General features: G+C 59.4%; 55 protein-coding genes (2 of these 55 only partly in view). 31 read left to right on the top strand and 24 right to left on the bottom strand.

Annotation, left to right across the window (positions count from 1 at the left end; genetic code table 11):
• Positions 1 to 22, bottom strand: partial view of an amine dehydrogenase large subunit gene (locus tag CYR52_RS06980; protein ID WP_101828264.1) — the beginning only. Its footprint begins 1139 nt before the window's first position; 22 of the gene's 1161 nt are visible here — the first part of the coding sequence; the start codon lies at positions 20 to 22; its stop codon lies beyond the left edge, outside the window.
• An 860-nt stretch (positions 23 to 882) separates the two neighbouring features.
• Here CYR52_RS06980 and proP point away from each other — a divergent pair.
• A complete protein-coding gene (proP, locus tag CYR52_RS06975; RefSeq protein WP_072928123.1) occupies positions 883 to 2388 on the top strand; it encodes a glycine betaine/L-proline transporter ProP in 1506 nt (501 codons plus the stop codon).
• A gap of 500 nt (positions 2389 to 2888) precedes the next feature.
• Positions 2889 to 3806: a manganese catalase family protein gene (locus tag CYR52_RS06970; protein ID WP_072928124.1), complete on the top strand. Its 918-nt coding sequence runs from the start codon at positions 2889 to 2891 to the stop codon at positions 3804 to 3806.
• Positions 3807 to 3871: 65 nt separating this feature from the next.
• Here CYR52_RS06970 and CYR52_RS06965 read toward each other — a convergent pair whose 3' ends face one another.
• The 6 genes from CYR52_RS06965 to CYR52_RS06940 form a co-directional block, all read right to left on the bottom strand.
• Positions 3872 to 4345, bottom strand: a complete 474-nt coding sequence (locus CYR52_RS06965) for an RES family NAD+ phosphorylase (RefSeq protein WP_101828263.1) — start codon at positions 4343 to 4345, stop codon at positions 3872 to 3874.
• Positions 4345 to 4797, bottom strand: coding sequence for a type II RES/Xre toxin-antitoxin system antitoxin (gene parS, locus CYR52_RS06960; protein WP_072928128.1), 453 nt, complete (start codon positions 4795 to 4797; stop codon positions 4345 to 4347). Before parS ends, CYR52_RS06965 begins: the two co-directional genes overlap by 1 nt.
• A gap of 162 nt (positions 4798 to 4959) precedes the next feature.
• Positions 4960 to 5400 (bottom strand): translesion error-prone DNA polymerase V autoproteolytic subunit, encoded by a 441-nt coding sequence (gene umuD / locus CYR52_RS06955; protein WP_072928325.1) that lies wholly within the window; start codon positions 5398 to 5400, stop codon positions 4960 to 4962.
• A 119-nt stretch (positions 5401 to 5519) separates the two neighbouring features.
• Positions 5520 to 5885 (bottom strand): hypothetical protein, encoded by a 366-nt coding sequence (locus tag CYR52_RS06950; RefSeq protein ID WP_072928130.1) that lies wholly within the window; start codon positions 5883 to 5885, stop codon positions 5520 to 5522.
• A gap of 198 nt (positions 5886 to 6083) precedes the next feature.
• Positions 6084 to 6482 carry an H-NS family histone-like protein gene (locus tag CYR52_RS06945; protein WP_072928132.1) on the bottom strand — a complete coding sequence of 133 codons (399 nt, stop codon included), beginning with the start codon at positions 6480 to 6482 and terminating at the stop codon, positions 6084 to 6086.
• Positions 6483 to 6743: 261 nt separating this feature from the next.
• Positions 6744 to 7562 carry an IclR family transcriptional regulator domain-containing protein gene (locus CYR52_RS06940; RefSeq protein WP_072928133.1) on the bottom strand — a complete coding sequence of 273 codons (819 nt, stop codon included), beginning with the start codon at positions 7560 to 7562 and terminating at the stop codon, positions 6744 to 6746.
• Positions 7563 to 7781: 219 nt separating this feature from the next.
• Between CYR52_RS06940 and CYR52_RS06935 the strand changes: the two genes are divergently transcribed.
• The 7 genes from CYR52_RS06935 (at position 7782) to catA (ending at position 13565) form a co-directional block, all read left to right on the top strand.
• The gene (locus CYR52_RS06935; RefSeq protein WP_072928135.1) at positions 7782 to 8465 is read left to right on the top strand and encodes a 3-oxoacid CoA-transferase subunit A; all 684 of its coding nucleotides are present in this window, start codon (positions 7782 to 7784) and stop codon (positions 8463 to 8465) included.
• Positions 8466 to 8475: 10 nt separating this feature from the next.
• The gene (locus CYR52_RS06930; RefSeq protein WP_101828262.1) at positions 8476 to 9165 is read left to right on the top strand and encodes a 3-oxoacid CoA-transferase subunit B; all 690 of its coding nucleotides are present in this window, start codon (positions 8476 to 8478) and stop codon (positions 9163 to 9165) included.
• Positions 9143 to 10345 (top strand): 3-oxoadipyl-CoA thiolase, encoded by a 1203-nt coding sequence (pcaF, locus tag CYR52_RS06925; protein ID WP_072928144.1) that lies wholly within the window; start codon positions 9143 to 9145, stop codon positions 10343 to 10345. Before CYR52_RS06930 ends, pcaF begins: the two co-directional genes overlap by 23 nt.
• 9 nt (positions 10346 to 10354) lie before the next feature.
• Positions 10355 to 11146, top strand: coding sequence for a 3-oxoadipate enol-lactonase (gene pcaD / locus CYR52_RS06920; protein ID WP_072928146.1), 792 nt, complete (start codon positions 10355 to 10357; stop codon positions 11144 to 11146).
• Positions 11121 to 12236: a muconate cycloisomerase family protein gene (locus CYR52_RS06915; protein WP_072928147.1), complete on the top strand. Its 1116-nt coding sequence runs from the start codon at positions 11121 to 11123 to the stop codon at positions 12234 to 12236. The genes pcaD and CYR52_RS06915 overlap by 26 nt, the downstream gene beginning before the upstream one ends.
• A gap of 21 nt (positions 12237 to 12257) precedes the next feature.
• Positions 12258 to 12548, top strand: coding sequence for a muconolactone Delta-isomerase (gene catC / locus CYR52_RS06910; RefSeq protein ID WP_072928149.1), 291 nt, complete (start codon positions 12258 to 12260; stop codon positions 12546 to 12548).
• 87 nt (positions 12549 to 12635) lie between these two features.
• A complete protein-coding gene (catA, locus tag CYR52_RS06905) occupies positions 12636 to 13565 on the top strand; it encodes a catechol 1,2-dioxygenase (RefSeq protein WP_101828261.1) in 930 nt (309 codons plus the stop codon).
• Between the two features lie 48 nt (positions 13566 to 13613).
• Here catA and CYR52_RS06900 read toward each other — a convergent pair whose 3' ends face one another.
• Positions 13614 to 13832 (bottom strand): hypothetical protein, encoded by a 219-nt coding sequence (locus CYR52_RS06900; RefSeq protein WP_072928152.1) that lies wholly within the window; start codon positions 13830 to 13832, stop codon positions 13614 to 13616.
• A 327-nt stretch (positions 13833 to 14159) separates the two neighbouring features.
• Here CYR52_RS06900 and CYR52_RS06895 point away from each other — a divergent pair, with 327 nt between their 5' ends.
• Entirely contained in the window at positions 14160 to 14966 is an 807-nt protein-coding gene (locus CYR52_RS06895; protein WP_072928153.1) for an MBL fold metallo-hydrolase, read from the top strand.
• A gap of 40 nt (positions 14967 to 15006) precedes the next feature.
• Here the strand turns inward: CYR52_RS06895 and oxlT are convergent, their stop codons facing one another.
• The 3 genes from oxlT to eat form a co-directional block, all read right to left on the bottom strand.
• A complete protein-coding gene (gene oxlT / locus CYR52_RS06890; protein WP_101828260.1) occupies positions 15007 to 16302 on the bottom strand; it encodes an oxalate/formate MFS antiporter in 1296 nt (431 codons plus the stop codon).
• Between the two features lie 138 nt (positions 16303 to 16440).
• Positions 16441 to 17781: an aspartate aminotransferase family protein gene (locus CYR52_RS06885; RefSeq protein WP_101828275.1), complete on the bottom strand. Its 1341-nt coding sequence runs from the start codon at positions 17779 to 17781 to the stop codon at positions 16441 to 16443.
• A 47-nt stretch (positions 17782 to 17828) separates the two neighbouring features.
• Positions 17829 to 19190 carry an ethanolamine permease gene (gene eat / locus CYR52_RS06880; RefSeq protein WP_072928158.1) on the bottom strand — a complete coding sequence of 454 codons (1362 nt, stop codon included), beginning with the start codon at positions 19188 to 19190 and terminating at the stop codon, positions 17829 to 17831.
• 238 nt (positions 19191 to 19428) lie between these two features.
• On the opposite strand from eat, the gene CYR52_RS06875 reads away from it, so the two are divergent.
• From CYR52_RS06875 to CYR52_RS06810, 14 genes are all read left to right on the top strand, one after another.
• On the top strand, positions 19429 to 20454 hold the full coding sequence (locus CYR52_RS06875) for a phosphotransferase enzyme family protein (protein WP_072928160.1): 1026 nt from the start codon (positions 19429 to 19431) through the stop codon (positions 20452 to 20454).
• Positions 20455 to 20530: 76 nt separating this feature from the next.
• On the top strand, positions 20531 to 21604 hold the full coding sequence (gene qhpR, locus CYR52_RS06870) for an AraC-like transcriptional regulator QhpR (protein WP_072928161.1): 1074 nt from the start codon (positions 20531 to 20533) through the stop codon (positions 21602 to 21604).
• Positions 21605 to 21768: 164 nt separating this feature from the next.
• Positions 21769 to 23208, top strand: coding sequence for a cation:proton antiporter (locus CYR52_RS06865; protein WP_101828259.1), 1440 nt, complete (start codon positions 21769 to 21771; stop codon positions 23206 to 23208).
• A gap of 86 nt (positions 23209 to 23294) precedes the next feature.
• Positions 23295 to 24155, top strand: coding sequence for a PhzF family phenazine biosynthesis protein (locus CYR52_RS06860; protein WP_072928165.1), 861 nt, complete (start codon positions 23295 to 23297; stop codon positions 24153 to 24155).
• 778 nt (positions 24156 to 24933) lie between these two features.
• Complete coding sequence (locus CYR52_RS06855; protein ID WP_101828258.1) at positions 24934 to 25128, top strand: hypothetical protein; 195 nt, start codon at positions 24934 to 24936, stop codon at positions 25126 to 25128.
• A gap of 2 nt (positions 25129 to 25130) precedes the next feature.
• Entirely contained in the window at positions 25131 to 26087 is a 957-nt protein-coding gene (locus CYR52_RS06850) for an ABC transporter (protein ID WP_101828257.1), read from the top strand.
• On the top strand, positions 26084 to 28222 hold the full coding sequence (locus tag CYR52_RS06845) for a peptidase domain-containing ABC transporter (RefSeq protein ID WP_101828256.1): 2139 nt from the start codon (positions 26084 to 26086) through the stop codon (positions 28220 to 28222). The genes CYR52_RS06850 and CYR52_RS06845 overlap by 4 nt, the downstream gene beginning before the upstream one ends.
• Positions 28219 to 29376, top strand: coding sequence for an efflux RND transporter periplasmic adaptor subunit (locus tag CYR52_RS06840; RefSeq protein WP_101828255.1), 1158 nt, complete (start codon positions 28219 to 28221; stop codon positions 29374 to 29376). The genes CYR52_RS06845 and CYR52_RS06840 overlap by 4 nt, the downstream gene beginning before the upstream one ends.
• The gene (locus CYR52_RS06835; protein ID WP_101828254.1) at positions 29373 to 31316 is read left to right on the top strand and encodes an ABC transporter permease; all 1944 of its coding nucleotides are present in this window, start codon (positions 29373 to 29375) and stop codon (positions 31314 to 31316) included. Before CYR52_RS06840 ends, CYR52_RS06835 begins: the two co-directional genes overlap by 4 nt.
• Positions 31313 to 32704 (top strand): efflux transporter outer membrane subunit, encoded by a 1392-nt coding sequence (locus CYR52_RS06830; protein WP_101828253.1) that lies wholly within the window; start codon positions 31313 to 31315, stop codon positions 32702 to 32704. Before CYR52_RS06835 ends, CYR52_RS06830 begins: the two co-directional genes overlap by 4 nt.
• Before the next feature lies 1 nt (position 32705).
• Positions 32706 to 33956, top strand: a complete 1251-nt coding sequence (locus CYR52_RS06825) for a beta-ketoacyl-[acyl-carrier-protein] synthase family protein (RefSeq protein ID WP_101828252.1) — start codon at positions 32706 to 32708, stop codon at positions 33954 to 33956.
• The gene (locus CYR52_RS06820) at positions 33953 to 34744 is read left to right on the top strand and encodes a hotdog family protein (RefSeq protein ID WP_101828251.1); all 792 of its coding nucleotides are present in this window, start codon (positions 33953 to 33955) and stop codon (positions 34742 to 34744) included. Before CYR52_RS06825 ends, CYR52_RS06820 begins: the two co-directional genes overlap by 4 nt.
• On the top strand, positions 34737 to 34985 hold the full coding sequence (locus CYR52_RS06815; RefSeq protein ID WP_101828250.1) for an acyl carrier protein: 249 nt from the start codon (positions 34737 to 34739) through the stop codon (positions 34983 to 34985). The genes CYR52_RS06820 and CYR52_RS06815 overlap by 8 nt, the downstream gene beginning before the upstream one ends.
• A 3-nt stretch (positions 34986 to 34988) precedes the next feature.
• Positions 34989 to 35717, top strand: a complete 729-nt coding sequence (locus CYR52_RS06810) for an SDR family NAD(P)-dependent oxidoreductase (protein ID WP_101828249.1) — start codon at positions 34989 to 34991, stop codon at positions 35715 to 35717.
• Positions 35718 to 35979: 262 nt separating this feature from the next.
• On the opposite strand, the gene CYR52_RS06805 is transcribed toward CYR52_RS06810, so the two are convergent.
• Entirely contained in the window at positions 35980 to 36933 is a 954-nt protein-coding gene (locus tag CYR52_RS06805; RefSeq protein ID WP_101828248.1) for a LysR family transcriptional regulator, read from the bottom strand.
• Positions 36934 to 37053: 120 nt separating this feature from the next.
• On the opposite strand from CYR52_RS06805, the gene CYR52_RS06800 reads away from it, so the two are divergent.
• On the top strand, positions 37054 to 37443 hold the full coding sequence (locus CYR52_RS06800) for a tautomerase family protein (RefSeq protein ID WP_101828247.1): 390 nt from the start codon (positions 37054 to 37056) through the stop codon (positions 37441 to 37443).
• 67 nt (positions 37444 to 37510) lie between these two features.
• On the opposite strand, the gene CYR52_RS06795 is transcribed toward CYR52_RS06800, so the two are convergent.
• From CYR52_RS06795 to CYR52_RS06785, 3 genes are all read right to left on the bottom strand, one after another.
• Entirely contained in the window at positions 37511 to 39346 is a 1836-nt protein-coding gene (locus CYR52_RS06795; protein WP_072928185.1) for an ABC transporter ATP-binding protein, read from the bottom strand.
• 208 nt (positions 39347 to 39554) lie between these two features.
• A complete protein-coding gene (locus CYR52_RS06790) occupies positions 39555 to 43346 on the bottom strand; it encodes an FAD-dependent oxidoreductase (RefSeq protein ID WP_072928186.1) in 3792 nt (1263 codons plus the stop codon).
• A gap of 478 nt (positions 43347 to 43824) precedes the next feature.
• Positions 43825 to 44427: a DsrE family protein gene (locus CYR52_RS06785; RefSeq protein ID WP_072928188.1), complete on the bottom strand. Its 603-nt coding sequence runs from the start codon at positions 44425 to 44427 to the stop codon at positions 43825 to 43827.
• A gap of 158 nt (positions 44428 to 44585) precedes the next feature.
• Between CYR52_RS06785 and CYR52_RS22350 the strand changes: the two genes are divergently transcribed.
• From CYR52_RS22350 to CYR52_RS06775, 4 genes are all read left to right on the top strand, one after another.
• Positions 44586 to 44804 (top strand): hypothetical protein, encoded by a 219-nt coding sequence (locus CYR52_RS22350; RefSeq protein ID WP_146000853.1) that lies wholly within the window; start codon positions 44586 to 44588, stop codon positions 44802 to 44804.
• A 58-nt stretch (positions 44805 to 44862) separates the two neighbouring features.
• Positions 44863 to 45840, top strand: a complete 978-nt coding sequence (locus tag CYR52_RS06780) for an MFS transporter (protein WP_241522397.1) — start codon at positions 44863 to 44865, stop codon at positions 45838 to 45840.
• A 20-nt stretch (positions 45841 to 45860) separates the two neighbouring features.
• Positions 45861 to 46115 (top strand): hypothetical protein, encoded by a 255-nt coding sequence (locus tag CYR52_RS22880; protein WP_241522396.1) that lies wholly within the window; start codon positions 45861 to 45863, stop codon positions 46113 to 46115.
• Positions 46116 to 46228: 113 nt separating this feature from the next.
• The gene (locus tag CYR52_RS06775; protein ID WP_241522395.1) at positions 46229 to 46885 is read left to right on the top strand and encodes a DUF2268 domain-containing putative Zn-dependent protease; all 657 of its coding nucleotides are present in this window, start codon (positions 46229 to 46231) and stop codon (positions 46883 to 46885) included.
• A gap of 137 nt (positions 46886 to 47022) precedes the next feature.
• Here the strand turns inward: CYR52_RS06775 and CYR52_RS06770 are convergent, their stop codons facing one another.
• Positions 47023 to 47523 (bottom strand): GNAT family N-acetyltransferase, encoded by a 501-nt coding sequence (locus CYR52_RS06770; protein ID WP_101828246.1) that lies wholly within the window; start codon positions 47521 to 47523, stop codon positions 47023 to 47025.
• Positions 47517 to 47951, bottom strand: coding sequence for a rhodanese-like domain-containing protein (locus CYR52_RS06765; RefSeq protein WP_101828245.1), 435 nt, complete (start codon positions 47949 to 47951; stop codon positions 47517 to 47519). The genes CYR52_RS06770 and CYR52_RS06765 overlap by 7 nt, the downstream gene beginning before the upstream one ends.
• Positions 47952 to 48046: 95 nt before the next feature.
• Between CYR52_RS06765 and ftrA the strand changes: the two genes are divergently transcribed.
• Positions 48047 to 49042 (top strand): transcriptional regulator FtrA, encoded by a 996-nt coding sequence (gene ftrA, locus CYR52_RS06760; protein WP_101828244.1) that lies wholly within the window; start codon positions 48047 to 48049, stop codon positions 49040 to 49042.
• 110 nt (positions 49043 to 49152) lie between these two features.
• Here the strand turns inward: ftrA and eco are convergent, their stop codons facing one another.
• The 7 genes from eco to CYR52_RS06725 all read right to left on the bottom strand — a co-directional run bounded on the left by eco (position 49153) and on the right by CYR52_RS06725 (position 55913).
• Complete coding sequence (gene eco / locus CYR52_RS06755) at positions 49153 to 49665, bottom strand: serine protease inhibitor ecotin (RefSeq protein ID WP_101828243.1); 513 nt, start codon at positions 49663 to 49665, stop codon at positions 49153 to 49155.
• Between the two features lie 322 nt (positions 49666 to 49987).
• Positions 49988 to 51397, bottom strand: a complete 1410-nt coding sequence (locus CYR52_RS06750; protein ID WP_101828242.1) for a 6-phospho-beta-glucosidase — start codon at positions 51395 to 51397, stop codon at positions 49988 to 49990.
• Between the two features lie 137 nt (positions 51398 to 51534).
• Entirely contained in the window at positions 51535 to 52407 is an 873-nt protein-coding gene (locus CYR52_RS06745) for an ROK family protein (RefSeq protein ID WP_101828241.1), read from the bottom strand.
• 64 nt (positions 52408 to 52471) lie between these two features.
• Positions 52472 to 53905, bottom strand: coding sequence for a 6-phospho-beta-glucosidase (locus CYR52_RS06740; protein WP_101828240.1), 1434 nt, complete (start codon positions 53903 to 53905; stop codon positions 52472 to 52474).
• Positions 53906 to 53935: 30 nt separating this feature from the next.
• On the bottom strand, positions 53936 to 54280 hold the full coding sequence (locus tag CYR52_RS06735; protein ID WP_072928197.1) for a PTS lactose/cellobiose transporter subunit IIA: 345 nt from the start codon (positions 54278 to 54280) through the stop codon (positions 53936 to 53938).
• On the bottom strand, positions 54277 to 55593 hold the full coding sequence (locus CYR52_RS06730; protein WP_101828239.1) for a PTS sugar transporter subunit IIC: 1317 nt from the start codon (positions 55591 to 55593) through the stop codon (positions 54277 to 54279). The genes CYR52_RS06735 and CYR52_RS06730 overlap by 4 nt, the downstream gene beginning before the upstream one ends.
• Complete coding sequence (locus CYR52_RS06725; RefSeq protein ID WP_072928199.1) at positions 55593 to 55913, bottom strand: PTS sugar transporter subunit IIB; 321 nt, start codon at positions 55911 to 55913, stop codon at positions 55593 to 55595. Before CYR52_RS06725 ends, CYR52_RS06730 begins: the two co-directional genes overlap by 1 nt.
• Positions 55914 to 56214: 301 nt before the next feature.
• On the opposite strand from CYR52_RS06725, the gene CYR52_RS06720 reads away from it, so the two are divergent.
• Positions 56215 to 57148, top strand: partial view of a LacI family DNA-binding transcriptional regulator gene (locus tag CYR52_RS06720; protein ID WP_072928200.1) — the 5' portion only. Its footprint extends 83 nt past the window's final position; only the first 934 of its 1017 coding nucleotides appear in the window; the start codon lies at positions 56215 to 56217; its stop codon lies beyond the right edge, outside the window.

Below are 57148 nucleotides of genomic sequence, written 5' to 3'. Positions count from 1 at the left end.
ACGTTAATGAACTATATCGCATACAGGCTCCGGGTCAGTGAAGGTCGACTGAAAAAGCCTTTGCAACTCGTGTGCCAACTCTTTTTTAATGTTTCCCTACCGGCGGGCTGCCTGTTACATGCGATACCGGGAGTAACGCGCCCATTGCTGCGCCTCAAAAGTGTGCAACGAAGCCGGTTTTGAGTGAAAAGCGCACCATTTCGGACGAAACCAAAAGGGTTACGTTGATTCTTATGCTTTTTTCTCGTCTGCCGTGAGCGGCCCCCGCCGCCACGATAAAAAAATCCGGGGCAAGACCCGCCGGGGTGAGGCACCGATCCACCGGTTGCCGGCCTTTCCCGCTGACGATTTTTTACGCTTTTTTACCTTTATTTCTGCGCCCGGCGCGGGCCGGCCTTGAAAAATCTCCTGCGAATTTTCTTAACCGTCGGTGAATCGTTATTTCTCTGCAGGCTGCCGTTAATAACCGGCAGCTATTTCCATCATGGTGCAAACGGCTAAGAATAATCCTTGTGATGAGCCGGAAAAATATCAGGCTGGCTTAAGGGAGGTTTTTTTCGCGGGGGGAAAGCCTGGGCTGCCACGTTATTTGTTGGCTGCCTGCCGGGAAATTTAGCTTAACGGTGCCAAAGCGGCGCAATAAAGTCCCACTAACGATAGGACTACCCGGTTTTATTGCCGGTGCGGATCAGGGTATGGCGATGGAACAGCGAATAATATTGTTTATTAAACGCCCGATCAGCGGTTTATTTGGATTTTTCGCTTATTCATTGACCGTTAAAACTCCGTTTACTGTTCCCGTAGTCTATCCTTCTGATATAAATGTTATGCGTCAACGGAAACAATAAACCTTGATAACCATAAAAACAGGTCCTCTCTGCTATGAAGCTTCGTAAGAAACAAGTAAAGCCTATCGGCTTGAAGGACGTAACCATCATTGATGATGCCAAGTTACGGAAAGCCATTACCGCGGCCTCTCTGGGTAACGCTATGGAGTGGTTCGATTTCGGGGTGTATGGGTTTGTGGCGTATGCCCTGGGCCAGGTCTTCTTCCCTGGTGCCGATCCCGGCGTACAGATGATCGCCGCGCTGGCGACCTTCTCTGTGCCCTTCCTGATCCGCCCGCTCGGCGGCATGTTCTTCGGGACGCTGGGTGACAAATATGGCCGGCAAAAAATTCTGTCGATCACCATCATCATTATGTCGGTCAGTACCTTCTGTATCGGCTTAATCCCTTCTTATGCCTCTATCGGCATCTGGGCGCCGATATTGCTGTTGCTGGCAAAAATGGCGCAGGGCTTCTCCGTCGGCGGCGAATACACCGGTGCCTCGATCTTTGTGGCGGAATACTCCCCTGACCGCCGCCGCGGCTTTATGGGCAGCTGGCTCGATTTCGGCTCGATTGCCGGGTTCGTGCTGGGCGCGGGTATCGTGGTGATCATCTCCGCCGTGATAGGCGAAGAGAGCTTCCTGGATTGGGGCTGGCGTCTGCCGTTCTTCCTGGCGCTGCCGCTGGGCATCATCGGCCTCTACCTGCGTAACGCACTGGAAGAGACCCCGGCATTCCAGCAACACGTGGACAAGCTCGAGCAAGGTGACCGCGAAGGGCTGCGTGACGGCCCGAAAGTCTCCTTCAAAGAGATTGCCACCCGCCACTGGCGCAGCCTGCTGGCCTGTATCGGTCTGGTGCTTTCCACCAACGTGACCTACTACATGCTGCTGACCTACATGCCGAGCTACCTGTCGCATAACCTGCATTATGCGGAAGATCACGGGGTGATGATTATTATCGCCGTGATGCTGGGGATGCTGTTTGTCCAGCCGGTCATGGGCCTGCTGAGCGACCGCTTTGGCCGCCGCCCGTTTGTGATTGGCGGGAGTATCGCGCTGCTGTTTCTGGCGGTACCGTGCTTCATGCTGATCAACAGCCATGCTACCGGCCTTATCTTCTGCGGCCTGCTGCTGCTGGCGGTAATCCTGAACGCCTTTACCGGTGTGATGGCCTCTTCCCTGCCGGCGATGTTCCCGACCCACATCCGTTACAGCGCGCTGGCCAGCGCCTTTAACATCTCCGTGCTGATCGCGGGCCTGACCCCGACCGCCGCCGCCTGGCTGGTGGAAACCACCGGTGACCTCTATATGCCGGGTTACTACCTGATGGTGGTGGCGATTGTCGGGCTGGCAACCGGGATCTTTATGAAAGAGACCGCCAACAAGCCGCTGCGCGGTGCCACTCCGGCCGCTTCTGACCTCAGTGAGGCAAAAGAGATCCTGCGTGAGCACCACGACAACATTGAGCACAAGATCGAAGACATCAATGCGCAGATTGCGGAACTGGAGGCGAAACGCGCCAACCTGATCCAGCAGCACCCGCGTATTAACGAATAACATCACCGCGTCATCCCCGGCCTGTGGCACACCCACAGGCCGTTTTTTTCAGGCCCGCCAAAGCTGTACAACCGCCCTCACGCCGTCTAATTTTGTGTAATATTTAGACAATTTTCTTAACGAAATCTTTAAACACGCTGTTTCCCGCGATTTCTCTTTTGTTAAATAGTCTCCTATTCAATCGCTTAGCACGACGCAGAAGAAAATGCGCCTTTCAACCGCCCGCCTGCGACTTTAAGAAATATCTTAATTGATGATTTCCCCTGCTCATTTTCTCTCATGGCCTTTAACCGGGTTCTATAACTTATACGTGTTGTGCGCCCGGCCAGCATGTCAACCCGGCCGGTTCGGCGCACGCTGACACAGTTCTGCCCCTCCCTCCGTTGCGGCCTCTGCCGTGGCTGGAGCTTTTATGTGAGCACCTCGTTTATATCAGCACCACAATGCGATTTTCAGGGATCCCCCATGAAAATCGACCACCCGAACATTGAGGATGGCGAATGTTTAAACATGTGAAATCACTTCAGTACACCGTCCGTGTCGCCGAGCCGAACCCCGGCCTTGCCAACCTGTTACTGGAACAGTTTGGCGGGCCGCAGGGCGAGCTGGCCGCGGCCTGCCGCTACTTTACCCAAGGGCTGGGCGACGATGACCCAGGGCGCAAAGATCTGCTGCTCGACATCGCAACCGAAGAGTTAAGCCACCTGGAGATCATCGGCACCATCGTTGCCATGCTGAACAAAGGCGCAAAAGGCGAGCTGGCCGAAGGTACCCAGAAGGAAGCCGACCTGTACCGCTCGTTGACCGGCAACGGCAATGACAGCCACATCACCAGCGTGCTGTATGGCGGCGGGCCACCGCTGATCAACTCTGCCGGCGTGCCCTGGACGGCGGCCTACATTGATACCATCGGCGAGCCAACAGCCGATCTCCGCTCCAATATTGCCGCCGAGGCCAGGGCTAAAATCGTCTACGAACGTCTGATCAATCTCACCGACGATGTCGGCGTACGGGATGCCCTCTCTTTCCTGATGACACGTGAAGTGGCGCACCAGCTTTCGTTTGAGAAAGCGCTGTACGCCATCCGCAACAACTTCCCGCCGGGCAAACTGCCGCCGGTGCCGGAGTTCGCCAACACCTACTACAACATGTCTGATGAAGGAGAAGTGCGCGGCAGCTGGAACTCGGACGAGAACTTCAACTACGTGGCCAACCCGCAACCGGCGGTGGATGGCGGCGACGGCCTGGCCGTGCTGACCATTCCGGAAGCGCAGAAAGTGGATTATGAAGTGATGGCGCAACGCACCCAGTCTGACCCGTCGGTGAACCCGACCACCGGTGCTGAGCTGGGCGCCACCTCGCCAACCGGTATCGCGCAGGACAAGGACGCCACCGACCCGAACCTGCCGCCGGCCTGAGGCAGCAGATAAAAGAAAAAGGGCACGCCTTGCGGTGTGCCCTTTTTGTTGCGTTGGCCCGTGTTTTACTTCAGGGCAAAACGTGGGTCAAAGTAAAAAGGGGCTCGCTGAACGGTGTTGAGGGCGTCAGAGGCCGCCGGATGCCGGGGGTTAAAAAGCGCGTTCCATTCGCCGGTAATGGTACTGGGCACTTTTAATACCAGGCCATTATCCGTACTGCTCAGCCATCCATCGCCAATCTCTTTTGTTGAGGCGGGCGCCGGGTCGTCCTGCCATCCGTCAGGCAAGGCGGCCTTATCAAGCTCAGCAATCAGCGCTTCGGGGATGTCCAGCGACAACATGGAATAGTTGTGCGACAGATCGGCAATAGTAAGATGGACAAGCGATTCAAGCACACACAGCGCCCGGCTTGATCCCAGGTACACGCAGGCGTTGCCGACCGAATTCCAGCGCCCACCATAGGTACGGGCACCAAAGCCATCAAAGGCGTTACCGGCATAGGTGGTTTTAACCAACCGATAGAACGTCACGGTGGCCATCAGGTGATAACACTATGCTCAATCTGGCCGATCAGGTTAATCACCGCCTCTGCACCGACCACGGTTGAGGTCAGCTCTGACGGTTTTTTGCCCCCTAACCCTTTGGCAGGCGTATCAAGCCATTCAGCCGCACGGCGCATGTCACCATTAAACAGTTTTCCGGCGGCGGAGAGCACCCGGATCAGCATATAAATCCGCCCGCTCTGGTCAGCAGAAAACGTCTGCTCTGTGCTTTTTACCCGGCGGTTATAGGTGTTCCGGTCAATCCCCGCCAGGCGGCACAACCAGGCTTCATCGAATGATGAGAGCGACGCTGTCTGTTTTAACAGCGTTGCGCTCAGCCCATCCGTTATGCGGTTATGGGCTTCAGGCAGTGTTTCCGGCAGATTCAGTGAAAACAGCAATGATCGTTCAACCTGCTGTTTATGCGGTTTGTAGACATTGACAGACATACGCCGGCCCTCCCATGTTCATTTGATGCTTATTTTAGCTCACATGAACATGACCGGCAAGGCAGCATACCGGTGACCCTGGCCACTAATGAGCTAAACCTGCCGTCGGCGTAAGGCTGGCGATAAAAAGAAAAGGGCACGCTGTAAGGCGTGCCTTTTTGTTTACCCTCGCCCCTGGTTCCGCAGGGTATGGATCACGTGCAGCACTTTGCCGAAAATCTCCAGCTGGTTGGGGGCCGGGTAGAGCGGCGTGTAGGCCGGGTTCATCGGCTCCAGGCAGAGGCGCGGGGTCAGGCAGAGCCGTTTTACCGTGAACTCCCCTTCTACCGCCGCGATCACGATGTCCCCATGTACCGGGGTCTCTGCGCGATCCACCACCAGCAGGTCTCCGCTGTTGATCCCCGCCAGCAGCATCGAATCTCCCTCCGCGCGCACAAAATAGGTGGCGCTGGGGTGGCGGATGCAGTACTCGTTCAGATCAAGCGAACGCTCAATGTAATCCGCCGCCGGAGACGGCACCCCGGCACGGCAATAGTCAGCAAACAGCGGCAACGCCAGTACCGGCAATCCCTCATCCGGACAGGTGAACAGTTCAGTCACAATCACATCACTTCCCTCAATGATACTGTATGTATACACAGTATAAGACAATTTATCTTCTTGAGAAGCGGCATTGATCCCTTTTCTTCAACGATTTATCAGCAAAGGCATAACATTTTTGCTTAGTGGTGTGCGGCCAACGCGGCGGCCAGCCCGGCGCGGCAGGCGTCATCATCAGCCTGGAAACGCGCTTTCTGCGCCGGTGTCAGGGCGCGGTAGGCGTCAATCACCCGGTTGGCCTCCTCCTCATCCAGCGCTTTATGGTCGAGCGCATACGATGCATTCCCTTTCTCAATCACCGTGCTGAATTGTGCAAGATAATAATCCGCCGGGTGGCCGGTTCCCTGCCGTTGGCTAATCACACACATCAGGGCAGAATAATAGGCGTCATTTTCTTTATGGGCTTTATCCGAGCGGGATTTCATCACACCGCCCCCAACGGCCAATATCAGCCCCACGGTCAGAATAGCGGTTACGCTTTTTTTCATGTTTTGTTTTTTTCACCAGAATAAAAGGCGATGGTAAAGCGGAAAAGGGGAAACCACCAGAGGAAATAAGCGGCCGGGAGAGGTAAGGTTTAATTAAGGGGGATCCGGGCACGAAAAGGGTATCAACGGACGGCAGTAGCAACGGATAACAGTATCAACGGACAACAGTATGAACGGGCGCCGCAGCGCCCGGAGGTGTCAGAGGGCGAAATCGTCCAGTGACTTGCCGGCATCCAGCGCCAGCTTGATCGGTTTTGGGGTACGGCCCTGGCCGGTCCAGGTTTTGGTTTCGCCGTTTTCATCCACAAACTGATATTTGGCCGGGCGCGGGGTGCGCGTCTTGCGGCCCGGTTTGCTCTCGGTCAGTACCAGCAGCTCGGCCGGGTCGATGCCGTCTTCCTGCATCAGGGACAGGTACTCTTTCAGTTTGGAGGCGTGTTCTTCTTGCTGCTGCTTTTGTGACGCTTCTTCCGCGCGGCGTTCTTCCACGATGGTCGTCAGCTTTTGCAGGATTTCCTCTAAGGTTGACAGATTAACCTCCCGTGCCTGGGTACGCAGGGTGCGGATATTGTTCAACGTCTTCAGAAAACCATTCATAATAAATCCTTCCACATTATTGCTTTATATTTATGCATGTCTTAAAAAACCGGGATAGTATAATATCTTCCCGCAGAATAATACCCACGGGCCGAAAATCGGCGACAACAGATGAATTATTACCCGATTCCGGGCGGATATAGTCCGCGCGCGGAAAAGGGTTTATTCCCCCGGCAAGAAAGCCGCGGCGGAAATAGCAGGCCGTTACTGCGTCAGGCGTGGTGAAATATCCCGGCCATATCGGCGGATATATCCGCCGCCCTACAACAGCAGCGCCAGCTCCATTGCCGTACGTTGTAACTGCGGTAATACCTTCTCGCGCAGGGTCTGTGCCGACACCTGTGACGCATTGACCCCAACGTTCATCGCCGCCACCACGCCCCCTTTGCGCGAATGCATCGGCACGGCAATTGAGCGCAACCCAAGCTCAAGCTGCTGATCGTTAATCGCGTAGCCCTGCCGCCGCACCCTGGCCAGTTGCTCCCGTAGTTGTTCCGCATTGCGCACCGTGTGCGGCGTCAGCGGTTCAAAGGTCACGCGCGAGAGGTAGGCGTCCAGTTCCGCCTCGTCCAGCGCACTTAACAACACCAGCCCCATCGACGTGGCATAGGCCGGTAAACGGCTGCCGCGCCCGAGATCAATCGTCATGATGCGTTTCACCGTGGCGCGGGCGATGTAGAGAATATTGTCCCCGTCCAGTGTGGCAACCGAACAGGACTCATTGAGCTGTTTACTTAGGAACTCCAGCGAGTTTTGCGCCGCTTTCGCCAGTTCTGAACTGGAAAGATAGGCATGGCCTATGGTCAGCACCCTGGGCAGCAGCACATAGTGCCGCCCGTCCGGACAGTGCACAAAACCGAGCGCGCGCAGCGTGTAGAGGCAACGCCGCACCGCCGCGCGTGGGATGCCGGTGCTCTGGCTGATTTGCGACACTGACAGCCGGTGGTGCAACGGGGTAAATGCCTGCAACACCTCCAGCCCGCGCGCCAGCGACGCCATAAAATTGGGGTCGCCTTTGTAGGTGGCGTCCGTCAACGCGCCAATCTCATCAAGACGTTGTAATTCACTGTTGCTGTCCATGAGCCTCCTTTTTCGCTGCCGATTCTGTACCTCACCCTGTTGCGCCGCGGCAAGCCTGCACCCGCGCTTTTCTCTGGGTAGATCACAATTTTAACACCTCAATAACAATATGGCCGATAATCGCACAATGTTTTGATATTCGGTCTTGCAGCGGCCGGGTGGGCAGGCATAGGGTGAAAAAAGAGCAGCCAACAAGGCAGACACAGGACAGGAGAGCCGATGATTGATAAAAGCGTCCCCTCCACCGACGACGCGGTGGCGGATATCCCCGATGGGGCAACCCTGATGATTGGCGGGTTTGGGCAGGCCGGGCAGCCGTTCGCCCTGCTGGAAGCGTTGATCCGCCGCCGCCCGCGTGACCTTACGCTTATCAGCAACAACGCCGGGAACGGTGACACCGGGCTGGCGGCGCTGCTGAAAGCGGGCTGCGTGCGCAAGGTGATCTGCTCCTTCCCGCGCCAGTCCGATTCCTGGGTATTTGATGACCTCTACCGCCGCGGCGAACTGGAACTGGAACTGGTGCCGCAGGGCAACCTGGCGGCGCGCATCCAGGCAGGCGGCGCCGGGCTGGGCGGGATTTTCACCCCGACCGGCTACGGCACCCAACTGGCCGAAGGCAAAGAGACGCGCGAAATCGACGGCCGCCACTATGTGTTTGAACGGCCGCTGAAAGCCGATTACGCGTTGATCCGCGCCCATCTGGGTGACCGCTGGGGCAACCTGGTGTATGACAAAACCGGGCGCAACTTCGGGCCGATCATGGCGATGGCCGCCACCTGCACCCTGGCCGAGGTCAACCGGCTGGTGCCGCTGGGCGGGCTTGACCCGGAACAGGTGATCACCCCCGGCATTTTTGTCCAGCGTCTGGTGGCGACTGCCCCGGCTGACCGCCTTTCCGCCTGAGGAGCCGATGATGAACTATGAACAAAAACTGACGCACGAACAGCTGGCACGCCGGATCGCCCAGGACATCCCGGAAGGGGCGTATGTCAACCTGGGCATCGGGATGCCGACGCAGATCGCCAATTATCTGCCGCACGATAAAGAGATCTTCCTGCAAAGTGAGAACGGCATCCTCGGCATGGGGCCTGCCCCTGCGGAGGGCGAGGAAGACCCGGAGCTGATCAACGCCGGGAAACAGTACGTGACGCTGCTGACCGGCGGCTGCTATTTCCACCACGGTGACTCCTTCGCCATGATGCGCGGCGGCCACCTCGACATCTGCGTGCTGGGCGTTTATCAGGTGTCGGCACGCGGTGACCTGGCAAACTGGAGCACCGGCAAGCCGGGCGCGATCCCGGCGGTGGGCGGAGCGATGGATCTGGCGATCGGCGCGCGGCAGGTGTTCGCGATGACCGAGCACCTCACCCGCCACGGCGAGTGCAAAATTGTGGAGCACTGCACCTACCCGCTGACCGGCATCGGCTGCGTGAGCCGTATCTACAGCGATCTGGCGGTGATGGATGTCACGCCCGACGGGCTGGTGGTGACGGAGATTTTCGGCGGCCTGACGCCGGAACAGTTACAGGAGGTGACCCCGGTCCGCCTCATTTTCAACCTGACGCAAACCGAGGCCGCCGATGAACGCCGCTTATCTGTGTGATGGAGTCCGTACCCCCTTTGGCCGCCTGAATGGCGGGCTGGCCGCGGTGCGCGCTGACGATCTGGCCGCGCTGCCGATCCAGGCGCTGATGCAGCGCAACCCGCAGGTGGACTGGGGCCAGTTAGACGATGTGCTGCTGGGCTGCGCCAACCAGGCGGGCGAAGACAACCGCAACGTGGCACGCATGGCGCTGCTGTTGGCCGGGCTGCCGGTGTCGGTGCCGGGCTGCACGGTCAACCGGCTGTGCGGTTCCAGCCTGGATGCGGTGGCGATGGCCGCCCGCGCGATTAAAAGCGGCGAGGGCGACCTGCTGCTGGCCGGCGGCGTGGAGAGCATGTCGCGCGCGCCGTTTGTGATGGGCAAGGCGGAGAGCGCCTTCAGCCGCACCATGCAACTGGAAGACACCACCATGGGCTGGCGCTTCATCAACCCGAAAATGCAGGCGCTGTATGGCGTGGAAACCATGCCGCAAACCGCTGAAAACGTCGCGGCGCGCTTTGGCATCAGCCGGGAAGATCAGGACGCCTTTGCCCTGCGCAGCCAGCAGCGCACCGCCGCCGCCCAGGAGAGCGGGATATTTGCCCGCCAGTTGATGCCGGTGACGATCCCGCAAAAACGGGGCGAACCGCTGCGCGTTGAACGGGATGAACACCCGCGCGCCACCTCCCTGGAGGCGCTGGCAAAGCTGAAACCGGTCGTCAACGGCCAGGGTACTGTGACGGCGGGCAACGCCTCCGGCCTGAATGACGGTGCCTGCGCCCTGCTGCTGGCCAGCGAGCGCGGCGCACAACGCAACGGCCTGACGCCGCTGGCGCGGGTTGTCGCCAGCGCGGTTATCGGGCTGGAACCGGCGTTTATGGGCGTCGGCCCGATCTCCGCCGTGCGCAAAGTGTTGCAGAATACCGGGCTGAGCCTTGACCAGATGGACGTGATTGAGCTGAACGAAGCCTTTGCCGCGCAGGCGCTGGCCGTGACCCGTGAACTGGGGCTGCCGGATGACGCGCCGCACGTCAACCCGCACGGCGGCGCGATCGCGCTCGGCCACCCGCTCGGTGCCTCCGGCGGGCGGCTGGCGATGGCCGCGGCCTATGAACTGCAACGCACCGGCGGCCGTTACGCCCTGTGCACCATGTGCATCGGCGTCGGCCAGGGTATCGCGCTGATCCTGGAACGGGCCTGAGGAGAGATGATGGAGATTGATTACCGCCTCGACGGGCCGGAACAGGCCCCACTGCTGGTGCTCGCCAACTCGCTCGGCACCACTTATACGATGTGGCAGCCGCAGATGGCGGCGCTGACCGCCCATTTCCGGGTGCTGCGCTATAACCCGCGCGGCCACGGCACTACCCCGCTGCCCGCTGAACCGCTGACGCTGGCGCAACTGGGTGAAGATGTGATTACCCTGCTGAATCACGTCGGTGCAGAGCAGGCGTATTTCTGCGGCATCTCGATGGGCGGGCTGACCGGGCTGTGGCTCAACCGCTATGCGCCGTCACGCTTCCACGCCTTTGTTGTCGCGAACACGGCCGCCCGCATCGGCAGCCGCGAAGGCTGGCTGGAACGGGCGCGGCTGGTACGCGCAGAGGGGCTGAAGCCGGTGGCGGAGGCCTCCCCCGCCCGCTGGTTCAACGAGGACTTTATCCGCCGCCACCCGGAACAGGTCAATGCCCTGGCCGCTGCGCTGGCGGCCGCCGATGCAGAGGGCTACGCCGCCTGCTGTGAGGCGCTGGCCGGGGCGGACCTCCGCAGCGCACTGCCCGCCATGCCGCGCCCGATGCGGGTGCTGGCCGGGCAGGATGACCTGGTCACCACCGTGCAGGACGCCGGGGAGATTCTCCGCCACGCGCCGGATGCTGAACTGCATATTCTGCCCGCCTCGCACCTCAGCAATATCGAAGTGCCGGACGCCTTCACCGCCCAATTGCTGCATTTTTTAGAACGACAAGGAGCCGCCGATGAGCATTCAGATCGCACGCATTGAGAGCTGGCTGGTGGATATTCCCACCATCCGTCCGCATAAACTCTCGATGGCCACCATGGGCTGCCAGACCCTGACCATCGTCAAAATGACCGACAGCGACGGCGCAGTCGGCTGGGGCGAGGCGACCACCATCGGCGGCCTGAGCTACGGCCCGGAAAGCCCGGAGGGCATCAAATCCGCCATTGACACTTACCTCGCCCCGGCGGTGTGCGGCAAACGTTTTGACGGCCCGGCATCACTGGCGGCGGCGATGAACCTGCCGGTGAAGGGCAACACGTTTGCCAAATCGGCGCTGGAAACCGCCCTGCTCGACCTTCAGGGCAAACGCCTCGGGGTGCCGGTCAGCACCCTGCTGGGCGGCGCGATCACGCCTTCCCTGCCGGTGTTGTGGACACTCGCCAGCGGCGATACCGGGCGCGATATCGACGAGGGCAAACGGCTGCTGGCAGAGGGCCGCCATCAGGCCTTTAAGCTGAAAATCGGCGCGAAAACGCTGGCGGAAGACCTGCGCCATACCCAGGCAATCAAAGAGGGGCTGGGTGACGGCGTCAGCATCCGGGTGGATGTGAATCAGGCGTGGGACGCCGTCACCGCCGTGCGCGGCATGGCGGCGTTGCAGGAAATCGGCATCGACCTGGTGGAGCAGCCGGTAGCATTGTGGGACCGCGCCGCGCTGGTCAGCCTCAGCCAACGTTTTGTGCTGCCGGTGCTGGCGGATGAAGCGGTAGCCGACGCCCACGACGGTTATGCGCTGGCAGCAGCCGGGTTTACCGGGGCCTATGCACTGAAAATTGCCAAAGCAGGCGGCCCGGCGCAAGCGCTGAAGCTGGCCCATGTGGCGCAGGCAGCGGGCATCGCGCTGTATGGCGGCACCATGCTGGAGGGCACGCTCGGCACCGTGGCCTCACTGCACGCCTGGTCAACCCTGCCGCTCAGCTGGGGCACGGAGATGTTTGGCCCGCTGTTACTGAAAGACGATATTATTGCCAACCCCCCGGTTTTCCGTGATGGCCGGGTTACCCTGCCGCAAGGCCCAGGGTTGGGCATCACGCTGGATGAAGATAAATTCCGCTTCTACCAACGCAAATAGATCTTACACAGGAGTCACCGGATGTTATTTAAAGTTGAGATGACCGTGAATATTCCGCTGGATATGCCGAAAGATGTGGCAGATAAAATAAAAGCGGACGAGAAAGCCTATGCCCAGAAATTACAGGAGCAGGGCAAATGGCGGCATGTCTGGCGGGTAGCAGGCAGTTATGCCAACGTCAGTATTTTCGACGTGGAGAGCAATGAAGAATTGCATAACCTGTTGAACGGGTTGCCGCTTTACCCGTACATGACCATCAGCGTGGCACCGTTATGCCGCCACCCTTCCAGTATTCATAGCGACGACCGTTAATTAAAAAAGGCTATACCGGGCGGTGTATTCACGCCGCCCTGCCGCTGTCTACCCTGACCTACCCTACACTGCAATGAGGGCGATAACATGACAACTAAATTCAGCCAGCATGAAGACGTAAAAAAATTAATTGAGATCAGCAGCGGGCTTAATAGTGAAGGCGGCGATCTTCGCTTTAAAAAAATAATGCACCGGCTGGTGGGCGATATTTGTAACCTGATTGATGAATTTGATATTACGCCGGAGGAGTTCTGGCAGGCAGCCAATTACCTGCACACCCTGGGCGGGCGGCAGGAGGCGGCGCTGCTGGCAGCGGGCCTGGGGCTGGAGCACTACCTCGACCTGCGTGAAGATGCGCGCGAGGCCGAGGCGGGCTTTGGCGGCGGCACCCCCCGCACCATTGAGGGGCCGTTGTATGTGGCGAATGCCCCGTTAAGTGACGGCTATGCACGCATGGATGACGGCCAGGATCAGGGCCGGGTGATGTGGCTGCATGGCCAGGTGAAAGACACGGGCGGTCAGCCGCTGCCGGGGGCGATTGTGGACATCTGGCACGCCAATACGCTCGGCAATTACTCGTTCTTTGATAAATCACAGAGCGAATACAACCTGCGCCGCCGTGTGAAAACCGATGCCGACGGCCGTTACGCCGTGCGCAGCATTGTGCCGTCCGGCTACGGCTGCCCGCCGGACGGCCCAACGCAGGCGCTGCTGGACCGCCTCGGCCGCCACGGCAACCGCCCGGCGCATATCCACTTCTTTATCTCTGCGCCCGGCCACAAGCACCTTACCACCCAGATCAACCTCAACGGTGACCAGTACCTGTGGGACGATTTCGCGTTCGCTACCCGTGATGAACTGATTGCTGAACCAGTGGAGATCACTGACCCGCAACTCAGCGCCCGGCGCGACCTGCCGCACCCGCACACCGAGATTGAATTTGATTTCGTGCTGGCCCCGGCCACCCAGCCGCTGGAAGAGCAGCGCATTAACCGCCTGCGTGCCTTGCAGGAATAAAGCAGGAAGGAAAACACGGGCAGCGCGCCTGCCCGTGAACAAAGGGAATCAGTGGGTATGAACCGGCGCAGAATGGGGATTTTCCAGTTTTACAGACAGGGTGCGCCCATCGGAAATCTCCAGGCTGACGGCATTGGTGCGGCTGGCGGCCAACAGGTTAAACGTCAGCAGCATCACGACCGCCACCTGCTCCTCGGCGCCCAGTTTGCTGCTGATCAGCACCTGTTCAAGCCGGTCTAAAATATTGTCTCTTTCTTCATTCTTCATAACCCGTCACTCCGGAAACACAACCATGTGTCATCAGACGGCACGTGTGCAGGGTGCCCGGCCGCCTGTGGCGCTTACCTGCTAAATCAGGCGCGGAGAGTATACAAACTTAGCCACACAAACCAAAAGGCTATTCACCATAATGGGAAACGTGCCGCATAAAATCAGCCGGGGCAGGAATAGCTGCAATAACAGGCACAAGCGTAATCATCAACTATTCTTATCTATGGTGGCACCCGTCGCGGATAATCTGATGAGGGGTGCTGACGTTGCGCCTTGCGGGCCGGAGCTTGCCCCAGAGTGGCGCGAGACGACAGGGAGGAGCTGATGACCCTTTATGTATGTTCCACGTGCGGCACCGCTTACCCGCCGGTCGCAGCCGCACCGGCACACTGCGCAATCTGCGATGATGAACGCCAGTGGGTACCGCCTGATGGGCAAAAGTGGACCACCGCCGAGCACATTGACCAACACTACACCCACGCCTGGCAGTTGCACGAGCCGGGCCTGTTCAGCCTGCACCCGACGCCTGAGCTGGGCATCGGCCAGCGGGCCTTCTTACTGCAAACCCCGCACGGCAATATCTTATGGGACTGCACCGCCCTGCTGGATGACGCCACCAAAGCGCTGGTGCAGAGCCTCGGCGGGCTGGCGCATATTGCCGTGTCCCACCCGCATTACTACACCCGGATGCAGGACTGGAGCGCAGCGTTCGGCAATGTGCCGGTTCACCTGCACGCCGCCGACCGTGCGTGGGTGGTGCGCCCTTCCCCGGCGATCCATTTCTGGAAGGGGGAAGCCCTGGATCTGCTGCCCGGTGTGCAGCTCGCCTGCCTCGGCGGGCACTTCCCCGGTGCCACAGTGTTGCACTGGAACGGCACCCACGATCGCACCGGTGTGGTGCTGGTAGGCGACACGCTGCAAATCTCCCCGGACAACGCCCACGTCTCCTTTATGCGCAGTTACCCCAATCTGTTGCCGCTGGGCGCAAGCGATGTGCGCCATATCGGCAGCCGGTTGGACACGCTCTCTTTTAACCGGTTGTACGGGGCATTTCCCGGCCAGCAAATCCTGCATGACGGCAAGCGCGTCGTGGCGCAGGCGGTAAAACGCTATATTGATCTGCTGAGTTAGCGGGAAAAACGGGCCGGACAGCGGATGTCCGGCCGGCAGGTTACGGTGCCGTTGAGACGGCCTGCGGGGCAAAGGCCGCGGGCTGGCGGCTCAGGAACCGGGCGCGCCAGGGTTTCAGCACCCAGAGCGCCAGGGCCGCGGTGATGAAATCCAGGGTAATCGCGCTGCCGAACACCAGCCCCCAGCCACCGCTGTGCTGATAGAGCATCGCCGCCAGCGGCCCGCCGAAGATGGAGCCTACCCCTTGCGACATATAGAGCCAGCCATAGTTGCTGGTGGCGTGTTGCGCCCCGAAGGTATCCGTCAGCGTGGACGGGAACAGCGAAAAGATTTCACCCCAGCCAAAGAACACCAGCCCGGAGAGCAGCACAAACAGCACCGGATCGCTGCGGCACATCAGCCAGAGCGTCATCGCCACCCCTTCCAGCGCAAAGGCCCAGAACATCATCTTTTCACGCCCGATGCGGTCAGAGATAAAGCCGCACAGCGGGCGGGTCAGGCCGTTGGTGAAGCGGTCGATGGTCATCGCCAGCGGCAGCGCCGCCAGGCCAAACACCGTCACGCCGGTCATGCCGAAATCGTGGGCGAAGATCGCCATCTGCGAGGTGACCATCAGGCCGGAGGTGGACATCATGGTCATCATCAAAAACATCAGCCAGAACAGCGGCTGGCGCAACATTTCACCGGGGCGGAACTGCCGCTGGGCGGGCGCGCCCGCCGTGGCGTCATGATGCGCCGGCACGGCCGACGGCGGCACACGCAGCCCCTGCGCCGCGACAAACCCAATGGCGGCAAAGATCAGCCCGAACAGCCACAGGGTGTGGCTCAGGCCATACGCCGCCAGCGAGGCGGAGATCGGGAATGTGGTGACAATCGCGCCCATGCCGTAGCCCGCCGCCACCATCCCGGCGGCAAAGCCGCGCTGCGCCGGGAACCAGCGCACCATCAGCCCCACCACGCCCACATAAACAATGCCGGTACCGAGGCCGCCCATACCGCCATACACCAGATAGAGCATCGGCAGGCTGGCGACCTGTGAGGTCAGCACCCAACTGAATCCCGCCAGCAGCGTGCCGAGCGAGATAAGCAACCGTGGGCCAAAGCGGTCAATCAATTTGCCCTGAAACGGTGAGAAGAAGGTCTGAAGGATAATCAGCAGGGAAAAGGTCACCTGAAGTTCTGCCAGCGGCACGTCCAATGACGCTGCCAGCGGCTTGGTGAGTAACGTCCAGACATATTGCGGGCTGGAGATTGCCGCCATACAGATCAAACCGAGCACCAGTTGCTGCCATTTGGTGCGTGCCGTAAAACCCAGCGGGAGAGTGTGTGCCGTCATGCTTATCGTTCCTTTCATTCCGCCGCCGGGCGCGGGGATCGCGCCGGCCGCCAACAGGGATAAGCAGGTAATGCAGGATGTGTGCCAGGGGAAAGGTAAACCGTATGGCGCAAAAAGGGGCATTCGCCCCTTTCGCCTTCAGCGTGACAGCGTGGCCAGGCTGGTATCGAGTGCGCTGACCAACCAGTCGATGTCGCCGGCCTGGAACGCCAGCGGCGGGCGCAGTTTCAGCACGTTGCCATACGGCCCCGCAACCGAGGTCAGTACCCGCTGTTCGCGCAGCCGTTCAGTCACGTCCAGTGCCAGCGCTTTGTCCGGGGTTTTCGCCGCCCGGTCGCTGACCAGTTCGAAACCGATAAACAACCCGGCCCCGCGCACATCGCCCACGCACTCATACTTCGCTGCCAGCCCCTGAAGCTCACGTAACAGCTGTTGCCCCACGGCCAGGCTGTGTTGCTGCAATTGCTCGTCTTTAATCACCTGCAACACCGCCTGCGCGGCGGCCATCGCCACCGGGTTACCGCCAAAGGTGTTGAAATAAGGGATGGTGTCACTGAAGGCAGCCAGCACCTCGCTTTTTGCCAGCATGGCGGAAACCGGGATGCCGTTGCCCATCGGCTTGCCGGTGGTGACGATGTCCGGCACAATGCCGTGGCGCGCAAAGCCCCAGAACGCCTCACCGGTGCGGCCAAAGCCGGGCTGCACCTCATCCGCGATATAGATCCCGCCATTTTTATGCACCACGTCGATAACCGGTTGCAGGAACCCGGCCGGGTCCGGCAACACGCCGTCTGAGGAGAAGATCGAATCCGCCAGGAAACCGGCGAATGTAATGCCGTGCGCGGCCATGTCATCAATCTGTTGCTGGATCTGGCCGGCAAACCAGGCACCGAGATCAGGGTCAGTGACCCGGTAGCGGTCCGGCGGCGGCACCAGCCGGGTAGTGGCCGCCAGCGGCTGGCCGCTGCCGAGCGCCGGGGAGACGCCGGAGGTCAATTCGCTGGTGCCGTGGTATGCCTCCTGCGTGACAATGATGCCGGTGCCGCCGCTGTACGCCTTCGCCACGCGGATCGCCAGATCGTTGGCTTCCGAGCCGGTGCACATATACATGGCGCGGTCGAGGGCGGCGGGCAGCGTCGCCAGCAGATCTTCTGAATAGTCGAGGATGCGCTGGTGCAGGTAACGGGTGTGGGTATTCAGTTGCTGCATCTGTGCCGTTACCGCCTCCACCACGGCCGGGTGGCAATGGCCGATGCTGGCGACGTTATTGTAGACATCCAGGTATTTGTCCCCGGCGGCGTCCCACAGGTACTGGCCGCGGCCTTTCACCAGATGCACCGGTTTGCGGTAGAACAAGCGGTAAGATTCCCCCAGCACCCGGCTGCGCTGGTCGGTCAGGCGGCGCGTGTCGCTGTCCAGCTGGCCGGCATGTTCCGCGCGGAAGCTGTTGGTGTCCATGATGGTTGAGCGTGTAGCCATAATGATCCCTTGTTTGCTGGGCGCGGGCGGACCCCCGCGCATAATGGTTAATCCTGGGTCAGCATGCTGTCTTTTGGTGCGGCGGCGCGCTGGGCATGGGTCAGGCGGAAGTAGCCGTAACCCAGCAGCATCAGCCCGATAAACAGGCTGCCCACCTCCGGGTTAAACCAGAACATCGCGGCCAGGCAAACCAGCGCCAGCCCAAGCGCGATGCCCGGCACCAGCGGGTAACCCGGCGCGCGGAACGGGCGGCGCAGCCCCGGCTCGGTACGGCGCAGGCGGAACAGGCTCAGCATACTCATGATGTACATCACCAGCGCGCCGAACACCGAGAGCGTAATCATCGCCGCGGTCAGGCTCATGCCCTGCAAGTTCACCCGGCCATCCGCCAGGATCGCCATAATCCCGATCGCCCCGCCCGCCAGGATTGCCCGGTGGGGGGTGGAAAAGCGTGACAGTTTGGCCAGCGACGGCGGCAGGAACCCGGCGCGCGCCAGCGCAAACCCCTGCCGCGAGTAACCGAGGATGATGCCGTGGAAACTCGCCACCAGCCCGAACAACCCGATCCAGACCAGCATATGCAGCCAGCGTGAGTCATCCCCCACCACCCGTTTCATCGCCTGCGGCAGCGGGTCATTGATGTTGGCGAAGCTGCGCCAGTCGCCCACGCCACCGGCCATCAGCATCACGCCAATCGCCAGCACCACCAGCGTCAGAATGCCGCCGATATAGGCGCGCGGAATGGTGCGCACCGGGTCTTTGGCCTCTTCCGCCGCCATTGCCGTGCCTTCAATCGCCAGAAAGAACCAGATGGCAAACGGGATGGCGGCAAAAATACCGGAGAGCGTCTGGAGCGAGAAGTGATCGGCCCCCGCCCAGCCCTGGGCGGCAAAGTTCGCCACGCTGAACCCCGGCGACACCACGCCCATAAACACCAGCAGTTCCACCACCGCCAGCACCGTCACCAGCAGCTCAAACATCGCCGCCAGATGCGCACCGAGAATATTCAGCGTCATAAATACCAGATAGGCACCGATCGCCGCATAACGCGGATCCAGCGCCGGGAACTGCACATTCAGGTAAGCCCCGATCGCCATCGCAATCGCCGGTGGGGCGAAGACAAACTCAATCAGTGTGGCCATCCCGGCCAGAAAACCGCCGGTTTCACCCCAGGCCCGGCGGCTGTAGGCAAACGGCCCACCGGCATGGGGGATCGCAGTGGTAAGCTCGGTAAAGCTGAAGATAAAGCAGCTGTACATGGCCGCCACCCCGAGCGTGGTGACCAGAAACCCCAGCGTCCCGGCCACGCCCCAGCCATAGCTCCAGCCGAAATATTCGCCGGAGATCACCAGCCCGACAGCAATACTCCACAAATGCCAACTGCCCAAAGAGGGTTTTAACTGACTCATTGCGTTACTCCGGTCGAGGTCAAAAGAGTGATCCCGATAATGCACGCCTTGTGCGCGGCTGACTTGACCGCAGCCGGTCAGCCGCTGTGCGCTGAAGTCAACTTTGCCCTTTCTGCCTCGCCCGCGCGCCCTGCGGTCAACTTCCTGCCCTGTGCGGTCAGGTAACGCCCTGCGTCCCGCCGCATCCTAACGCCATCAACCGCTCAGGCCGTATGCACCAATGACAGGGGACGCCACCATGACCACCATCGCCAAACAGTACGACACGCTGGACAACGCCGCCCTCGGCCGCCTCGCCGCCCAGGCGCTGGCCACCTGCCCCCAGGTTACCGCGCCGCAGATAGCGCTGTTCTGCCGCTCAGAGAATGCCACCTTTCAGATTACCGATGCCCGGCAGCGGCGTTATGCGCTGCGCATCCACCGGCCCGATTACCACCAGCAGGCGGAGATCCAGAGCGAGTTGCTGTGGCTGGACGCACTGCGTGATGCGGGCATTGAGGTGCCGGCGGCGCATACCAACCGTGACGGGCAGCAGGTGATCCCGCTGCGCACGGACACCGGCGACACCCGCTATGCGGTGCTGTTTGACTGGATCGCCGGGGAGGTGCTGCAAGATGACCTCAGCCGGGTGGCGCGGGAGGATTTTATTGAGCTGGGGCGTACCACCGCCCGCCTGCACCAGCACAGCCGGGGCTGGCAGCGCCCGGCACATTTCCGCCGCCTGCGCTGGGATCACGCCACCATGACCGGCCCGGACGGCCACTGGGGTGACTGGCGCAGCGCGCCGGGGCTGAGCAACGCGGATATCCCGCTGGTGGAGGAGACGCTGCATCAGGTCAGTGCCGCCATGCAGGCGTTTGGCCAGGGGCCGGACCGCTTCGGGCTGATCCATGCCGATTTGCGCCTGACCAACCTGATGCGCCATCAGCAGCAGACGCGGGTCATCGATTTTGATGATTGCGGGTTTGGCTGGTACCTGCACGATCTGGCGGCAGCCATCAGCTTTGTTGAGCACCATCCTGATGCCCCGGCATGGGTCGCGGGCTGGCTGGAAGGGTATCAGCATACCTGCCCGCTCACCCCGGCTGAGGTGGCGGTCATTCCGTCGATGCTGATCCAGCGCCGGATTCAGTTGCTGGCCTGGGTGGGTTCCCATGCAGACACCGGGCAGGCGCGCTCGCTGGGGCCGCACTGGGCACAGGAGAGCATCAGGCTTTGCCGCCGTTACCTTGAACAGCGCGGGCTGCCGGTGGGTGCAGGCTGAATCGCCCTCTGGCAGGCATGGGCGATGGCACAGCTTTTGCTTTACTCCTGAGGTGCCCGTTTATCAGGAGAACGCGATGATCACTGCCCAGACCTTGCCCCACCCTGCTGTGCTTCCGGCGCTGACCCAACCGGCGATCTCCGGCCATCAGGGCATTCTGGCCGCAGCGGCCTGCGGGCTGGAAGCGTTTATCGCCCAGCAGGGCGGCGACCCGGAGCGCATCCTCGGCATGTGCCGGATCTCCCCGGCCCTGCTGACCCAGCCCACCCAAAGCCTGACGCTGCCCGGTTACTGCCGGGTGCTGGAGGAGGCGGCGCGCCAGACCGGTGCGGATAATTTCGGCCTGCACTACGGCCTGCAATTCAAACCCCAGCAGCTCGGCCTGATTGGCTATGTCGGCCTCTGTTCTGCCACCGCAGAACAGGCGCTGCGCAACCTGGTGTTTGCTTTCCCGTGGCACCAGCACGCCACCCTGACCCGGCTGGTGGACCTGCCGCACTGCCTGCGTTTCGATTACCAGATCCGCCACGGCGCGATTATCTCCCAGCGGCAGGATGCTGAGCTGACGCTCGGCATGGTGATCAACCTGCTGCGCCATGCGCTGGGGCCGCAGTGGGCCCCGAAAGAGGTGCATTTTGAACACCCCCGGCCGGAACAGTGGCACGAGCACTGCAAATATTATGATGCGCCGGTCTATTTCGACCAGCCGTTCAACTCGCTGCTTATCCCGCGCCATGAGCTGCAACGCCCGATGCCGGAGAGTGACCCGATCCTGCTGATGGTGATGCAGGACGCGATGCGCCGCCTGAACCAGAGCAGCCAGCCGTTATCCGTGCTAGACCAGGCGCGCGCTGCCATCCGCCAGCAGTTGCCGCAGGGTGAGCCGGTGATGGAGCAGGTCGCCGGGCTGCTCGGCATGTCGGGCGCGTCGCTGCAACGGCGGCTCAGTGACGAACAGCTCACGTTCAGTCGGGTGGTGGACAGGGTGCGGCAGGAGATGGCGACGCACTATCTGGCGCAGCGCCATTTGCCGATTTCGGATATGGCTTTCCTGCTGGGGTACTCTGAAGTCAGTGCCTTTTCCCGCGCCTTCCGCCGTTGGTCCGGCATCAGCCCACGTGCCTGGCGACAGCAACAAGACCGCCCCTGACATGCCGGGCGGTTCCTGCCGCCCGCAGCTTTTTTTACCGCCAACCGCGTATTCCTTCACCTTTTCCGAGGTAAACCCCTACACCTGCTACACTTTTATGCACACATGGCAGAAGAAAACGGGGCGTGAACCCGCCCCCGACAGAGCATAAGAGGATACGCGCTATGGATTTTTTAGGGTGGACAGCCGCAACCGGTGGGTTGTTGCTGATGATGTCGCTGGCATCGGGGTGGATTAGCCGCAGCCCGGTCAGCACTTTTGGGCTGTATCTGGCCGCCGGGATTTTATGCGGCCCCTGGGCGCTGAACCTGTTACAGGTAGACGTGGTTGACCACTCAGTGCTGGTCGGCCGGGTCACGGAAATTGCGATGGCGGCCTCGCTGTTTATCACCGGGTTGAAACTGCGCCTGCCGTTTAGAACCCGCAGCTGGCGGATGGGCGCCCGGCTGGCATTCCCGGCGATGTTGCTTACGGTCGGCGGGGTGACGGCGGCCGCGCACTATATGCTGGGCTTTGACTGGCCGCTGGCGCTGGCGTTCGGGGCGATTGTCGCGCCGACTGACCCGGTGCTGGCGAGCCTGATTTCAGTCAACGATGCCAGTGACAATGATGATTTGCGGGTCGCGCTCTCCAGTGAGGCCGGGATGAACGACGGCTCGGCGCTGCCGATCCTGATCCTGGCGATGATGCTGATCGGCTCACAGGGCAGCCTGAGCGGCGAAGAGTGGCGGCACTGGGCGCTGGTGGATGTGGTCTGGGCATTGCTGGGCGGGCTGGGCATCGGGTTTGTGATGGGGCGGCTGGTGGGCCTGCTGGCGACCCTGTTGCGCAGCAAGCAGCATGACGTGGCCCCCAATGACTTTCTGGCGCTGGCGCTGATCGCCCTGAGTTATGCGGCGGCGCAAAGCCTGGAGGCCTCCGGCTTTCTGGCGGCGTTTGCCGCGGGCGTCGGGCTGCGCCGGGCAGAGATGAAAGTGATTAACCGCCACCCGCCGGAGGAGATCAGCGAGCATGAGAATTACCCGCCCGCCGAGGAGCTGGTTAACCCTAACCAGCGCCACACCATCGATACCGTCGGCCCCGCGCATTCGGTGGGCCTGGTGGTGGGCGATGCGCTGGCGTTCGGTGACATCATGGAGCGGATTTTTGCCGCTGCGATCGTCATCGTCCTGGGTATCACCCTCGCCCAGCACTGGGATTTCCAGGGGCTGTTGATGGCGGCGGTGCTGTTTCTGGTCATTCGCCCGGTGTCGGTGTGGATAGTGAGCATCGGCACCGGCATTCCGTCCCTGCGGCGCTGGTTGCTTGGCTGGCTGGGCATCCGCGGCATCGGCAGTATCAACTACATTGCCTACGCCTATACACACGGGCTGGGCAACGGGCCGGACGCCACGCGCATGGTGGACATCGCCTTTACGGTGATTGCCGCCAGCGTGATTGTGCACGGCATCACCGTCACGCCGCTGCTTAACCTGCGGCAGGCGCGCAAGGCAGCAAAAGAGGAACGCCGCCGCCAGGAGCAGGAACAGCGCGAAGCGGGTGAAGAAAAGACGCAGGAAGAGCAACAGAAACAGTGTGAAAAAGTCGAAAAATCAGAGGATTAATCTTTTTACGGTGCGCGCGGTTTTGCCGGATTTCAGGTATGTTGGCTATAGTTACTTTTTAGCCCATAGCCTGAGGATGTGAGTAAATGGAACCGATGAACGTAGCACGTATTGCGGCTTTTTCTGACAGATGGCAGGGCGGTAATCCGGCAGGGGTGATGATTACGGATGCCCTGCCGGAGGCGGCCGAGATGCAGCGGATTGCCGCAGAGGTGGGTTATTCCGAGACGGCGTTTCTGGCCCCGCAGGACGACGGCTGGCGCATCCGGTATTTTGCCCCGGAGATTGAGATCCCTTTCTGCGGCCACGCCACCATTGCTGCCGGTGCGGTACTGGCCACCCGTTTCGGGCCGGGACGCTACCGGCTGTTTCTGAACAATGGGGAGATAAGCGTGGAAGGTGACAGCCAGTCGGGGCTCTCTGCGGCGGCCCTCGACTCCCCGCCGACCCGCAGTGAAGCGGCCCCGGCGGCCCTGGTGGCAGAAGCGCTGGCGCTGTTCGGCTGGCAACAGGAGGATCTGGATGCACGCCTGCCGCCGGCCCTGGCTGAAGGCGGCGCCCGCCATCTGGTGCTGGCATTGCATGACCGCGAAACCCTGCGGGCGATGCACTATGATCAGGCGCAGGGCAAGGCCATGATGGAAGCGCACGGCATCACGACGTTCTGCCTGGTGCATGCCGAAAGCCCGACCCGCTTCCATGCCCGTAACCCGTTTGCGATCGGCGGGGTGTATGAAGACCCGGCCACCGGCGCGGCAGCGGCTGCGCTCGGCGGCTACCTGCGTGATATCAACTGGCCGCACGGCGGCGAGGTGGACATTATTCAGGGCGAAGATATGGGTATGCGCTCGCTGCTGAACATCCGCATCAGTGACGAGCCGGGCGGCAGCATCCGCGTGGCCGGTACTGCCCGGCCAATGGACAACACCGCCATCAATGTGGCGTAACACGCCCGCCTCCTGCCAAGACTTTTATGGCGGCCCTTGTTCCGGGGCCGCCATTTCCTAAAGAAACGTTTAACGTTTACCCGCCCCTGCCTGTGTCTATGTCATCGTCTGGCATGGAAAAATTTTCACCGGCCGCGCGGCTATTTTTTACAAGAACACGTAACAGGTTAATTAAATTTATTTTCGTATAAATAAAACCATGATTAATTCAGCAATGGGTTTCTTTTTTTAAAACGCTTGTTACACTCCCACCCCGTTCTAAACCGCTAGCAGGCTCGTTATTCTAATTAGATTTTATTTAACCCGATAATGTTTAGCGGGAAGATCCTATCTTCATCCTCTTTTATTAACATGTGCCAACAAGATGCCACCCCTTTAATAAAAGGAATGATGATTAAATTAAGCGCAGAACCCCCCACCATGATGATCGGTGGCAAGACGAAAACTGACTTCGCCTGACATAACTTTCAGGACGCCAGGGCACGGAATATGGCGTGGCCGGGCAGTTGAAGGCTCGTGAGTAAACAATTCAGAGACTGGATTCACGGTGTTGATGCGCCTGATTGACGTGAATAATAACGCGCCAATCAGGCTGATATAGCGCAATAATGTACGCGTTTACTTATTCCCTTACTGACGGAAGCCACCTTCAGCCAGTGGTTTTATTTTTGCGCATTCAGAATTTTTTGATATGACGCCACCGGCTATCTCACATTTTCTTTTAGCAGATATAAACGTCAGGCAAACATCATTTTGACGGGCTATCCCGGATGCAGTTATGAAAAATAATTATCTCAGGCTGACGCTGTCTGCACTTTTTATGGCGGCAGTCTCCTCCTTTTGTATCGTGGCCCGGATTAACCCGCGTGTACCGGCTGGCCATCAGCCGGAGAAGTGGGGTGACCCCGGTGCGGAATTCCCGGCCTTCGCCCTGAAGCGGGTGACATTGTCACAAACGCGGGGTGAAGGCTGACCATGCCCGCTTACCTGATTACTGCCTATTTCTTTGCCGGCGGGCTCCTATCCTCTGTATTCCGCGGCTGGCGATGGTTCACCGGGCTGCGCTTCAGGCTGGCACGGGTGCTGCTGCGGCATGTCCATTACCGCTGGCTGTTCAGGCTGGCGCATCTGGCGCGCGCGTTGGGCCTGACGGAAAAAGCACAGCGTTACCGCAGCCTGGTCGCCCAGGAAAACTGCCGCTGTTTGCTGGGTGATGCCCAGCCGCTGGATTTCACCTGGGTGGCGCAACGGCGCGTGATTCTGGAGATCGCCGCCACCTGGGCGCAAAACCCGGCGTTTATGCGCGAGATTGAGGCGTGCGCGGCCCGGCTCAACCAGGTGCTGCAACCGCTGCTCGACACCAAAACGCCGATCATCCTCGCCCCGATGCATAACGTGTCAGACATTGTTGCCGTGATTGTCGGTGCCAAAGCGATCGGCCTGCCGCTGACGGTGATCGTCTCCTCCAATGCGGATGTCTATCACCCGCAGGAGCGCCAACAGGCCGGGCTGGAAAACATCAGCTATTGCTCCATCCACGCCCCGGCCGAAGGGCGCGCCTCACAGCTGATGAACGACCTGCCGGCGTGCGCCTCAGGGGCGCGGGCCATGCTGCTTTTTCCCGATATGGTGCAGGAGTATACCCAGACGGCAGCCAGCGGCGAGATGGGTGCCTACCCCTGCCGCCTTTTTGGCCGCCCGGCCTCCCTGCATAACGGCATCGTCCGGTTGTCTCGGGCCATTTCGGCCCAGGTGGTGTTTTACTCCCTCTCCTTCGACAACGGCCTGGCTATCTCCATTGACGCGCCCGTGCCCGCCCGGCAACTGCCCCAGCGGATGCCGGAAATCATTGAGGATGCCCTTCGCCGCTATCCCGGCGAGTGGTTGTTATGGCATCTCCACTCCCTTTTTTTTACAAATCGAGTCCCATGAAAAAAACCATTATTCCCGGCATGGTTTTGCAAAGTGAAGCCAATGAGTGCGGCCTGGCCTGTATCGCGATGCTGGCAGAAACCCAGGGCGTGGATACTTCCCTGGAAATGCTGCGTAAAAGCTACCCGGCCTCTGCGCACGGCATGACCATGAAACAGCTGTGCGACGTCCTCCAGGATCTTGCGATCCCCCATTACCCGGTAAAATTTGACTTCTCCGAACTGGAGGCGCTGCCCCTGCCGGCGATCCTGCATTATGGCGAAGGGCATTACGTCGTCCTGGCTTACTGCCGCAACGGCAAACTCTGTGTGATGAACCCGGCGCTGGGGCAACAACTGCTGCCCGCGCAAGCGCTGAAACAGGCGATCAGCGGCTACGCGGTGGTGGTGGCCCCGGCGGAAGCGGCGGAAGAAAAAGTCCGGGAAAAAGCGCGTGAAAAAGCCGCCACCGCCCTGAAGCGCCGCCGTCGGCTGGCCTTTATGAGCCTGAAGGAGACGGCAGGCATCCGCGGTATTTACCGGCTGATGCTCATTACGTTTTTGATCTCACTCTCCCTGTTTATCATGCCGATCATGGTGAGCAGCGCGATTAATGACGTCTACACCTCACCCACCACCAGCGATTTCCCCTACGGCCTCTACCTGCTGGTGTTTGTGGCCTCCTCGCTGCTGGCGCTGGGGGTGAGGCTTATCAGTGAGCGCTTTATCAAACGCTTTGTGGTGATCGCCAGCCAGAACGGTTTTTCGCGCCTGCTGGCCAACTCGCTTAACTTTTTTGAAAAGCGGGCGCCCGGTGAGATCTATAGCCGCTTTATCTCCTGGCAAGGCACGCATGGGCAGAAAATTGAACTGGATAACGGCCTGCGCACCCACTGGGTGATTGTGCTGATCGCTTTCGTGATCATGGCGTATATCAGCCTGCCGCTGGCCCTGCTCTCGCTTGCCGGGATTACGGTAATGGGCCTGATCAGTGTCTGGGCGATGGCCCGCGACCGCTATTACACCCAGGCATTAGAAGAGTACGGCGCGAAACAGAATGATTTCATTATGGAGAGCATCCAGGGTTACGCGACCATCAAATCCGCCGGGCTGATGCAGCAACGCAACATCGCCTATGCCGGCCACTCCGCAACGCTGTTTGAAACCGCCCGGCGCAAGAATATCTACGAAACCATCAAAAATACTATCTACCAGCTGGTGAGCAGCCTGGAGATGGTGTTCTTTATGCTGCTGGCGCTGCCGCAGCTTAAAGATGGGAGCATTTCGCTCGGTGCATTCTTTGCCTACAACTTTATCCGGCAAATTTTCGCCAGCTATGTCACCACCCTGTTCTTTGCCGTGCTGGAGAAGAACCGCATCAGCATCATTGACAAGCGCGCCGCGGATCTCTTCTCGGCCGAGGCCCCGCCTGCCGCAGGTTCGCTGCCGCCGGTTACGCCGGACACCCCGTTAACCTACCGGGATATCGGTTTCCACTATGAGGGCGAGCCGCAGCCGGTGCTGGCGCACCTCAACCTGACGGTGATGCCGGGTGAGTGCCTGGCGGTGGTGGGTGAATCCGGGTGCGGCAAAAGTACGCTGCTGAAGATTATCACCGGCTTACTCGATCCCCAGCAGGGCACGATTGAAGCCGGCGGGCAGCCGCTGAGTGCCGAACACCGTAACCGCCTCTGTTTCCTGCAAAGCCAGGAGGACATCCTGTTCAGCGGCAGTATGCTGGAAAACATCACGCTGTTTACGGACGTGCCCCCGGCGCGGCGGGCTGACATTGACGCGATGCTGGCCTGGCTGAACCTGCAAGAGGTGGTGGCGCAGTTGCCGGGCGGGCTGAACGCCCTGGTGCGTGAAAGCCACTCCGGCCTCTCCCTCGGCCAACGGCAGCGGCTGCTGCTGGCGCGCGCGCTCTACACCACCCAGCCCATCCTGATGCTGGATGAACCCACCGCCAACCTGGACGCCGCCACCGCGCACCAGGTGATGGCGGGCATCGTTGACCAGTGCCGCCGCCAGGGCCGCACGCTTATTGTGGTGACGCACAGCGCCGCATTATGCCCCCTGTTCGACCGGACGCTGTTGATGGAGCACGGCGCACTGGCTGAGCAGGCCGCCCCGGTGGCAATGGAGCGTGCCTCATGACGCGCCGCGGGGTGTGGTGGGGCGGCAGTGCCCTGATCGCGCTGGCCCTGTGCGGCGCGGCGCTGATGGTGCCGGGCACAGATGACAGCGCCCCGCAGGCGCTCTCTGCGCAGCCGGTGACGCGGGGCGACATCGAGCAATGGGTCATGGCGACCGGCGTGCTCAAGCCTTCGGCGCAGGTCAATGTCGGGGTGCAGGTCAATGGCCAGCTGAAAAAGCTCTATGTGAAACAAGGTGAGAGGGTCAAAACCGGCCAGTTGCTGGCGGAAATTGACCCGACCTTGCAGCAGAACGATCTGCGTAACGCCAAAGCGGAGCTGAACAGTGCACGGGCGCAGAAAATCAGCGCTGAAGTCCTGCTGAAGCAGTATGAGAAACGGCTGCGTCGTGAGCAGAAGATGGCGCGCGAAAGCGCGGGCGTGCCTGCCCAGCTGGAAGAGGCCGAAGCGCAATACTACGCCCAGCGTGAGCAGATCAAAATTTCGCAGACGCAAATCACCCAGGCCGAAGTAAATGTCGAAACCGCCGAGGCCAACCTGGGTTATACGCGCATTGTCGCGCCGATTGACGGCGAAGTGCTGGGCATCATCGCCAAAGAGGGGCAGACCCTGGTCTCCTCCGACTCCGCGCCCACGCTGATGGTGCTCGGCAATCTGGATGTGATGGAGGTGCATACCCGCATCTCGGAAACCGACATCCTGAAAGTGCAGGCGGGCCAGCCGCTCTGGAGCTATGTGCAGGCTGACCCTGACACCCGTTATGACAGTACGCTGGACTATATCCAGTCCATCCCGGAAGAGGCGTTGCAGCAGCAGGCGGACAGCAGCAGCGGCGGCGGCGGGCAGCAGCAGGGGGCGGTCTATTACAGCGCCCTGTTTACGCTGAAAAACCCGGCGCGCCGGTTGAAAACCTCCATGACGGCGCAGGTCTTTATCCGTACCGCACTGGCGAAACAGGTGCTGCGCCTGCCGCTGAGCGCGCTGGGCACGCCCCTCGCGCCGGATCGCTATCAGGTCAGCGTCATCAAAGAGGGCGTGCCGCAGGCGCGTGACATCACCGTCGGCATCAGCGACCGTAACCTGATTGAGGTGAAATCCGGGTTGCAGGAAGGGGAACAGGTCGCCCTGGTGCAGCAGGAGGGGGCGGCATCGTGAGCACCCCCCGCTATGCGATTGAATTACGGAAAGTCTGCCGCACCTTCCGCTCGGGTGATGAAACGCTCGAGGTGCTGAAAGAGGTTGATTTGCGCATCCGGCCGGGCGAAATGGTCGCCATCATCGGCACCTCGGGCTCGGGCAAATCTACGCTGATGAACATCATCGGCTGCCTCGACACCCCCTCCCGCGGCGCCCTGTTCATTCATGGCGAACCGGTGGCGGAGGCCGGCCAGGAAAGCCTGGCACGGCTGCGCAGCCGCCATATCGGGTTCATCTTCCAGCGCTACCACCTGATCCCGTTCCTGACGGCGCAGGAGAATGTGCTGATCCCGGCCCAGTACCGCGCCTGGGATGAAGCCACCCGCGACAGCCATGCGCAATTCCTGCTGCGCCAGCTCGGCCTGGCCTCGCGGGAGAACCATTTACCGTCGGCGCTTTCCGGCGGGCAGCAGCAACGGGTCAGCGTTGCCAGGGCATTGATGAACGGCGCGGACATTATCCTGGCGGACGAGCCGACCGGCGCGCTGGACAAAGCCAGCGGCGAACGGCTGATGGCGATCCTGAAAGCGCTGCACCATGCCGGGCGCACGGTGATTATCATCACCCACGATCGCACCGTGGCCGAACAGGCTGAACGCATCATTGAAATCGATGAAGGCGTCATCACCCGCGACACGCCCTGCGCCCCGACGAAAAGCGAACCGCTGGTTATGCCTGAACCGGGCATCCTGCCGCCTGCGGGCCTGGCACAACGGTTGAAATGCGCCATGCAAATGGCCTGGCGCGCCCTGATGGGCCACCGGGTACGCGCCCTGCTCTCCATGCTTGGGATCATCATCGGCATTACGGCGGTAGTGATCTCGCTGGCGATGGGCGAAGGCGCACGGCAACAGATTTTAAAAGAGATCGGCGCACTGGGTGCGCAGACCCTGGAAATCCTGCCCGGCGAAAGCCTGGAGAAACAGTTCACTTCCCATCCCGCCCCACTGACGCTGCAAGATGCCGCGTTCCTGCACGCGCAGCCGGGCATCGACAGTGTGTCGCCGTTGCTCCAGACCTTCGCGGTGGCGGCCGCGCAGAAAAAATTGCAGGACGTGATGGCCAGCGGCGTCGATACGCCCTATTTCCATGTACGGAATATCACCCTGGTCAGCGGGCGCGGCTTCTCGCCACGGGATATGTCCGGCAGCGAACCGGTGGCGATTATCGACACCACCCTGCATAAAACGCTGTTCCCGGAGGGTTCTCCTGTGGGACAGGTGATTGGCGTCAACGGCATCCCTTTCCGCGTGATCGGCGTGGCGCGTGGCGCAGAAGCGGGCTACGTCGGCGGGCAGGCAGAACTCTGGATGCCCTACACCACGCTGACCCGCCGCCTCAGCGGTGAGCAGCCGTTCAGCAAACTGGTGGTGCGCATCGCTGAAAGCCGCAATGTGGTGCAGGTGCAGCAACAGGTTGAACAGGCGCTTGCCCAGGTGCGCGGCAAACGGGATTTCCATACCCGCACCAACGAACGCCTGGGCGAAGTGATGGAGAAAACCTCCCGCTCGCTGACGCAACTGATTACCTCGATTGCCGCCATCTCTTTGCTGGTGGGCGGCATCGGCGTGATGAACGTGATGCTGGTGTCAGTCACCGAGCGCATTTATGAGATCGGCATCCGGCTCTCCGTCGGTGCCCGGCCTGTGGACATCATGCTGCAATTTTTGATTGAGGCAGTGGTGATCTGCCTGCTGGGCGGCGTTGCCGGCATTCTGCTTTCGCTGGCGGCCGCCAGGGTGGTGCCGCGCATCCAACCTGAGTGGGTCATGGTCGTCACCTGGCCCCCGATCCTGCTCTCCTGCCTGTTCTCCGTGCTGATTGGCGTGGTGTTCGGCTTTTTCCCGGCGAAACGGGCGGCAGGGCTTAACCCGGTGGAGGCCCTGGCAAAAGAGTGAAACGTACACTGAACCTGGGATGGGCGCTGTGCCTGGCCGGTTGCGGCACCCTCACCGAAAGCGACTACCAACGCCCCGACCTCGCGTTGCCCGCCTGGCAACAGCAGGACACCGGCAGCGAATACCTGCAACACAGCGGCCGCTGGTGGCAGCAATTCAACGACCCGACGCTCTCCGCCATTATTGAGCAGGCGCTGGCCGCCAATAATGATTTGCTGCAAGCCGGGCTGCGCCTGAAGCAGGCGCGGCTCCAACGCGAACTGACCGCAGGCAACCTGACGCCGTCGGTATCGGCAGGCGGCAATGCCGGTAACAGTAAATCACTGAAAGAGGATCGCGAACCCTACGAAAGCTACAGCGCCTCACTCAACCTCGACTATGAGCTGGATGTGTGGGGCAAACTGGCCAGAACGCGCGATCAGGCGCAATGGGAAGCGGAAGCCAGCGCGCAGGATCTGCAAGAAACCGCGCGTGTCCTGATCGGCACCACCGCCCAGTTCTACTGGCAGATCAGCCAGTATAACCACCAGCTTGAGCAACTGGCCCGGATCCAAACGCTGCGGGAAGAAACAGAGCACCTGGTGCGCGCCCGCTATGAAGCCGGGAATGAAGCCCGTGAGGGCGTGTTGCAGGCGGAACAGCGGGTGCTGGAAGGTGCCAATCAGATCCACCATGTGCAGGCAGAACGCGAAAAAAGCCGTGATGCGCTGGCCCTGCTGCTGGAGCGGCCGCCCAGCCAGCCGCTGCCGGAAGGCAAACCGGCGACCGATGCCGTTCCCGTCACCGTCACACTTTCGGCCCCGCTGGACATCATTGCGCACCGGCCGGATGTCCAGGCCGCGGAGTGGCGGTTACGCGCGGCGCTGGCCGGTTCCGACGCGGCACGCCTGAGCTTCTACCCTACGCTGTCGCTGAGCGCGGCCCTGAATGCGGGCAATGCGCTGTTCCGCCAGTGGTTCGATAACCCGGCGCGCACGCTGGGCACCACGCTTTCGCTGCCGTTCCTGGAGTGGAACAAGGTGCAGCTCACCGTGGAACACGCGCAGATCAGCGTCCGGCAGGCGTCGCTTGAATTCCGCAACAGCGTGTACCGCGCCTTGTCCCAGGTGGCGGATGCGCAGGCAGAACGGCAGGCCGCCGTACAGAACCTCACCTTTTTGCAAAAGAGCGTGACGCTGAACCAACAGAGTGCCGACCTGACCCGCAGCCGCTATCTGGCGGGTGCCGTTCCCCTGAGCGAATGGCTGGCGGCACAAGAAAATCTCTTCACCAACCATATCAATCTGGTCGATGCCCGGATCCGTTACCTCAATGCCACGCTGACACTCTGCCTGGCAATGGGCTATGACGGCCGCGATGTGCTCCCTGACCAGGCAAAAGGACCATAAGATGAGTACACCATCACGCCGGGTTGTCGTCACCGGTTACGGCGCGGTCACCCCATTGGGAAACAGCGCGGAACAGAGCTGGGCCGGGATTATGGCCGGGCACATCGGTTATCGGCGGGTTGACCGGCAGGCCGCCGGGATCGCGTCGCACTTTTATGGGCTGGCCGACCCAAAACCGGACATCGCCTTTTTACCGGCCGCCATCCGCCGCCGCCTGCCGCGCTTCGCGCAATTGGCGCTGGTGTCGGCCCGTGAGGCAATGGCGATGGCCTTCGGCGACAGGCCGGTGGCTGAGGTTTATGACCCGCTCGCCTGCGGCGCGATCATCGGCACCGGCTGGGCCGGGCTGGATGAGGCGCTGGAAAATTATGACCAGTACCAGCAGACCGGCATGGGGTCGATGTTCGGGTGCTTTCTGACCATGCCCAACGTTGCCACCGCCGCCTGTAGCCAGTTCTGGGGGCTGCGCGGTTACCAGGCTACTCCGGTGGCCGCCTGCGCCACCGGCACCCTCGCGATTGGCGATGCGTTTGAGGTGATCCGCAGCGGGCGCGCTGACATGATGCTGGCGGGCGGCGCGGAATCGCTGACCAAAGACAACTCCATCTGGAATATCGATGTCCTCAAAGCGCTGACACCGGAACAGGATGATCCGGCGCGCGCCTGCTGCCCCTTCAGCCTCGACCGCAGCGGGTTTGTGCTGTCAGAAGGCGGCGCGGTGCTCTGCCTGGAGGAGCGTGGGGCGGCGCTGGCACGCGGTGCCGCGATCCTGGGTGAAATTACCGGCTACGGCAACTATTCAGACGCCGTCAACTTTACCGCCCCGGCCGCGGACAAAATCCCGCGCACCAAAGCCATCCGGGCGGCGCTGGCGCAGGCCGGGCTGGCCCCGGAAGCGCTCGGCTACATCAACGCCCACGGCACCTCCACGCCGCTCAACGATCTTAATGAGTCCGATGCCATCAAAATGGCGCTGGGCGATGCGGCCTATACCATCCCGATCTCCAGCACCAAGAGTTACACCGGCCATATGATCGCGGCGGCGGGCAGTTTTGAAGCGATTGTCTGCCTGAAGGCGCTGGCCGAACAGGTGATGCCGGCCACGGCCCATCTCCGCCGCCCTGACCCGCAGTGCGATCTGGATTACATTGCCGAGGGCCACCGCGCCGCCCGCTTTGACCATACTTTGAACCTGAGCTTTGGGTTTGGCGGCGCGAATGCCGCGTTAATCCTGTCGCGGGGCCAGGCATGATCCGCTACACCGCGGCGCATATCCGCCACTGGACCACCTTTTCCGGGGATGACAACCCTGTCCACTACGATGCCGGTTTCGCCCGGCGGCTGGGGCTGACGCAGACGCCGATCCAGGGGATGCGCGCGCTGCTGGATGTCAAGGCTGCGCTCAGCACGCCCGCCGGGAAACGAAACGACCCGCCGCAAGCCTGGCATTTCACCAGCCGGTTGCGCGCGCCGATCTACTGCTGTCAGCCCTATCAGCTCAGCGTGGAGCAGACCGCCAGGGGCGTCAGCGCCAGGTTGCTCGATGCCCAGGCGCAGCCCTGCATCAGTGCCTGCCTGGCCGGCAGCACCCCTCCGGCGTTACAACCGGGGCTGGCCGTCAGGCAGTGCGCTCTGGGTGATACCGCCGTGCTGCCGCCGGGTCTTCCCGCCTGGGTCGCGCTGGACGCCCTGTTGTTCCGCGAGCTGCTGGCCTCGCCCGAAGTGATGCAAACCGTGCATGACATCCTGCCGGAATTGCAGGCCACCACCCTGCCGGACGTGATGCCGCAACTCCCGCTGATGCAGACCCACAACGAGGCCTCATTTTCTGCCGCCCTGCTGGACACCCCGGCAGGGGCGGCAGGGGGTGCCGCCGTGGATTACGCCGTGCTGCCCGCCCTGGTGCTGGGCGACCGGCAGCGCGGTTTTATCTTGCGCCTGGGTATTCAGGCCAGCCTGGGCACACAGGCCATGACGCACTTTATTTCGCTGAAAACCTGGCCCGCCCCATTCCAACACCAAGGAGATTACGATGACTGACTACACCACCCTCTACACCACCATTGCGGACACCCTGTGTGACGCCAAAGACCTCGACCCGGCCACGCTGGACGCGGATATGCCGCTGGCGGCGCTGAAGCTGGACAGCCTGGACTATGTGGAGCTGATGGTACTGCTGAAACGCGAGTTCGGCCTGACGCTGGAAGCCGATCTGTTTGTGCAGAACCCAGGGCTGACGCTGCGCCAGCTTTGCCAGCATTTTGCCGGTGAGGAGGCCTGAGCCATGACAGGGAGCTGGGTGCTTGTCACCGGCGGCAGCCGGGGCATCGGCGCGGCGCTGGTCACACGGCTGTCACGCCGCATGAACGTTGCATTTACCTGGCGGCAGAGTGAGCAGGAGAGCCGTGCGCTGGAGCAGGCGGGCGGCGCAGGCTGGGTGAAGGGCTTCCGGTGTGACGGCCGCGATGAGCAGCAGGTGACCGACACCGCCCAGGCGTTGCTGGCACAGTACGGCGCACCGGCGGCGATCATCCACAACGCCGGCATCTGCCGGGACGGGCTGCATATCCACCACGCGACCGAGAGCTGGAACCTGACCCTGGACACCAACCTCAACACGGTGCTGTTCTGGCATCGCGTGCTGCTGCCGGCCATGATGGCGCAGGGCCACGGCACAGTGCTGTTGATGTCTTCCATTACCGGCATTCACGGCAACACCGGGCAAACGGCGTATGCGGCCAGCAAAGCGGCGATGATCGGCATGGGGCGTTCGCTGGCGCATGAGCTGGGGCGTTTCGGCATCCGGGTTAACAGCCTGTTGCCGGGGTTGATTGAGACGGACATGACCGCCGCGATGCCCGCGCATAAGCGGGAAGCCCTGCGCAAAAGTATTCCGTTGCGGCAGTTTGGCCAACCGGATGATGTGGCCCAGGCCGCGGAGTTCCTGATCGGTGAGGCCGGCCGCTATATCACCGGCCAGACGCTGATCATTGATGGCGGCCTGACCGCCTGATCCGGCTTGCGGCAGTGATGCCGACAGGCACCGGCGCACCTTTTGTACCGGTTAATACCTCTGGGAAATACCTCTGGGAAATACCTCTGGGCATAAAGCCGCACAGAATAAAAAATGCGGCTGAATAATAACGCCATGTTTGGCGGTTTCTCGTTGGCGCAGCCTGGGCTGCCCCTTTTCTGCCCTGCCCCTGACGTTTTACTCCGGCAAGAGAGAACAGCAGGATGCAGGGCTTTTTTTCGCCTGCTGTTTGTCCGCACGCTCACCCTTGTGTGTCAGTAAACCCTGCCCGCAGGTAAGCAGCAAATTCCGTGACCGCACGCGGCACCTGCGCGCTCCACGGCCGCACGATATACAGGTTTTGCGCAAACACCCCGACCGGCTGCCAGCCGGCCAGCAACGGCACCAGCGTTCCCGCCTCTAACGCCGACCGGGCGCTGAAGTCCGGCAGCAGCGCGATGCCCATCCCGGCGATCGCCGCATCCCGGATCGACTCACTGTTATTGGTGGCGAACATGCCGCTGACCGGCACCGTGACCGGCGATGCTTCGTGCAGCATGTTTTGCTGCGCCTCTTTTTCTTCTGAAACAAAGGCCCAGCCCGGCTGCTCGGTGCCGCGTGGGTAGTAGAGGCACTGGTGATCGGCGAGCTGTTGCGGCGTGTCCGGTGTGCCGTGGCGGCGGAGGTAGTCCGGCGCGGCGACCACCAGCGTGCGCGTGGCGCAGAGCCGCTGGGCGACATGCGTCTCCGGCAGGGTGTCACTGTGGCGGATCGCCAGATCAAACCCCTCTGCCGCCAGCGACACCAGCCGGTCGCTGACTTCAAGCTGCACCCGCACCTGCGGATAACGGCGCATAAAGCCGATGATGTGCGGCACCAGTTGCTGGCGGGCGAAGGCCACCGGGGCCGTTACGCGCACCCGCCCACGCAGCGGCCCCTGGGCATCCCGGATGCCGATAAAGCTGCGCATAATCTCCGAGAACGGCGCTTTCAGCTCCTCCACCAGTTTCTGCCCGGCGTCGGTCAGTTGCATGGTACGGGTGGTGCGGCGCACCAGCGGCACCCCGGCCAGCTGCTCCAGCTCTTTGATTTTCTGGCTGACCGCGGCTTTGCTGACGTCCAGCCGTTCCGCCGTGCGGGTAAAACTGCCCTGCTCCGCCAGCACCGAGAGCCAGTGCAGATGTGTCCAGAGGGCGTCGGGTTTCAAGTCTTTCATCGGCATTGTTCAATAGAGTGAATAATCAGTTCAAGGATAGCGCTTTTTCCCGCCGCATTCTTGCTTTACGCTGGCCTTCCGTTATCCCGTTGAACCTGAATGCACATTGTGAGGTGACCCATGCCGTTATTGATGTTTGACGTCCTTGAAGGGCGCAGTGAAGCTGAAACCAAAACTATGCTGGACGCCGCGCACCGTGCCGTATTGACGGCGTTCAAGGTGCCGGCGCGCGACCGTTACCAGATTGTTCACGAAAACAAAGCTTACCAGATGGTGATTCAGGACACCGGCTTAGGGATTGAGCGCACGGAGAAGGTGGTGGTGTTGCGGGTCTTTACCAGCCCGCGCAGCCCGGAACAGAAAGCGCTGTTCCTTACCGAGCTGTGCCGTGAACTGCACGAGCACTGCGGCATCCTCCCCAGCGACGTGATGGTGTCATTTATCAACAATGACCGTTCCGACTGGAGTTTCGGCAACGGCGTGGCGCAATATCTGACGGGTGAGCTTTGACGCCCACGACGACCAGACAGACAACAAAAAGGGACGGTATGCCGTCCCTTTTTTTACGCTGTTGCAGTCAGCGCGCCCCGACGAAGCCACCGGTCTGGTGACGCCACAGGCGGGAGTAGAGGCCCTGCTCGGTTTGCAGCTCCTCGTGGTTGCCCAGCTCGACAATCTGCCCCTCTTTCATCACCACCAGCTGATCCATTTTGACGATGGTGGAGAGCCGGTGGGCGATGGCGATCACCGTTTTGCCTTTCATCAGGGTGTTCAGGTTTTCCTGAATCGCCGCTTCGACTTCAGAGTCGAGTGCCGAGGTCGCCTCATCCATGATCAGGATCGGCGCATCTTTCAGCAGCACACGGGCGATGGCGATACGCTGGCGCTGGCCGCCGGAGAGTTTGACGCCGCGCTCACCCACATGCGCGTCCAGCCCGGTGCGGCCCTGATCGTCAGTCAGGAACGGGATAAACTGATCCGCGTGCGCCCGTTTGATGGCGTGCTCCAGCTCCTCTTCCGTCGCGTCGGGCCTGCCGTACAGCAGGTTATCGCGGATGGAGCGGTGCAACAGCGCCGTATCCTGGGTGATCATGCCGATTTGCGCGCGCAGGCTCTGCTGGCTCACCTGCGAGATGTCCTGCCCGTCAATCAGGATACGGCCGCCGTCGAGGTTATACAGGCGTAACAACAGGTTAACCAGGGTGGACTTGCCGGAGCCGGACGGGCCGACCAGGCCGATTCTCTCGCCCGGTTTGATCACCAGGTTGAAATCCGGGATTAACGGCGTGCCTTCGCGGATGTAGTTGAATTTCGCATGTTCGAAGCGGATTTCACCCTGCGTGACCACCAGTTCCGGCGCGTTCGGCTCGTCAGTGACGCTCACCGGCTGGGTCAGGGTTTCCAGCCCATCCTGCACCATCCCGATATTACTGAAGATGCCGTTGACCACCCACATGATCCAACCGGACATGTTCACCAGCCGCAGCATCAAACCGGTCGCCAGCGCAATCGCCCCGACAGTGATGATGTTCTGCGTCCAGAGCCACAGCGCCAGCGCGGTGGTGGCGACAATCAACAGCCCGTTCAGGGTGCTGATCACCACATCCATACTGGTAACCAGACGACTGGTCAGCTGGGCTTTGTGGGTCTGCTCCTCCAGGGCGGTGCGGGCGTAATCCTGTTCGAGGTTTTTATGCGCAAACAGCTTGAGGGTCAGGATGTTGGTGTAGCCGTCCACAATGCAGCCCATCAGGCGTGAGTTGGCATTGGAGGCGGCAACCGAACGGTTTTTAATCCGCGGCACAAAATACGCGAGGCTGATGGCATAGGCCACAATCCACACCAGCAGCGGAATGATCAGCCGCCAGTCCGCCTCGGCGAACAGCACCATTGACCCGATGGCGTAAATCAGCACATGCCAGATCGCATCCACCGCCTGAACAGCGGAATCGCGCAACGCATTGCCGGTCTGCGTAATGCGCTGGGCGATGCGGCCGGAGAAGTCATTCTGGAAGAAGCGCAGGCTCTGCCGCAGGATATGGTTATGGTTCTGCCACAGGATCATGCTGGACATGCCGGGGTTGATGTTCTGGTGGATAAGCAGGTCATGCAGGGCGATAAACAGCGGCCGCAGGATCAGCGCCACGATCAGCATCCAGATCAGCTCGCCGCTGTGCTCGCTGAAGAATCGCTCCGGCGTAGTGTCGCGTGTGAGGTCAATGATGCGGCTGAGGAAGTCAAACAGCACCACTTCCAGCAAGGCGCTGATAAGCCCAACGAACATCAGGCCAAGGAAACTGGGCCAGACCTGACGCAAATAGTAAAAATAAAATGCCCAGACCCGGTTCGGCGGCGTCTCCTTCGGGGCCGGTTTAAAGATATCAATCATCCTTTCGAAGCTGCGGTACAACATATTACGCCTCTCATGTCATGTGCGGATTTTATCAATTACGCAGTGCTGAAGGCCGCCTGCGGCCTCAAAAGTGACGTTGTCACCGCTATAAAGTGTAGCCATATTTATTATTTATGGGAGATTTCATGCCGGACGGCGGGAGATGACGCATGCCCGGCCGAAGCGCAGGCAGAACAAGCGGCGCCCCGGCAAGCGGGGCGCGCGGAGGTTAACTGCCGGTACCGTCTTTGCGTTGCAGCGCTTTGACTTTCTGCGCCGCGTTCTTGCCGGCCACAAAGGCGTGATCTGAATTGTAGTACTCCCATTCGCTGTAGCGACCCGCCAGCACAATGTCATGCTTGGCCAGCCAGGTGCGCACCGTCGACACATGCTGGGCGCGGGTGTGGTCGTAGATCACATAAGCGTAAGGCATGTCGACGATGTTGGCCGCCAGCACCTTGTCCTCTTTGGTAAACATCCCGACCTGGATGCACTCCTCGATGCAGCGGTCAATAAGCGCCTGCCCATCCACCGGCAGCGGTTTGTGCGGTGAATAGGTGATTTCACAGGTGATACCGAACCCACCCGGCGCATTGCAGTGCGGGCTGGCGTTACCCTGCACAAAGATGCGGTGGAAAATGGTTTCGCCGGGGTAATAGATCCAATGCTTATCGGTGAGGTTTTCACGCCCGATGCCGAGGTTCACACATTTCACCGAAATATGCTGCAACCCGGCAGCGGCTTCCTGCACCGCAGGCGGCGCGGCATCGCCCATCATTTTAATCAGCTCCGGCAGCGGCAGGGTGCTGACCAGGTGGTCATAGCGGTAGCGGCGGCCGTCGGCCAGTGTCAGCAGGTGTTCACGCGGCTGCACCTGGACGATTTTCGCGCCGGTTTCCAGCTGGCCCTCAATATGCGGCAGGAACCCTTCCATCAGCGCCTGGAAGCCCCCTTTCAGCGGGTAACCGAAACGGGAGTTCGGCCCCATCGGCGGCGGTGACGGCTCCAGCGCGCCCTGGATAATCTGCTCCAGATCCGGCAGCGGCACACGCCCGCCCAGCCAGGAGGTTTCCATCTCAGAGAGCGGCACCGTCCAGAGTTTTTTGTTGTACGGCACGGCGAAGTGTTTGGCGATCCCTTTGCCCCACACCTGATGGATAAACTGCTCGAAGTTTTGCGGCTTTTTGTTGCCGCCCTCGCGTACCGGGGTGTTCTCGTCCGGCGCGCTGCCGTCTGCACAGCAGTCATCCAGCGGCTTAACGACTTTACCGGTGGCTTTTTGGGCCTCGTCACCGTAGCGGGCTTCGATGGCCCCGACGATGCACTCTTTAATCACCTCCGGCGGCAGCCCATACAGCGCCCCCTGGAACGGGTAACGGGTGAACACGTCGTTGCTGTAAACCCAGGCTTCGCGGTTCTGCCAGTGCATGTTATCCCCCAGCAGCATCTCGTAGAGTTGCAGCACGTACGGGTCATTGGAGAACATGATGTGGCCGGCGTAATCGAAGGTGAAGCCATTGTCTTCCACGGAACGGCACCAGCCGCCGACGCTGTCGTGGCGCTCCAGCAGCAGTGCGCCCGGCCCGTAGTGGTAAGCCGCGCTCAGGCCGGTCGGCCCCGCCCCGGCGATCAGGCACGGAATACGCAGCGCCTCGCTCTGGACATTGCCGGTGCTGAGCACCGCCACGTTGGAGCCGGAGAGTTCGGCGCGGGTCGGCATTTCCGTTTCCAGCACCGGGTGGCGGTTGTGCAGCAGCGCCTCATCCATCAGCGTCGCCATCTGTTCTGCGGTGGCATCCCAGGAGGTACGGGCGATGCGGGTACGCATCACCGAGGCGGTTTCCGCCAGTTGTTGCTCATCCTGCGCCAGCGCCCGCTCACAGGCGGCGATAAACTCTTCCGCCGTGTGGCCGATGGCCACCACATCACTGTAAGGCTCCACCACATCCTTAATCGGGGTGCTTACAATCGGCAGTTCTGCGGCCATATATTCCAGCACTTTGGTCGGGCTGATAAAGCGCGTGGATTCATTAAGCGCGAACGGCAGCAGGCAGACGTCCCAGCCTGCCAGGAAATGCGGCAGTGACTGATAGGTTTGCTGGCCGTAGTAGTGGATGTTCGGGCGTTGCGGCAAGGTGGCCGGGTCGATTTTTACCACCGGCCCCACCATGATCAGCTGCCATTCCGGGTGGCTGTCCGCCAGGGCGGCGATCAAATCGAGATCCAGCCGCTCGTCCAGCACGCCATAGAAGCCCAGGCGCGGGCGCGGCAGGGCCTGTTGCAGCGGGTGGCCGTTGTTGCGGTCACGCGCCTGCTCGAAGTGCACGGCGTCCACACTGCTTGGGAAGCAGTAGCTGTTGTTGTGGCGGCCCTGTTTGGCGGCATGGAGGCTTGGGCCGCCGGTGAACAGCAGATCGGCCCGCGCCAGCAACGCGGACTCACGTTGCAGCAGCTGTTTGGGCGCGTTTTTAAACGCCGCCAATTCATCCATGCAGTCGTACACCACCAGGCTGGCATGGAGCGGGGCCAGCAACGGCAGCGCCATCGGCGTATAGAACCAGACAATCGGGTCGCTGCTGTCGTCGATCAGGTTTTCCAGCAGCGGTTGCAGCACGGCGATCTGGTCATCATGGAAACCAGGCGCATGCACAGGGGTATGAGGGCGGTAAACGGTGATATTGGCTGCCGGGGTACTGGTCTCCAGATAGGGTTTACCTTCGTCATACACCGGTTCTTCGATGAACAGGATCTTGTGAAACTGAGCCAGCCGGCTAAGTAATTGTTGTGGTCGTTGATAGACGAAGTCCCAGCGCAAATGGCAAAACACAATAATTGTCGACATAGAGCTTTCCTGGCCCATGGGGCTGTTGTTGAAACACAGTTTCGAGTGGAGCCGATGCAGCATTCCCTGAGCACGACGAAGGGCTGCGGCATAGTGAGGAACCAGTACCCGGGCATAGGGATCGGGGCCGAGATAGTCCAGATCCCACAGGCCGCTGCGGTGCCAGTGGGTAACGTTGTCCCAGTCGGGACGGTCAATAATCGGGTAGAGACACACCCCCCGCACATCTACCCCCGCCAGCAGCGCCTGCGCCACTTCGTTGGTAATGTCATTGACCCAGGTACCGCGGCCGCTGCCGACGTGGCTGGTTTCCGCCAGCAAAATCGGGCGGCCGTAGCGCTGGTAAAGTTCTTTCAGCATCAGGTGCAGCGGCTTGCGCCGCGGGTCACCCAGATGCCACCACAGCCGGGCTTCCGTCCCGCCCTCCCACTGGTTGCTGTGGTAATAATTGGCACCAATCAGGTCGAGGTAGCGCGGCGAGCCGCCCAGCTCCGGGGCGAGGCGGCCGCACAGCATGTCCCACCCGGCGTACTGCGCCTGACGCCAGCCTTCGACTGAGCCGTCAAACCCTTCGACCTCTATTTCCGGCGGCACCAGGTGGATAATCGGGTCACACTGCAAGATGCGCGCGCGCGGGTCTGCCGCCCAGATGGCATCACACCCGGCGATGGTGGCGCGTACAAACTGGCGTTTGCCCTCGTCTGCCACGTTCTCCCCCGCCCCCGCCGGCACCGGGAAAATGCCGTTTTCCATGCCCCAGCTGGTAAAGGAGATTTCATTGATTGGGGAGTAGATGGGCGTGTCGGTATAAGGGGCGAGGTAACGGGTCAGGGCATCGCACAGGCGGGCAAAGCGGGTGATAAATTCCGGGGAGAACATCTCAACATCGTCGGGGTAGCCGTAATGGCAGAACGTCCAGCAAATCTGGATGCCCAGTTCCTGGGCGATCCGGGCGCGCTCCTCCAGGGAGCTGAAATCAAACTGCCCGTCTTTTTCCACCAGCCGCCAGCCCACGCTTTCGCGCACGCAGCGGATGTTAAAACCCAGCAGCGCGGTGTAATCCTCCCGCACTCTCGAGAAATGGCCGGTGGCCTCATTCATCGACAGCGGTTCACCCAGGGGGTTGATATGATCCGCACCTTCATATCCGGCTTGCCAGAAACTGGAAAATGGGGTCATGACGTGTTCCTTTTGCATAAAATGAGCCGGCGCTGCCTTTTGCCTGCCCATTGGCCATTTCTGGCAGGCAGGGCATCGCGACACAAACGCTGGGGAAGCCGCCTCCTGTCCGCAGGAAAACGGCCGTGTTGCAAAACGGTATCACTGTGTGGTGCGGCGTACCGGTGACCGGCTACGCGCGAAAGAGAAAGGCCTCAGCCCAATGCCGGACTGATGAGCAGAACGGCATAATCACGGGATCTTTCGGCAAAAACATATCGTTATTTTGAGAAAGTCAGGGACAGGTTTGTCCATCCCACTTATGAGTCAGGATAGACGAAGTATTGTTCATCCAGTGGTTTATGCACGCGATACAAAACTTTTAGCTGCAATAAACTAAATAAACGATTTTTTACAAAATTTACGGGAAGTTATTAGCACGAATTACTAAACCGGCGTTGTTTATCCTGCTAAATAACGCCGGTTTGGTAGGGGAAGATCATAGCGGCATTAATACATAGCCGTCTTCTTCCAGGGAAGTGATGGTCGTCAGGCTGGAGAGCGCGAGCGTGACGTGGGGGTCGATCGCATCATAAGGGTAGTGGTGCCCGGCCACCGCCTGGCTGCATACCGCCAGATCCACACCGGCGCGGGTCAGTTGCTCAATCAATGCGGCATTGGGGTTTTTGATGCCAAACACCTCATGGTAGTGCTCATTGCTTAAAATTGCATCAGTGGCGGCGCCCGAAATTGCCCCGACAAACTTAAGCTGGCTGAGCGGCACACCGGCGGCGACATAGAGGTTTACCGTGCGTGCCAGATGATCGAGTTCTTTGTTCACTTTGTCGGGCGCATCGGCCTGTTCGGTAATCTGGAAGACAATTTTATGCACCTTATCCGTACGCGGCAGGTAAGCCGATTCCGGCAGATAGTGGATTTTGCCGTAACCCTCGATGGTGGGCGTCTGCCAGAACCCGGCCGGGGCGGTTTTTGCCGTCTGTGTGCCGGAAAAATGGGTGATCAACCTGGGCGCTTGCGTGGCCGCAGCCCCCACCGCCCCGCCCAGCAAAGCAACGATCACTAATGATGTCAGATGGCGCATAGCGTTCTCCCTGAACAGGCCGGCAGGCGGCCGTTGCAGTCAATACGGTGAATCAGGCAATAATCTGTATCAGAATATGTGTGGGGTAATTTATCACGCACGCTACGCAACCGGGTAACGCCAACCCGGCCGGAACGGCGTTTTAAGAGGAGTCCCATGTGGGCTGGGACAAACGCGCAGGGTTAACCCTGTTCACGCCCGCTTCCCACAGGGGGTTGCCGTTGATGCCAGCAGTAACGTCCGTATTTTATTCTCTGCTTCCCGCTTTCCCTTATATTTCCCTGCCACAAAGAGCCATTACCTCACAAGCTGGTGAATTCAACACTTCATTAACATTTTTATTGCGGGCGCAGAAGAATAATCTTATTACTATTTAGTCGCTTATGCCCAACAGCGACCCCAGCCTGTTAATAAAAATAATGATAAGGATAGCTTATGACGAGTAAACCGGTTGCTGAAGCCAGTGCGGCAACAGGCCTGTTCCAGACGCTGAAATCTTTCCCGGCGACTGTCCATGCGCTGCTCTTTTTTACGCTCGTCATACGGTTCAGCTATTTTATGGCCTGGCCGTTTATCGCGGTGATCATGACGCAGAATTACCATATGTCGCCGGTTGCTATTGGCCTGGCGATGACCAGCAGCGCCCTGTTTTCGGTGGTGCTCGGGATGTATGGCGGGCAAATTTCGGACAGGCTGGGCCGGCGCGTTATTCTTCTGCTGGGCTGTGCGTTTTCCGCCGTGGGGTATATCACCCTGGCGCAGGCAACCGGGATAGGGCTGTTTATCGTCGGCCTGATGATCATTGGTGTGTCCTTTGCGTGGGTTGATCCGCCCCTGCGTGCGCTGATGAGTGATTTGCTGGGTGACCGCCGCCGCCGTGCACTTGCCCTGCAAATGCGCTACTACCTGATTAACGTTGCGGCGGTATGTGGCCCGCTGGTGGGGATAGCATTTGGCCTGACCTCTCAGAAGGGGACATTCCTGATAACCGGGCTGTCTTATCTGCCTTTTTTCGTCTACGTGCTGCTGTTTATCCCGGCGGGCAAACTGCTGGCTGAGCAACAGGCCGGCAGCGGGCCGGCGGTTAAGCTGCACCAGGTGATAGGTATTATCGCCAGGGATAAAATCTACATGGCGGCGCTGCTGTGCAGCATTTTGTGCAGCGTTGTTTTTATCCATTACGAAGCCATATTGCCCCAGTATCTCCTGTTACTTGACGGCAACGCGGCGGTTAAGCTGATTACCCTGATACTGGTCACGAATGCCTGTACCGTGTTGGTATTTCAAACGTTTATTATGCGGTTTCTGGCGCACATTGCCCTGCCGAAACGCATTCTTCTGGGCGGCATCATTTTCGCTTTATCGCAGCTGTGCTTTTTTCCATCCGTACGACGGACATCTGGCTATGGCTGACGGTGACCGGTGTGTTCAGCATGGGGGAAGCGATTCTGATGCCGAACCTGAACATTTTGCTCGATCAGTTGGCCCCGGCAGCACATCGTGGTGCCTACCTGGGCGCGTCCATGCTGTCTTCGCTTGGGATCGCTGCCGGGCCGTTAATCGGTGGTGTGATGCTGTCGATGACCGGTGCGGGGGTATTTATCTGCACGGCGTTACTCAGCCTGCTGTTGTGCGTGATTATTTACGCCTGCCGGGTAAGTATGCTGGCACGCTTGCAGGATGCATAATCAACGGGTTTGCAGGCGTCCGGGCACTGAGCGCCTGCATTGCGGCCGGTGAGCCGCTTGCCGCTTAGTGCGCCTGTGTCTGTGTCTGTGTCTGTTAACATAAGGCTCTATTAATGCTTTTGGGTAACAGTGTTATGCCGCAAATGACGCTTCATATTTTGAATGCGCACGGGAAACTCACCCCTTACTGTGAATGGCTTCATAGCTGCCTGCCCCATACCTACGCCCTCGCAAACAAACTGCTGCCGCTGCCTGCTGTCGATGTTGTGGTAAAAGCGGGGGCGTATGTCATCCCGGAAAAAGGGCATATGGGATATTGCCCGGAACCGGGGGTGGTGTATATCACGGTTGATCCTGAAAACCCGGCGTTTTCTCACAATGAAGAGGATGCCCTTGAGCGGATGTTTGCGCATGAGCTGCACCATGCTGCGCGGTGGGCCGGGCCGGGATATGGCCGGACGCTCGGTGAAGCGCTGGTGTCTGAAGGGCTTGCCGGGCATTTTGCGCTTGAGCTTTTTGCAGGGGAACCAGAGCCCTGGGAGCGCCTCAGTTCAGACATACTCCAACCCTATATTCCACACCTCAGTGAATACTGGCATCGCACGGATTACGATCACAATGCCTGGTTTTACGGAACCGGCTCTTTACCCCGGTGGCTGGGATATAGCGCAGGGTTCCACCTGGTTTCTCGCTACCTTGCCGCGGCCCCACACCTCCGGGCCTCAATGCTTGCCAATGCAGAGGCAGAAGCGTTCAGGGCATTTATGTAAGTGAACATCACCGGTCAGGCTCATCAGGCCTCCCTGTTTCAGCAAGTGAAAAGGTAACGGGTGAAGAGACGCCTCCATCAAAGAGATGAAGGAATCTGCTTTCCGGTTACCCTGATGTCATGTTTTAACCGGCGCGTTTATTCAGACACCATGCCGTTCGCAGCCGCTTTTAACGCGTCTTCACCCATCACATAAGGTCTCCACTTACTGTCAGGGCAGCCGCCATGCTTTTTGTAAAAGGCTTCTGCAGGCTGATTTCCGGCCATCACATCCCATTTCAGCCGCCCCCCACCCTCAGCAATAGCCCAGGCCGCCACATGGCGAAAAAGCGCAGAGCCGGTGCCTTTTCCCCTGTGCCCTGAATCCACAAAAAACTCTTTCAGAACCAGCGTTTTCTTCAAATCGTAGGTAAAGGGGATAACCAGCCCAACCGCATAGCCAATAATGCCTTCACGGCACTCGGCGACAAAAATATGGCATTCAGGATGTGGCCCAAACACGCGCGTTAACAGGGACTTTTCATCGACAGTAAAGTCGCTGATATAATGCTCGAAATCCGCCAGCGAACGCATATGCCTGAGCACATCCGGGATATCACCGGGCATCGCTGCCCGGATAGTGAGGGGGGGAGTCAACATTCGCAGGAGAACCCATCGGCAGGGGCGGGAATATGTTCTCCCTGCAGGGGAAGCCCTTCGTCAACCCAGCCGGTAAGGCCGCCAATCATCTCTTTTACCGCAAAACCCAGCCCAGCCAGCCGGATGGCGGCACGGTGTACGCCGTTACAGTGGGGGCCGGCACAGTAAACAACAAACAGCGTCTCGCGTGGATACCCGGACATGCGCTCCTCAGTAATAGTACGCGTGGGAATACTGATCGCGCCGGGGACATGCGCTTTTGCAAAGGCTTCACCACTTCTGACATCGACCAACACATAGTCGACATTGCCTGTTTTCTGGCTCTGATGGACATCAGAGCAATCGGTTTCAAACGCTAAACGGCGGCTGAAATGTTGCAGGGATTCAGCAGGTGAGGCGGCGGGAACTTCACTGATTAAACTTGGCATGAGCACTGTCTCCTTTCAAAGTGTCTGATGATTGTAAGAAGCAGCCTCACGCTGATAAAGTGGCGGCACTGACAATAACTGGTAGTTTTCCGCCAATGTTAAAACACCCCGGTTTGGTCGCCATCCTGGCTTATGACGGACTTTGTGCGTTTGAATTTGGGATCGCGGTAGAGATTTTTGGCCTTCATCGCCCTGAATTTGATTTTCCCTGGTATCAACACCGGATAGTGTCGGTCGACCCTTCCCCGATAAAAGTGTCAGAAGGCATCCAGGTTGTTTCAGATTTTGGGCTGGACTCGCTCAGCGAAGCGCAAACCATCATTATTCCCGGCTGGCGTAACCGCGATGAAAAGCCACCGCAGGCCCTTCTGGACGCAGTGTGTGAGGCCTGTCAGCGCGGGGCGCGCCTGCTCTCTATCTGCTCAGGCGTTTTTGTCCTGGCGGCTGCCGGCTTACTGAACGGCAAGCGTGCGACCACCCATTGGCGTTATACCAGTGAGCTGGCGGCGCACTATCCCGATATAACCGTGGACCCGAATGTCCTGTATGTCGACAGCGGGCAAATTATTACCTCTGCGGGAAGCGCAGCAGGGATTGATGCCTGCCTTCATCTGATTTGCCGTGATTACGGTGCGCATATTGCTAACGTGGTGGCGAGGCGTTTAGTGATGGCCCCGCAACGTTCTGGCGGGCAAATCCAGTTTATCCCGTCTCCTGTTGCACAGAAGCCGCGTGATGAGATTGCCCCGGTGCTTGAGTGGGCGCTTCAGAACCTGGACAGGGCGCTGTCAGTCAGGCAAATGGCAGACAGGGCGTTAATGTCAGAACGGACTTTTCTGCGGCGTTTCAAAGAGGCGATGGGGACAACCCCCAAAGCCTGGTTGCTTCAGGCCCGGATGAACCTTGCGCGCGAGTTACTCGAAAATAACCACCTGCCTAACGAACACGTCATGGAATATTGTGGGTTCGGGTCTATGGAGAGTTTCCGTGCCGCATTCCGTAAATCGGTGGGCGTCTCACTCTCCTCCTACCGTAAGCTGTTTGGCAGCATGGCGACGGAAAGCGCAGGCACCGGCGCATTGGACGGGTAGCCACAATGCGACGGAAAGCCGGGCGCGCAGGGGTTTTCCGGCCAGAAAGCAAGGCGGTGGAATATCAGTCGTATACCGGGGGAAAAAGCCGGACTTTAACGCATTACGGTTTACTCTATTTTGGCAGAACTGATGTTGTCTTCGGCTTTCCAGATGCGGTATTTAACCTCAATGTTGCCTGGCGTATACACCACGACGGGAAGTTTACTGTTATAACGCAACATGCCATTCGCCCCGAGATTTGCGTCGACAAATTTCTTTTCCTTTTTCCCTTCAGGGCAGGCCATCATAGTCGAGACGTGCATCATGCCTGAATCCGGCGTTTTTGCCGGCTCATACACGTAATAAGGGTATCCCCAGCCATCCACCGTCTCGCTCCGCAGCTGGCCCAGCAAATGGTGCTGGTTACAGTCGGTTTCTAACGTTTGACCAATCATCAGCTCAATTTTATATAAATACTCATTCTTACGTTCCGGCAGCTGGATCACCTGCCGGCTTATTCCTTTCTCCGGTTGCGGATAAGGTGCGATATTTTTTAAAGGCGGCTGCTGAGCGAAAGCGCTTGCTGAAAGGCAACTGGCGGTCATCAGCAAACAGATGGCCAACGGGGACGTTCTGGTCATTGAAAGTGTCCTTGATTGCATTTTGTCCAGACAAATGGCTGGAAATATTGAATTAAGAAGTATTAAGCGCTGCAATTCTATTTAAAGCCAGCAGTTATTGTCACTCAACAGAGAAGGATCGGGAGGCTGCCTCCCGTAACAAATAGTTTACACAGGCTGTTTGGTGCATCCGTGCCTGATCCTGACACTGCCGGTTATCTCAGGCGACAGAGCAGAAGAGCACACGTTGATAGCATTTAACGGCGGAAGACGATGTAGGGGAAGGTCATGCCATGACCACAAAACAACCGCCTCAATGCGAGGCGGTATCCGGGCAACGCCTTCAGGCATGGGCTTTCCGGTCGGCGAGCAGCGTGTCGACGAATGCCGCGATCTCAGGCTTCTCCTGTTCTATCTGCGCAATTTTATCGGCAAATTTAGGCAGATAGGCTTTGTGGGCGTAGAGCAGCGCATCCAGTACCTTAACGGCCGTCTCCCCCGCCGGGATAAGCGGGTTGATGGTGAAGGCATGCAGGGCGGCACCGTAATCACCGGTGACGGCCGCGTCGATCACCGTCTCTTCCATGGCTTTCATTAACTGGATCATGCCGCGGGCAGCCGGCGGCAACGCACCCCAGCGCAGCGGCTCCGGGCCGTGCGACGTGATGGCCGCAGTGATTTCCACCACGCAATCAAACGGCAAATCAGCAATGGCCCCATTGTTACGGGTAGAAACCACCATCAGTTTACCGCTGTTGTTCTGGATAGACGCGATCAGGTCACACGCGGCATCGCTGTAATGCGCACCGCCGCGCTGGCTCAGCTCCTCAGGCTTGTAGTTCAGGTTCACGTCTTTATACAGCTCAAACAGTCGCGCTTCGGTTTTCTTGACCACTTCCGCACGGGTTTCATAGCGTGCGAACTCCTCGACAGCGTGTGCCAGCATCGGCTCCTGCAGGTAGTAGTAGCGGTGGTAGCCACAAGGCAACAGGCCCAGATGTTTTACCTGGTCGAAATAGAAAGGGATCTGGTGGATGTTTTTCAGCCCTTCATCCGTTCTCTCCTGCTGCTCAGGGGAGTAGATTTTCTCAATCAGTTCTGCGGTGCGCTCATTGCCCTGCTGATCCCAGACGCGGTGCCAATGGAAATGGTTAAGCCCGGCGAATTTGAAATAGAGATCCTTTTCCTCTTTGCCCAGCACTTTGCACGCCTGGGTGATATGGCCGAAGGGGACATTACATAACCCGACGGTTTTTTCCCATTTGCCGTATTTGATGGCAGCTTCCGTGACCATCCCCGCCGGGTTGGTGAAGTCCACCAGCCAGGCATTGGGGCATAATTCACGCATATCATCGATGATGTCGAGAATAACCGGGATAGTGCGGAACGCTTTGAAAATACCGCCTGCGCCGTTGGTCTCCTGCCCCATCAAACCGTTGGCTAAGGGGATCACCTCATCTTTCAGGCGCGCATCCAGCAAGCCAACGCGAAATTGTGTGGTGACATAATCCGCATTTTTCAGCGCTTCCCGGCGGTTTAACGTCAGGTGCACCTGCCAGTCCAGCTTCGCCGCGGCGATCATACGCTTCGCCATATTCCCGACGATTTCCATTTTCTCTGCGCCATCGTCAATATCCACCAGCCACAGCTCAGCAATCGGTAACTGGTCTTTACGCAGGATAAGGCCTTCAATCAGTTCCGGCGTATAGCTGGAACCCCCGCCGATGGTGACAATCTTGATCTTATTTTGCATAGGATGTAACTCCGTTTGGTGTGAGTCAGGCGAGGGGAATAGGCCGCGCAGGGCAGCAGGAAGCCTCACCGTAGGGATGCTGTTTTCCAGGAAATGCAGATATTAAAAATTCAGCCTGCCGTCGCAGGCCGGAAAGGTTATGTGTGCCGATCGAGATAATGGCGCACGGCGCCCAACAGGCCCGCGCTGTTCCCATGCCGGGCGCTCCGTACGTCAACGGAGAGGCGATACCAGGCCAGGTGCTGTTTAATCTCTTCCAGGAATTGCGGGCGCTCGGTAATGCCGCCGCCGAGGAAAATACATTCCGGGTCGAAGATATGGGCGAGGTTATGGATGCCGGAGCAGATATCCTGCATAAACTGATTCACCAGACGTTGGCAGGTTATATCGCCCTGGTCGTATAAGCCGAATATCTCCTCACCGGTGACCTCTTCAGGGTTTTTCCCGACATGGCCGGCGTAACGCCGGCGCAACACCGTGAGCGTACAGGTCTCATTCATGGTGGATTTCATCAGCCGGTCACTGCCGGGGCGCTCACTGAGAATGTAGCCGAATTCGCCCGCCCGGAAACGGTGGCCACTCACCAGCGCGCCGTTGCAGAATATCGCGCCGCCGATGCCGGTGCCGATGGTCATCATCAGGACGTTGTCCATCTGCCCGGCGCTGCCCAGCCAGCGCTCCGCCAGCAGTGCGCAGTTGGCATCATTTTCGGCGCTGACAGGCAAACCGGTTTTATTTTCCAGCCACCCGGTGATATCGAAATGATCAAAATCGCGGATGGCGCCGCCCATGGTAATAAAGCCGCTGTGGGGGTTGATATAACCCGGCACACTGATGGCTATCCCCTCACACCCTGGGTGCTGCTTCAGCCAGCCGAGGATGGCGGCAAGAATGGCCTCGCCGGAACGGTGGGGAATCTCTTTCTTATCTTTGTGAAGGATATCCCCCTGGCTGCTGACTACCCCCATTTTTAATGAGGTACCGCCAATATCAAACGCTGCTATTTTCATGCCCCGCTCCTTGCAGGCTCAGTGACCGCCACCGGCGATATCAGCCTGTAACATCAACGGCTGTTCAGAGTAATTCACCGCGGGTGGCGATGACGTTTTTATACCAGCCGAAGCTTTTCTTTTTGGAGCGCGAAAAGTCGCCGGTCTGGTCATCATGGCGGTTCACGTAGATAAAGCCGTAGCGTTTGCTGTACTGGCCGGTGCCGAACGACACGCAATCAAGACAGCCCCAGGGAGTAAAGCCCATCAGGTCGACGCCATCTTCCAGCACCGCTTTCTTCATCTGCACGATGTGCTCACGCAGGTAGGCAATGCGGTAGTCATCATGGATTTCGCCGTTTTCTGCGACCTTGTCGACCGCCCCAAAGCCGTTTTCAACAATAAATAACGGTTTCTGATAACGCTCATACAGGGCATTCAGCGTATAGCGCAGGCCCACCGGGTCGATTTGCCAGCCCCAGTCAGACGCCGGTACATAAGGGTTTTTGCGGCTGCCGGGGAAGGCCTCGAATTCGCCGTCACCCTGGGCGGCACTCGCGTACTCCACGGCGTTGCTCATGTAATAGCTGAAACCGAGGTAATCCGTGCAGCCTTCACGCAGGGTCTGCGCATCTTCCGGGGCTATCTCAATATGGAAACCGCGCAGCGCCCACTCTTTCAGGATGTAAGACGGATAAGCGCCCCGCATGTGCACGTCGCCAAACAGGTAGCGCTCCTGCATCGATTTTTGCGCATACATCACGTCGTCAGGGTTACAGGACCAGGGATAGAGCGGCACCATGGCGAGCATACAGCCGATTTTGAAGTCAGGGTTAATCTGGTGGCCGAGCTTCACGACTTTCGCGCTGGCCACGAACTGGTGGTGCAGCACCTGGTACATCACCTCTTCCGGCTTGTCATGATCGGTAAAAATCACCCCGGAATTGCTGTAGCCAAACAGCGGCCTGCGCCAGTTACGCTGGTTATTGATCTCGTTAAAGGTCATCCAGTATTTCACTTTGTGCTGATAGCGCGTCATCACCACCTTGCTGTAACGCACAAAGAGATCGATCAAGTCGCGGTTGAGCCAGCCGCCATACTGCGTGACCAGGTGCAGCGGCATTTCGAAGTGTGAAAGCGTGATGACCGGCTCAATGCCGTACTTCAACAGCTCATCGAATACGTCATCATAAAATTTCAGCCCCGCCTCGTTAGGCTCCTGCTCATCCCCGTTGGGGAAAATGCGCGTCCAGGCGATAGAGGTGCGGAAACACTTAAAGCCCATCTCCGCGAACAGGGCGATGTCTTCCTTGTAGTGATGGTAAAAGTCGGTGGCCAGATGGTTGGGGTAGTGTTTGCCTTCGACGATCCCGTCGGTAATTTCACGCTCAACCCCGTGCGCGCCGCCGGTGAGCACGTCCACAATGCTGGGGCCTTTGCCGCCCTCTTTCCACCCACCTTCAACCTGGTGCGCGGCCACCGCGCCCCCCCAAAGAAAACCAGCCGGTAACGTTGACATAATTCATCCTTTTAAATTGCTGACAATGGCTTACTGCGTATTCGCTTTTGACAGTTCCTGCACTTCGCGGTGCAGATAGATCAACTCTTCCACCAGGTCGCGGCACAGCATGGCGTTCATCAGGTGGTCCTGGGCGTGCACCAGGATCAGGCTGACGGAAATTTTGCCGCAGCCCTCATCGGCACCGATCAGGGCCGTCTGTATTTTATGGGCTTCCCGGGCGGCTGAACCGGCGTTTTCCAGCAGCTCATCCGCCTCGCCCCACTGGTATTTTCTTGCGGCCTGCAGCGCCTGCATGGCCGATGAACGCGCTTCCCCGGCATGGATGATTAACGCCATGACCGTGCTTTCCAGTTCCTGCATCTCTTCCATCATTTCATCTCCGCAGCCAGGTTTTCGCTCACCATTTCTGCCTCTTGTTCAAGCAGCTGGCGTTCGTACATTTTGAAGAACGGGTAATAAATCAACGTGGATAAACAGATCAGGAACGCCACCAGAACCACCGCGCGCCAGTCCCACCCGGTTGACCATGCCGCGCCAATCGGGCCGGGGGTGGTCCAGGGTGCCAGCGAAATCACGTGGTTAATCAGGTCAGTGCGGGTGGCCGTCCAGGCAATCACGGCGTTAATCAACGGTGTGGTGATAAACGGGATGAACAGCAGCGGGTTCATGACCACCGGCGAGCCGAAAATAATCGGTTCATTGATGTTGAACAAACCGGGCACGAAGCCAAGGCGGCCGATGGAGCGCAAGTGCGCGGAGCGGCTGCGCAGGTACAGGATCACCAGCCCCATGGTGGCACCCGAGCCGCCCACAGTGATAAAGAATTGCCAGAAAGGCTCAATGAAGATTTTAGGGATCTCCTGGCCGGCGTTTAACGCCTCCTGGTTCAGCCCCAGGTTGCTCAGCCAGAATGCCTGCAAAATACCGCCGACAATCGCCGCACCATGAATGCCCGCAAACCACAGCAGGTGGCACAGCAGCACGGCGATCAGCACCGCAGGCAGGGAGTCCGCCGCCGAGATAACCGGCGCAAACACCGACATAATCGCCTGGGGGATTAACAGGCCAAAGTGGTTCTCAATAAACAGGTTCAGCGGATACAGCGTCAGGAAAATCACCATAATCGGGATCAGCAGGTCAAACGACTGCCGGATCTTCGGCGGCACCTGCTCCGGCAGCTTGAAGCCGATGTTGAACTTCACCAGCACGTGCATCACTTCGGTGCAATAGAGGCTTATCAGGATGGCGGTGAAAATCCCTTCCCCACCGAGGGAAGCCACTGACAGCGCGCCGTCTTTCTGCGGTGACGCCACCACCAGAAACGTCATCAGCGACAGCAGGGCGGCCATCAGGCCATTCATTTTGTAGCTTTGCGCCAGGTTGTACGCGATGGCACCGGTGATAAAAATCGACATGATGCCCATGGTCATGTTGTAGGGCATCATCAGCTGGTCGTTGTACTGCTTGATCATGCCCAGCCACCACTGGGCGAACCCCCACTGGCTGTTTTCGCTGAAGGGCGGGTGGGAGAACAGCAACATAAACGAACCCACAATCAGGAAAGGCATGGAGGCGATAAAGCCGTCTTTGATCGCCACCACATGCCGTTGCGAAGAGAGCTTCGCAGCAATGGGACTGATGCGGTTCTCAATCACGCCGAATAAGGAATCAGCCAGTGTGCTCATTACGCCCCCTTATTGGCATCAATCAATGCGAGCGCCGACGCCAGGATTTTTTCCCCATTCAACATGCCGTAATCCATCGTATTAATAACGGCAACGGGTTTTTTATATTCCTGCGCATTCCGTTCAAACTCCGCCAGCTTATATTTGATCTGCGGGCCGAGCAGGCAGCAGTCATAATCGGCGATCTTACGAGTAAACTCTTCCATACCGACGGCCTCTATTTCGGCCGCCAAACCCCGCTGTGACGCGGCTTTCTGCATTTTTTGCACGACCATACTGGTAGACATACCTGCGGAACAGCACAATAGAATTCTCATCATGATATCCTCCGTTTTTTTTAACTATGTACGCGTTACGCCGCGCGCCTGCAACCGGTTACAGATTTGTTTTGTTTCTTTTGTGATCCATAACTCAAACCGAAACCCCCTATTTTCAGGCACGACAAAAGAATAATCTGATACCGGTTTCAGATTATTTTTCAGTTAAATCATGATAATTACCGGCGGCGGCACCGGATTAATTAACCCGCGGCGAAATGGGTAACCGGCTTTACCGGAATCGGCCGTTTTTCAATGCGGGATTTTGCGTTACAATGCCTGGGTACGCTGAAAAGGACGCTGAATGACTACGATGCTCGATGTTGCAAAACGCGCAGGCGTTTCGAAAGCCACCGTTTCACGGGTGCTGGCAGGGCACGCTTATGTGTCGAAAACCGTCAGGGATCGGGTCATGCTGGCCGTTGACCAGATGGGCTACCGCCCTAACCTCCTGGCCCGGAACCTGGCCACAAACCGGTCGCAAAGCATCGGCCTGATGGTTCCCAATACGCTGTACCACGGCCCTTTTTTTACTGAGCTCCTCTTTCAGGCAGCGACGTTAACCGAACAGTTAGGCTCCCAGCTGGTGTTGGCGGATGGTAAGCACAATGCGGAACAGGAGCGCCAGGCAATTAATTTCCTGATCGACAGTTGCTGTGATGCCGTGATTATTTATCCGCGATACTTAAGCGTTGATGATATTGATGCGTTAATTCCCACCATCAGCAAACCATTAATTGTATTAAACCGCCGGTTAAAAAAATTCCCGCAATATTCCGTCTGCGCTGACCATGAAAATGACACGCTGAATGCGGTAAACCATTTAATTTCACAAGGCCATAGAGAGATCGCCTTTATCAAAGGCATGGGCAGTTCCTATACCGGGCAGAGCCGCTTAAGGGGCTATATTTCATCGCTTACCGAAAACGGCCTGGCATATGATGAAAATTTGATTCTGGAAGGCAGCTGGACAAACGAAAGCGGCCGTCAGGCGGCTGAAGCATTGCTTAAGAGAAACGTGGCTTTCTCCGCGATTGTCGCCAGTAATGACGACATGGCCATCGGTGCCGCCTGCGCCCTGCACGCGGCGGGCCTGCATATTCCCCGTGACGTCTCGTTACTGAGTTTCGATGACATTCCGGTCGCGCCCTTTTTCATTCCGGCCTTAACCACGGTGCATGTGCCCATGGCGGAAATGGTCTCCAGCGCGCTGATGCAACTGACCCATATGCTGGATG

The sequence above is a fragment of the Chimaeribacter arupi genome (assembly GCF_002858805.1).
In the GTDB taxonomy this organism is placed as follows: Bacteria; Pseudomonadota; Gammaproteobacteria; order Enterobacterales; family Enterobacteriaceae; genus Chimaeribacter; species Chimaeribacter arupi.
This window is presented reverse-complemented; position numbering and strand designations above follow the sequence as displayed.

Excerpts from the sequence above, each read along its gene's own strand:
- proP (WP_072928123.1), top strand. The coding sequence starts at position 883 with ATGAAGCTTCGTAAGAAACAAGTAAAGCCTATCGGCTTGAAGGACGTA.
- CYR52_RS06970 (WP_072928124.1), top strand. The coding sequence starts at position 2,889 with ATGTTTAAACATGTGAAATCACTTCAGTACACCGTCCGTGTCGCCGAG.
- CYR52_RS06965 (WP_101828263.1), bottom strand. The coding sequence starts at position 4,345 with ATGGCCACCGTGACGTTCTATCGGTTGGTTAAAACCACCTATGCCGGT.
- parS (WP_072928128.1), bottom strand. The coding sequence starts at position 4,797 with ATGTCTGTCAATGTCTACAAACCGCATAAACAGCAGGTTGAACGATCA.
- CYR52_RS06950 (WP_072928130.1), bottom strand. The coding sequence starts at position 5,885 with ATGAAAAAAAGCGTAACCGCTATTCTGACCGTGGGGCTGATATTGGCC.
- CYR52_RS06945 (WP_072928132.1), bottom strand. The coding sequence starts at position 6,482 with ATGAATGGTTTTCTGAAGACGTTGAACAATATCCGCACCCTGCGTACC.
- CYR52_RS06940 (WP_072928133.1), bottom strand. The coding sequence starts at position 7,562 with ATGGACAGCAACAGTGAATTACAACGTCTTGATGAGATTGGCGCGTTG.
- CYR52_RS06935 (WP_072928135.1), top strand. The coding sequence starts at position 7,782 with ATGATTGATAAAAGCGTCCCCTCCACCGACGACGCGGTGGCGGATATC.
- CYR52_RS06930 (WP_101828262.1), top strand. The coding sequence starts at position 8,476 with ATGAACTATGAACAAAAACTGACGCACGAACAGCTGGCACGCCGGATC.
- pcaF (WP_072928144.1), top strand. The coding sequence starts at position 9,143 with ATGAACGCCGCTTATCTGTGTGATGGAGTCCGTACCCCCTTTGGCCGC.
- pcaD (WP_072928146.1), top strand. The coding sequence starts at position 10,355 with ATGGAGATTGATTACCGCCTCGACGGGCCGGAACAGGCCCCACTGCTG.
- CYR52_RS06915 (WP_072928147.1), top strand. The coding sequence starts at position 11,121 with ATGAGCATTCAGATCGCACGCATTGAGAGCTGGCTGGTGGATATTCCC.
- catC (WP_072928149.1), top strand. The coding sequence starts at position 12,258 with ATGTTATTTAAAGTTGAGATGACCGTGAATATTCCGCTGGATATGCCG.
- catA (WP_101828261.1), top strand. The coding sequence starts at position 12,636 with ATGACAACTAAATTCAGCCAGCATGAAGACGTAAAAAAATTAATTGAG.
- CYR52_RS06900 (WP_072928152.1), bottom strand. The coding sequence starts at position 13,832 with ATGAAGAATGAAGAAAGAGACAATATTTTAGACCGGCTTGAACAGGTG.
- CYR52_RS06895 (WP_072928153.1), top strand. The coding sequence starts at position 14,160 with ATGACCCTTTATGTATGTTCCACGTGCGGCACCGCTTACCCGCCGGTC.
- oxlT (WP_101828260.1), bottom strand. The coding sequence starts at position 16,302 with ATGACGGCACACACTCTCCCGCTGGGTTTTACGGCACGCACCAAATGG.
- CYR52_RS06885 (WP_101828275.1), bottom strand. The coding sequence starts at position 17,781 with ATGGCTACACGCTCAACCATCATGGACACCAACAGCTTCCGCGCGGAA.
- eat (WP_072928158.1), bottom strand. The coding sequence starts at position 19,190 with ATGAGTCAGTTAAAACCCTCTTTGGGCAGTTGGCATTTGTGGAGTATT.
- CYR52_RS06875 (WP_072928160.1), top strand. The coding sequence starts at position 19,429 with ATGACCACCATCGCCAAACAGTACGACACGCTGGACAACGCCGCCCTC.
- qhpR (WP_072928161.1), top strand. The coding sequence starts at position 20,531 with ATGATCACTGCCCAGACCTTGCCCCACCCTGCTGTGCTTCCGGCGCTG.
- CYR52_RS06865 (WP_101828259.1), top strand. The coding sequence starts at position 21,769 with ATGGATTTTTTAGGGTGGACAGCCGCAACCGGTGGGTTGTTGCTGATG.
- CYR52_RS06860 (WP_072928165.1), top strand. The coding sequence starts at position 23,295 with ATGGAACCGATGAACGTAGCACGTATTGCGGCTTTTTCTGACAGATGG.
- CYR52_RS06855 (WP_101828258.1), top strand. The coding sequence starts at position 24,934 with ATGAAAAATAATTATCTCAGGCTGACGCTGTCTGCACTTTTTATGGCG.
- CYR52_RS06850 (WP_101828257.1), top strand. The coding sequence starts at position 25,131 with ATGCCCGCTTACCTGATTACTGCCTATTTCTTTGCCGGCGGGCTCCTA.
- CYR52_RS06845 (WP_101828256.1), top strand. The coding sequence starts at position 26,084 with ATGAAAAAAACCATTATTCCCGGCATGGTTTTGCAAAGTGAAGCCAAT.
- CYR52_RS06840 (WP_101828255.1), top strand. The coding sequence starts at position 28,219 with ATGACGCGCCGCGGGGTGTGGTGGGGCGGCAGTGCCCTGATCGCGCTG.
- CYR52_RS06825 (WP_101828252.1), top strand. The coding sequence starts at position 32,706 with ATGAGTACACCATCACGCCGGGTTGTCGTCACCGGTTACGGCGCGGTC.
- CYR52_RS06820 (WP_101828251.1), top strand. The coding sequence starts at position 33,953 with ATGATCCGCTACACCGCGGCGCATATCCGCCACTGGACCACCTTTTCC.
- CYR52_RS06815 (WP_101828250.1), top strand. The coding sequence starts at position 34,737 with ATGACTGACTACACCACCCTCTACACCACCATTGCGGACACCCTGTGT.
- CYR52_RS06810 (WP_101828249.1), top strand. The coding sequence starts at position 34,989 with ATGACAGGGAGCTGGGTGCTTGTCACCGGCGGCAGCCGGGGCATCGGC.
- CYR52_RS06805 (WP_101828248.1), bottom strand. The coding sequence starts at position 36,933 with ATGAAAGACTTGAAACCCGACGCCCTCTGGACACATCTGCACTGGCTC.
- CYR52_RS06800 (WP_101828247.1), top strand. The coding sequence starts at position 37,054 with ATGCCGTTATTGATGTTTGACGTCCTTGAAGGGCGCAGTGAAGCTGAA.
- CYR52_RS06795 (WP_072928185.1), bottom strand. The coding sequence starts at position 39,346 with ATGTTGTACCGCAGCTTCGAAAGGATGATTGATATCTTTAAACCGGCC.
- CYR52_RS06790 (WP_072928186.1), bottom strand. The coding sequence starts at position 43,346 with ATGACCCCATTTTCCAGTTTCTGGCAAGCCGGATATGAAGGTGCGGAT.
- CYR52_RS06785 (WP_072928188.1), bottom strand. The coding sequence starts at position 44,427 with ATGCGCCATCTGACATCATTAGTGATCGTTGCTTTGCTGGGCGGGGCG.
- CYR52_RS06780 (WP_241522397.1), top strand. The coding sequence starts at position 44,863 with ATGACGAGTAAACCGGTTGCTGAAGCCAGTGCGGCAACAGGCCTGTTC.
- CYR52_RS22880 (WP_241522396.1), top strand. The coding sequence starts at position 45,861 with ATGGGGGAAGCGATTCTGATGCCGAACCTGAACATTTTGCTCGATCAG.
- CYR52_RS06775 (WP_241522395.1), top strand. The coding sequence starts at position 46,229 with ATGCTTTTGGGTAACAGTGTTATGCCGCAAATGACGCTTCATATTTTG.
- CYR52_RS06770 (WP_101828246.1), bottom strand. The coding sequence starts at position 47,523 with ATGTTGACTCCCCCCCTCACTATCCGGGCAGCGATGCCCGGTGATATC.
- CYR52_RS06765 (WP_101828245.1), bottom strand. The coding sequence starts at position 47,951 with ATGCCAAGTTTAATCAGTGAAGTTCCCGCCGCCTCACCTGCTGAATCC.
- ftrA (WP_101828244.1), top strand. The coding sequence starts at position 48,047 with ATGTTAAAACACCCCGGTTTGGTCGCCATCCTGGCTTATGACGGACTT.
- eco (WP_101828243.1), bottom strand. The coding sequence starts at position 49,665 with ATGACCAGAACGTCCCCGTTGGCCATCTGTTTGCTGATGACCGCCAGT.
- CYR52_RS06750 (WP_101828242.1), bottom strand. The coding sequence starts at position 51,397 with ATGCAAAATAAGATCAAGATTGTCACCATCGGCGGGGGTTCCAGCTAT.
- CYR52_RS06745 (WP_101828241.1), bottom strand. The coding sequence starts at position 52,407 with ATGAAAATAGCAGCGTTTGATATTGGCGGTACCTCATTAAAAATGGGG.
- CYR52_RS06740 (WP_101828240.1), bottom strand. The coding sequence starts at position 53,905 with ATGTCAACGTTACCGGCTGGTTTTCTTTGGGGGGGCGCGGTGGCCGCG.
- CYR52_RS06735 (WP_072928197.1), bottom strand. The coding sequence starts at position 54,280 with ATGATGGAAGAGATGCAGGAACTGGAAAGCACGGTCATGGCGTTAATC.
- CYR52_RS06730 (WP_101828239.1), bottom strand. The coding sequence starts at position 55,593 with ATGAGCACACTGGCTGATTCCTTATTCGGCGTGATTGAGAACCGCATC.
- CYR52_RS06725 (WP_072928199.1), bottom strand. The coding sequence starts at position 55,913 with ATGATGAGAATTCTATTGTGCTGTTCCGCAGGTATGTCTACCAGTATG.